The sequence below is a fragment of the Sporolactobacillus sp. Y61 genome (assembly GCF_040529185.1).
Classification (GTDB): domain Bacteria; phylum Bacillota; class Bacilli; order Bacillales; family Sporolactobacillaceae; genus Sporolactobacillus.
The window spans coordinates 865,072-922,742 of the sequence record NZ_CP159510.1; the positions used below are offsets into that span (position 1 = coordinate 865,072).

Sequence of the window (57,671 nt, forward strand, 5' to 3'; positions counted from 1 at the left end):
GGATCGAATGTACGCCGTATCCGGTGGGATCGCCTACGCCATCCTGGTTACACTTGGTGTGGGTCTCCTGTTTGAAACGATGGCGAAGTTCTCAGGATTTGCCCCGTTTGAAACGATTGGCGGTGCAGCGAAAGTGCTGCTCGCCCCGGCACTTGGCGCCGGTGTTGCTTATGCGCTGAAGAGCAATACACTGACTCTTTTCTCAGCGATGGCCTGTGCGGCAGTTGGATCCAATGCCATCCACCTGGTATCAACGGCACCACAGCAGTTTGTCATTACGACTGGTCAGCCGGTCAGTGGGGTGATGGCAGCTGCAATCGCTGTTTATGTTGGTAAAAAAGTAACAGGCAAAACGAAATTTGATATCATGGCCATTCCCTTCTTCTCCATGCTGGTCGGCGGCATCTGTGGTGTCGGCCTCGCCGCGGTTGTCACCCCGTCACTGAATTGGGTCAGCGGACAGATCACCAATTCTGTCCAGGGCTCACCACTGATTGCTTCAATGGTTATTTCACTTGTATGGAGCATCTTCCTGATGTCCCCGGCTTCATCAGCAGCCCTTGCGATTGCCCTGCAACTTGACTCTACTTCCGCTGCCGCCGCACTGATCGGCTGCACAGTACAATTTGTCGGCTTCACGGTGATGTCATTCAGGGAAAATGATTTCGGCGGATTTTTCGCTCAGGCACTTGTCACACCAAAAGTTCAATTCCCGAATCTTGTTAAAAATCCGAAACTGATCATTCCACCTTTTGTCGCTGCTGTTGTCAGCGCACCTATCGCCACCATGATGCTCAACTTCAAGGTACCTTATGAACTTGGCGGACTGGGACTCAGTTCACTGATCGCTCCGCTGAATATCCTTGCCACTCAGGGCGTCAGAGGATTAATGGTCTTTATCGTTGCAGGTATCCTCATTCCGGCAGTTATCACGATCCTTCTGTATCATGCGATCAAAGTGGCTGGCTGGGTTAAACAGAATGATCTGCACCTTGAAGTACAGTAACGGTATGAAATCTACTAAAGAGAGAAAGAATAAAGGATAGCACAGAATAGAAAAAATGGCAGTCCGACTGATTGATACAGAGACAGACTAGACTGGATGAAGCAATTGTACGGCTATTTACAGGACTGCAGTTAAAAAGACAAAATATTCAGAGATAAAAAGAGGGATATGAGAATAAGGGGTATGGCTGGTGACCTCATCAAATTTGTCTTACCAGTAAAAACAGGGTTTTCACCCTGATTATGGAGTGAAAATTTGTTTTGAATCATAAAACGTTTAATTAGTTGGAGTGAAATGAATGAGCAGTATTAGAGAAAAAATGTTTCGTAAAGAGGATCCGCGCGTCTATCAGGACAAGGACTCTCACCTTATTCGAAGTCTGACAACAAAAGACTTCCTGGCTCTGGGTGTGGGTACCATTGTTTCCACATCTATTTTTACCTTACCGGGAATTGCTGCTGCCGAACATGCCGGCCCGGCCGTTGCGTTATCTTTCTTAGCTGCAGCAATCGTTGCCGGGATGGTTGCTTTTGCCTACGCCGAAATGGCTGCAGCGATGCCGTTTGCAGGTTCAGCATACTCATGGATTAACATTGTTTTTGGTGAATTCTGGGGCTGGATCGCAGGTTGGGCGCTGCTCGCTGAATATTTTATTGCCGTGGCGTTCGTTGCCTCCGGATTATCGGCGAACTTCCAGGGCCTGATATCGCCATTAGGAATTAAGTTACCAACCGGTCTTTCCGCTGCCTCAACGGGTACGAACGGCGGCTTCATGGATTTGATCGCCATCATTGCTATTCTCCTCGTTGCTGCCCTGCTTTCAATGGGTGCATCGCAGACCGCCCGTGTTGAAAACACACTGGTTGTTTTGAAAGTTATCGCCATCCTGGTTTTCGTTGCTGTGGGTGCAACGGCTATTCATCTGGAGAACTATGTACCCTTTATTCCAGATTATCATGTCAACCCTGATGGCTCTGCATTCGGTGGATGGCAGGGAATTTATGCCGGGGTTTCCGTCATCTTCCTGGCATACATCGGCTTTGACTCGATTGCGGCAAACTCGGCAGAAGCAAAGAATCCGCAAAAGACGATGCCGCGGGGGATTTTAGGCTCGCTCGCTATTGCCGTCGTCCTCTTCGTTGCCGTTGCTTTAGTTCTTGTCGGCATGTTCCGCTATACAGACTATGCCAACAACGCTGAACCCGTTGGCTGGGCACTCCGTCAAAGTGGCCATGAAATTGTTGCTGCGGTTGTTCAGGCCGTTGCCGTTGTGGGTATGTTTACGGCCTTAATTGGCATGATGCTTGCCGGTTCACGATTAATTTACTCCTTTGGCCGTGACGGGTTACTGCCAAAATGGCTTGGAAAGTTAAGTCATAATTTACCAAACCGAACACTCGTTGTATTGACCATTGTCGGTATCCTGCTGGGCGCGTTCTTCCCATTCACCTTCCTGGCTCAACTGATTTCTGCCGGTACGTTGATCGCATTTATGTTCGTTTCGGTTGGTGTCTATGCGCTTCGTCCCCGTGAAGGTAAGGATATTCCTGTACCCGGTTTTCGGATGCCATTCTATCCGGTTCTTCCGGCTCTTGGATTTTTAGGATCTCTGGCCGTATTCTGGGGACTTGATGTACAAGCGAAAACTTACGCACTTCTCTGGTTCGTTTTAGGAATGATTATTTATTTTGCTTATGGAATGAACCATTCAACGGCAACAACCGACAGGCAAAAGGAACAGGAACGAAAACTGATTAAAGACTATTAAGAATCGGTGATTTAATGCATTTGCTGAGTAATCTGGAAAAAGCATCTGAATTAATTGATGAGGAAAACAAATATTATGCCCGTTCCGCGCGAATCAATTACTATAATTTGGTTATTGATCATGCCCACGGAGCCACATTAGTGGATGTCAGCGGCAATAAGTATATTGATCTCTTAGCCAGTGCGTCGGCCGTTAACGTTGGCCACACTCACGAAAAAGTGGTCAGGGCAATCACAGATCAGGCAAAAAAGTTGATCCACTACACGCCGGCCTATTTTCATCATGTTCCTGAGATCGAGTTATCGAAGAGATTAGCTGAGGTTGCCCCCGGCAATTCGGCAAAAATGGTCAGCTTTGGTAATTCAGGTTCCGATGCAAATGACGCCATTATCAAATTTGCCCGTGCATACACGGGTCGACAGTATATCGTGTCCTATATGGGGTCATATCATGGCTCGACCTATGGTTCGCAAACATTATCAGGAACCAGTTTAAATATGACCAGAAAAATGGGGCCGATGCTGCCGGGTGTGGTTCACGTTCCCTATCCGGATCTTTACCGCCGTTATCCAGGCGAAAGTGAACATGATGTGGCGATGCGGTATTTTGATGGCTTTAAACGTCCCTTTGAGTCATTTCTCCCGGCCGATGAAACGGCCTGTGTCCTGATTGAACCTGTTCAGGGCGATGGCGGAATCGTTAAAGCTCCCGAAGAATATATGCAGCTCGTTTATAAATTCTGTCATGATCACGGAATCCTGTTTGCTGTCGATGAAGTGAATCAGGGACTCGGGAGAACAGGAAAAATGTGGGGCATTCAGCAGTACAAAGACATTGAACCCGACTTAATGTCGGTGGGTAAATCACTGGCTTCCGGGCTTCCCCTGAGTGCTATTGTTGGCAAAAAGGAGGTTATGGAGAGTCTGGATGCTCCGGCTCATCTATTTACCACTTCCGGCAACCCGGTTTGTGCAGCAGCTGCATTAGCAACCCTGGATGTCATTAAAGATGAACATCTGGTTGAAAAATCTGCTGAAGATGGCGAGTACGTCAAACAAAGATTTAAAGAAATGCAAACCAGGCATCCAATGATTGGCGATATTCGCATGTGGGGACTGAATGGGGGCATCGAACTGGTTAAGGATCCGGAGACTAAAGAACCGGACAATGATGCTGCGACAAAAGTCATCTACTATGCCTTTGATCATGGAGTGGTCATCATCACGCTTGCTGGAAATATATTAAGATTTCAGCCACCTTTAGTAATCAGCAGAGAACAGTTGAATCAGGCTCTACAGGTGTTGGACGATGCGTTCACGGCCGTGGAGAACGGTTCTGTAGAAATGCCGTCAGATACAGGAAAGATTGGCTGGTAAAAGGCAGTAAAAGGCAGACAAATCTAGATGAAGCCAGTGGCAGATCATTCTCTTTTTGCGATGCCGGAGTCTGTTACACAGAGAGAAGAATATAGGGGGGTAAGGGATGTCTGCCTGATGGTGGACATCCCTTTTTTTGCCATTAGCGCTCATTGCGATGTCAAAAGGGATGATAAGGCCTTCTGAAATTATTTTTTCCCGAAACAGAGGGCGAATCTGCCGTCGTAAGGTCAAAATTCAGAGACGATTTACCCCCCATCTGAAAAATACAGGAGGAAGGTGACCTGGGATCCGCTTTTATCGGTTGGGGATCCGGCTAAGCACCTGATCCGATGAATAGGCGGAAAAATTCCGCTTACTGAGTCATTAAATTCACGAATTGCTGGAATAGGCGGAGAGATTCCGCCTGTTGACTGAAAAAACGGGAAAATGGAGCTTTTTGTCTGGGATAATCGGAAAATTTCCGCTTATATACTCCCGGAAAGATTTCCGGTCTGCCTCTAACTGAAAGATCTCCGCTTATTTTACTATTTGCCGCGTCACGGCGAACCGTATCGTAAGTAAGTTACGAAAAAAATGTATATCCACTGCAGGGCTTGCGCTCTGCGTGATGCTGGTGATGGTTCGGGGACGTATCAAAGGAAAGCAACTGGAAAAAATAAGAAGGGATTGCCGTCTGAAAGGTGATTCACATGCGGCTAACCCTGGCGCATCAGCTATTTAAAAAACCGGGGACTCGTCTGCCTTTTTTCAGCCCATTTGCGGTTCACTGTAAAAATCACGAAAAAACCCACCGAATCAGAAGGTAAACCTGTGACCATCTGGAAAAGCTGCGCCGCTTAGATGGGCGTGACGAAAAAAATCAACATCGCAAAAAACTCCATTTGCATGAATCTGTGGTGGATTTGCCGGATGTGCTATGATAATACGTATAGAGAAAATGGGATCGATCACTACCCCGGGTTGAGGTCGGGCTAAAGAAAGAGAGGCTTAAAACATGGCAAAAAAAAGAACCAAAAAAACGAATGCTATGCGCCTGTTAGATACCGAACACATTGACTATCGTATTGAAACCTATGATATCAGTGATGGTTTGATCGATGGTATTTCAGTTGCGAAAAAATGCGGAGAGGACCCGAAAAATGTCTATAAGACACTGGTCACTCAGGGGCACAGCGGTGAGCTGTATGTCTTTGTCGTTCCCGTAGCAGCTGAACTGGATCTGAAGAAAGCGGCTGTGAGTGTTGGTGAAAAGAAGATTGAAATGATTCATGTGAAGGATATTGAAAAGTATACAGGCTATGTCCGCGGCGGCTGTTCACCGGTCGGTATGAAAAAAGCCTATCCGACCATTATTGACGCTTCCGCCGAAGCCATGGATCATATTGCCGTCAGCGGCGGGAAAAAAGGGACGCAGATCATCCTTCTGCCGGCTGATCTTTTGAAAGCCGCCCATGGTTCATACCATCATATTGTTAAAAGTGAATAAGTGAAGTGTATCCGGCTATCTGTTTTGCCGATGAATGGGCGATAGGCCCGCGAGAATAACCGTCCCTGTAACAAATCGGAGACGGTTTTTTACGTCCGGATTTCTGATGCTTATACTTCTGACATCATACATTCAACAGGGTGCCATAACTTAAATACATCATTTAAAAGATGCAAGTGAAAGCGTATACATGATAAAATAATAAATGTGACATAAGTGTGACAAATGGAACAGTTTGCTTAACGAATAATGAAGACATGACGCCATACAGGGGAGGGGTGTCGCTGAATGTATGCAGAAACTGTTATATAACAAAAATAATAGTTATATAACATTGTCGGGCGGATCTTACTGTAACGATGAAGAAAAGCCTGTGTGCCGGCAAGCTTAAGATGCTGCTGAAAGCTAAATTTTTCTGATGATTTTTTCTTTAAAACTTTATACTTTCTGAAAAGTAAAATGAAAAAGCTCTGCTCCTTTAAATGACGATCATTCAGGGATTTCAATGGAGAACAACACCGGTAAGAGGATCAGGTGCTCATTCATTCAAAGCAGAGCCAAAAGAAAAGAGGAGAGTCAATGAATGCGATAACTATCGTTATTGGATCGATCTGTATTCTGGCAATCGCTTATCGTCTGTATGGGGTGTTTATGGCAAACAGAGTCCTGCGTCTGAATGACAGGACTATGACACCGGCACATGCTCTTGCGGACGGTAAAGACTATGTGCCCACCAACCGCTGGGTCGTCTTCGGACATCATTTTGCGGCTATTGCGGCAGCAGGTCCTCTTGTTGGACCGGTTCTGGCCGCTCAGTTCGGTTATCTGCCGGGACTGTTATGGCTGTTGATCGGAGCAGTGATCGGCGGTGCGGTGCACGACATGGTTGTTTTGTACGCTTCAATGCGCCATCAGGGGAAATCGTTGTCGAAAGTAGCGAAAACGGAAATGGGTCCTGTCGCCGGGTTTTGTACGGGACTGGCGATGCTGTTCATCATCACGATCACGATGGCCGGTCTGTCCATGGTTGTATTGAATGCCCTGACTCGTAATCCATGGGGGACGTTCACTGTCGCCATGACCATCCCGATCGCGATGGGCGTCGGTCTTTATTATCGAAAAACGGGTAATCTGAAGATCGCATCAACGGTCGGCTTTCTTCTAATTATGCTTGCCGTTTTTGTCGGACCATATATTCAGGACACAGCACTCGGGCATTTCCTGACACTGGACACGCAGACGCTGTCCATTATTCTGCCGGTGTACGCCTTTTTCGCTGCGGCACTCCCGGTCTGGCTGCTTCTTACTCCGCGTGATTATTTAAGCTCATTTATGAAAATTGGTGTGTTTGCTGCACTTATTATCGGTGTTTTTATGATTAATCCGCTCATCCGCATGCCTGCCCTGACTGAATTTACCGGAGGTGGCGGTCCGGTCATCGGCGGTCCTGTCTGGCCGTTTATTTCGATCACGATCGCATGTGGTGCGATTTCCGGATTTCACGCCTTCATCAGTTCCGGAACCACTCCAAAGATGCTTGATCGCTGGACGGATATCAAAATGGTCGGTTTTGGTGCTATGCTGGTTGAATGTCTGGTAGGTGTCATGGCTTTGATTGCTGCGACCGCCTTGCATCCTGCAGACTATTTCGCCATCAATTCAGCGCCTGAGGTATTCCAATCACTGGGCATGAATGTGGTCAACCTTCCGCAGCTGAATCAGGAGATTGGTCTCGCGCTGGAGGGGCGTACCGGCGGCGCAGTCACGCTTGCTGTCGGTATGACCTATATTTTTACCAGTATTCAGTGGTTCAGTCATCTTGCGCCATACTTCTTCCAGTTTGTGATTCTGTTCGAGGCCGTATTTATTCTTACTGCCATCGATGCGGGAACGCGTGTAGCACGTTATCTTATTCAGGACTTCTTCGGTGAATTTTATAAACCACTGAAAAATGTGAACTGGCTTCCGGGCTCCATTTTTGCCAGTTTGCTCGCCTGTCTTTTCTGGGGTTATCTGGTCTATTCGGGTGATATCGGGTCGATCTGGGTCCTGTTCGGCGTATCCAATCAGCTGATGGCCTCAATCGGTCTGATTGTCGGTGGCACATTCGTCCTGAAAATTGCAACAAAACGGCGCTATATGCTGACCTGTCTGATTCCGCTCGCTTATCTGTATGTCACAGTTAACGTAGCCGGCTACTGGATGATCACCAATGTTTATCTAAATCCCGAGGCGGCCGGATTCAACGTACTCAATGCGGTACTGTCAATCATCATGCTCATTCTCGGACTTGTGATCATGATTACAGCGGTAAAAAAATGGCTGGAGATGTGGCGTGGGCCGCGCCTTCAGGCAGATAAAGCAACGGCCGGCTGAAAAAGAAGAGAAAAAAGCGGGATGCCCGGATGGGTGTCCCGCTTTTTTGCTGTTTGCGTTACAATAATGTAGGGTGAAACACCGGGAAGGGAAGACGGACGGTATGGCTGAACAGATTCAGGTCCATGGGGTGGACACGGACAACGAAACACGCTGCACGCATTATCATTCACTGCTCGATATTGTTGCCATTAAATTTAAATGCTGTGGTGAATATTATTCATGTTACTCGTGCCATGAGGAACTGGCGGGTCATAAAGCGCAGCCCTGGCCGCCTGAGTCGTTTGATGAACATGCCGTCATGTGCGGCTCCTGTAAATACGAGATGACGATCCGCGAGTATCTGGGCTGTCAGGCACATTGTCCTTCGTGCGGAGCCGCATTTAATCCTGGATGTGCCCTCCATTATCCGTTATATTTTGAAATGGAATGACAGGGCTTATCTTAGAAAAAAAGAAGCCCTCCATCGAAGGGTTCTATTGATTATACGATTATACATATCTTCTGATTCCGTAAAGGCCTTTGATCTCTTCAGGCGTCTTTCCCCGTACGAGCAAACAGAAGTTTTCGTAGCCAATCTCACGATGGGCATCCATCACTTTTTCGAGTGCCGCAAGTCCTTCAGGGTGTTTGTGGATTTTTTCAATTTCACTTTTATATAGATCAATGATCGATCGCTGAACAAAGTGAGGGGCAAAATGCTCGGCGTATTGGTCATTACCCCGAATCAGGCCACAAAGATATTCGTATTTAAACTGCAGCTGGCGGGTGAAATTCACCAGATGGAGCAGACGGTAGTACGTATTAGGATAATGATCCTTAAACTTGTCAACGTCGACCTCAGCATCTCTGAGCTCCTGTATACTGCTGATTGTTTTCATTTGGCGCTCCCCTTTCTGTCAGTCATCATCCGTATCGAACAGACATGATCTGTTAATCATAGTATGAGCCAAAGGCAATGCCTCAGGCAATATCCTTTATTTAAAATTTTTGTGAAGTCAAGTATTCATCGTTTGATTAAGCGTTTGAGGGTCAAATAAATGTATCTCAATTGTGTCTGATTCTAGAGTAGCTCATTTTACGTTTCCTGTAAAATGTATCTTTATTATGATAATCATGCTGTTAAAGTATGATTCTGCCCCTTCTTCGGGGTGTGCGGACCTGAATGCGTTGAAAGTTCCGGCTGATCGTGTTATAGTGAAAAAAATTGAAAGTTAACTGATCGATTAGCCAGACCAATTTTTAACATAACATAAATACATTAATATGTCAAGTAGAAAATAAAAAAACAGAAGATGATATATATAATAAAGAGGTGTCATGAAATGGGACAGGATGAGCAGAAAAGAGAACAGAACCGGGTCAATGAAGTGCGCGACGTCATCGGAGAGAAGATTTCAAAAATCACTGGAAACAAAGAACAGGTTACCCACGGGATTGTTGATATCCGGAAGAATTTTTTTGAAGATGTCACGGTCAATCTGGATGAAACAGATGATGTGTATGAAACGCAGGCAAGCATCAAGCAGCAGGCCGAGCTGCTGTCAGAACGTGAACGACGCCACGGTCAGATGACCCGCCAGCTGAAGACGTTATACCGACTCCAGGAATCTCCCTACTTCGGAAGGATCGATTTTCACGAAGAAGGTGAAGAAAAGACAGAATCCTTGTATATCGGTATGGGGTCGCTCATGGATGGACGTGATGAGGATTTTTTGATTTATGACTGGCGGGCGCCAATATCCAGTATGTATTATGATTATGCGCCGGGTCCGGCTCACTATCAGTCGCTTGATGGTGAAATCAGAGGAACGATGGAATTGAAGCGGCAGTTTATTATTCATAATGGCCGGATCAAAGGGATGTTTGATACTGGCCTGACGATTGGCGACACGCTGCTTCAGGCACTACTCGGCAGTCGCGCCTCCTCCCATATGAAGACGATTGTAGCGACGATACAGAAAGAGCAGAATCAGATCATACGCAATGAACAGGATCGTTATCTGATCGTCCAGGGCGCAGCGGGAAGCGGAAAAACATCGGCTGCACTGCAAAGGGTTGCTTTCCTTCTGTACCGTAACCGAAAAACGCTGCGTTCCGATAACATGCTATTATTTTCACCTAATCCGCTTTTTACGAGCTTTATTTCCAATGTACTCCCTGAACTCGGAGAAGAAAATGTGGTACAGACCACGTTCAAAGATTTTATTCAGGATCGGATCGGACGCGATCTGCAGATGGAAAATCCATTTGACCAGACGGAGTCCTGTATGACAATGGAAGACGGTCAGGCGAGCCGCGTGAGGACGGAGGGTATTCGCTATAAAGCCTCACCGGCTTACACGGCGCTGATTGATCAGTGGCTTGAAACGCTTAAAAATGATGGAATGATTTTCCGCGATGTCATGTTTCGCAATCAGGTCATTGTTTCCGGAGAGGACATTCGGCGCTATTTTTACGCTCTGCCGCATGATACGGCAATCTTAAACCGTCTTGAAGATGTACGGGACTGGCTGCTTCGCCGGGTTAATGTCTTCGCTAAAAAAGAGCGCAGAAAAGACTGGGTCCTTGAAGAAGGCGGATTACTGGATAAAGCGGATTATGCACAAGTCTTTGAGAAACTGCAGCAGAAGAAGCAGTTTAGTGAGGATACATTTGACGACTATGACCGTGAAGAAGCGATGCTGCGCAAAATCGTTATGAACCGGCGAATTAAACCCATCCGCAGATGGGTAAAACGGCTGGATTTTGTGAACAGCCAGAAGATCTACTCAGAAATTTTCTATCGAAAGCAGGAAAAGGGACGTGTTCCTGATCACTGGAAGGAGATCTGCCGCCAGACGAGGATGCGTTTTGAGGAGGGCGACTGCCCATGGGAGGACGCTATACCTTACCTTTATCTGAAGGAAAAAGTACAGGGACGAAAGGGTAATCATGAGATCCGACATCTGATCATTGATGAGGCGCAGGACTACTCACCTGTTCAGCTCGCTTATCTGCAGGCGGCCTTCCCGCACGCCAGTATGACCATTCTCGGCGATATGAATCAGGCAGTTTATACCCAGAGCTTTGCGGGAGAAACGATGTTATCGGAGAAGCTGTATCCTGCAGAGGAAGTGCGAAAGCTGAAGCTTCTGCGCAGTTACCGTTCGACAAAAGAAATTATGGAATTTGCCCGTGATATTGTTCCGGGCGGTGAACGAATCGAACCATTTGAGCGGAGTGGAAAGCTTCCGGAACTGATTCGGCTTCCTGAACACCTTAAGAGGGAAACGGTGCTCAGGAAAATTGATGCTTTGCGGGCAGAAGGGTTTGAAAGTATTGCCCTGATCGGCAAGACGATGAAGGAATGCCGCGAAGCTTATGATCTGCTTGAACCTCGGACCGATGTCCGGCTGGTCACTCAGGCGACCTATCAGTTTGAGAAGGGGTTCATTATCATTCCGGCTTATCTTGCAAAAGGCATCGAGTTTGACGCGGCGATCATTTATGATGCATCAGCGGAGAATTTTCACCGGGAAAATGAGCGGACCGTTTTCTATACCGCCTGCACCCGGGCGATGCATGAGCTGGTCCTGCTGTGTTCAGGGAGAGAGACGCCGTTTTTGAGCCATGTCTCTGAGGAACATTTTGTCCGCCGGATTATTCGGGAGTAAGCGGCCGGCCGGGCGGACTGGGGTTGCTCTATCCCTGATTGGCGGAGCCCGGGCGATGTACTCAAGAATAAAGAGAAAGAACGGACAAAAACGAATCCATTCCTCATAATAAATAACATTTGGCCCCTGATCATGGTAAGATTTGATCAGGGTCTTTTTTAAAAGGCGGGTTGATGATGTGGCGAAGGTTCTTCATTATTATATTAATCGTAGCCGGTGGTCTTCTGATCACTTCTCCATTTCTGAAAGTGGGGTTAATCAGCATCTTGTCCTCCTATTTTGATGCAGAACAGATGTCGGCTGATCAGTTAAATAAAAATAATCAGCGGGATGCCAGCTTTGACTTCAGCAATATTCAGCATCCGACTTTTTATGAAACGGTTAAAGCGGGGATGAACGCCAACTCCAAAGCAGTTATTGGTCAGATTCGGGTCGACAGTGTCGGAATCGATTTGCCGATTTTAAAAGGGACAACCCGTGCCAATCTGCTCGTCGGGGCGACGACGATGCGGCCGGATCAGAAGATGGGTGAAGGGAACTATCCCCTGGCCGGGCACCATATGCGTCGGCAAAGCCTGCTTTTCGGTCCGCTGCTCCAGATAAAAAATGGAGCGCTGGTCGTGATGACCGATCTGAAAAATGACTATGTGTATAAAGTTACGTCGCATCGTACGATTTCTGACGAGGAATCGAAGGTGAAGGTGATCCATGAGACTCGGGAGAAGAAAATGACACTGATCACCTGTGACCGGACAACGCAGACCGACAGATGGCTGGTCGTCCAGGGAAAATTGATACGCGTGACGCCGCATAATGGATAGGCATGTTTTGGCAGGTTTCGGAAGTCTGTTTTTTTCAGTAGATCAGAAATTCAGAACAGGATGATTGCATTTGAGTATTCTCGATGTGGAAAACTTATATAAAACGTATGGTGATCAGACGCTGTTTGATCATATCTCTTTTTCTATCTCAGAAGGCGAACGGATCGGCCTGATTGGCGTGAACGGAACAGGCAAATCAACGCTGCTGAATGTGATCGCCGGCGTGGATTCTGCTGAAGCAGGGACGATACGCCATGCTAACAGGTTTCACCTGGCGTATCTGACGCAGGCGCCTGCATTTGAACCGGGCGTAACGGCAATCGATTATATTTATGGCGGCGCGTCCCCCGTTATGGCGGCGCTGCGCCATTACGAACGGGCACTCGCCAGTCTGGCCGGAGATCCTGACGATCCGTCACTGCAGGAAAAATTATTGATGGAGCAGCAGAAGATGGATGCGGCGGGAGCATGGGAGGCAGAAGCTTCAGCAAAACATATACTCACCCGTCTGGGCATCACTGATTTTCAGAAACCGGCGGCTGAACTGTCGGGCGGACAGAAGAAACGTGTGGCTCTGGCACGGACGCTGATCCAGCCTGCGGATCTGCTGATTCTTGATGAGCCGACTAACCATCTGGATAATGATACGATTGACTGGCTTGAAGAAGAACTGACCCGCTATCCCGGCGCCCTCCTGATGGTGACCCACGATCGTTATTTCCTTAATCGCGTGACGAAGCGCATTTTTGAGCTGGATCATGGCAAACTCTATATATATGAAGGAAACTACGAGCTTTTTCTGGAGAAGAAGGCAGAACGTGAGGAGCAGGCTTCAATAGATGAAGCAAAGCACCAGAACCAGCTGCGCCGCGAACTTGCCTGGCTGCGGCGCGGGGCGAAAGCACGCTCGACCAAGCAGAAGGCGCGCGTCGAACGCGTCCATCAGATGCAGGAAGAAAAAGGGCAGGAACAGAAGCAGCATGTAGATCTGTCTATTGGATCAGCAAGGCTCGGTAAAAAGGTCATAGAGGCTAAAAAACTGACAAAATCATTTGACGGCCGCACCCTTTTCCATGATTTTAATCTGCTCGTGACGCCCGGCGAACGCCTGGGCATCATCGGTCCGAACGGAAGCGGCAAGACGACCCTGCTGAATCTGCTCGCCGGAAGGGAGAAGCCGGATGCCGGAACGGTCGACATCGGCCAGACCGTGAAAATCGGCTATTATACTCAGAATCATGCGGAGATGAATCAAGACCTGACCGTGATTGATTATATAAAAGAGGTGGCGCAGGTTCTGCGCACTGCTGACGGACAGCAGATCACTGCGGCGCAGATGCTGGAACGCTTTCTCTTTTCTCGCCCGCGTCAGCATACATTCATTCGCAAACTTTCCGGTGGTGAGCGCAAACGCCTTTATCTTTTGCGTGTGCTGATGTCAGAGCCAAACGTCCTGTTTCTGGATGAACCGACTAATGATCTGGATACGGAAACATTGACGGTGCTGGAAGATTATCTGCTCCAGTTCCCGGGGACAATTCTTGCTGTATCTCACGACCGGTATTTTCTTGACCGCATTGCTGACCGACTGATCGCTTTCGAAGGGGACGGTTCGATTCGCCGGTTCGAAGGGGATTACACGGAATACGTGAAAGTACGTAAAAAAGAGCGGGGAGCCGCGGAGACTTTCAGAGAAAAAGCGAAACCCGCCCCTGCCCGGCCCGCGCAGAAAAAGAAAAAACTGACCTGGAAAGAGCAGCAGGAATGGAACGGGATTGAGGACCGGATCGCAGAGCTTGAAAAGAAGGCGGATGCGCTGAAAAAAGCAGTTGCCGGCGCCGGCAGTGATGCAGCCAGGGCGCAGGAACTCTATGCGCAGCAGCAGGAAGCTGAGAAGCAGCTTGATCAGGCCATGAACCGCTGGGAAGAGTTATCGATTAAAGTTGAGGCACTGGAAAAAGAGTAAGGGAATCACGTCGCTTTATCATCGGAACACAGAGCATAGATTGTTTTGTTTCTAAGACCATGATGTGAATCAGATACGATTTTCATCTGTTTTAAAGCCTCTTCGCGTCTTGTTTTTGTTTCACACAAAGGGGCGTTTTCTCGATGACGCAGCCCGCCCTAACCGTGCAGCTTCAACCTTCCTTTTTCCTGAATCGCCATACATAACTCTTGAAGTCTCCTTTTTCATCAGGGACGTTCAAACCGGAGGACATCAGTTCATCACCGCCAAAAACATCGCCGGTGACGATATTTTCATAGAAAAGCTTTGGGTCCAGTCCTTTGAACCGGAAAACCCGGAGTGCGTGAGACGGGTCGGCCATGACCCGGAAGTAGAAGCCGATCGCCTGCTTTTGGTCCGGTGAGACAAAGCACCAGGCGGCGTCCCCTTCCTCGAAGGGATTGACAATCCGGTAAAAAGCTCCGAATTGAATCAGTGGACGGATTTCTTTATAAAAGGTTATCTGCCTGCGGATCTCCAGTTTCTCCGCATCAGAAAGCCTGCCAAGATCCAGTTCATAGCCAAAATTTCCCGACATGGCGACGAGTCCCCGCGTGCTGAGCGGTGTGACCCGGCGAACCTGGTGATTGGGGACGGAAGAGACATGCGCGCCTGTAGTAATCGGTGGATAGACCAGGCTTGTTCCGTATTGAATGCTTAAACGGCTGATCGCATCCGTATTGTCGCTCGCCCAGGTCTGCGGCATGTAGTACAGCATGCCGGGATCGAAACGGCCGCCGCCGCTGGAGCAGTTTTCAAACAGGATATTCGGAAAGCGTCCGGTCAGCTTTTCGAGAATCGCATACAACCCCAGCATATAGCGATGCGCTGTTTCGCGCTGCCTCTCGGGCGGGAGCCGTGCCGAACCAATTTCCGTCATATGGCGGTTCATGTCCCATTTCACATAATCAATCTCAGCTCCGGAGAGCACGCCTGCCACGGAACGGACCAGTTCCTCGCGCACATCTTCCCGGGACAGGTCCAGAACAAGCTGATAGCGGCTCAGCGATCTCGGGCGTCCAGGTACATGCAGACACCAGTCCGGGTGTTTCCGGTACAGTTCGCTGTCCGGGGAAACCATTTCCGGCTCAAACCACAGACCGAATTTCAGCCCCATCCGATGAATGCGTGCTGAAAGCCAGGCGAGGCCGTGCGGCAGTTTGCGCCGGTCAACGGTCCAGTCCCCAAGAGAACTGCGATCATTGTCGCGGCGCCCGAACCAGCCATCATCCAGCACAAAAAGCTCAATACCGAGCGTAGCTGCTTCCTGAGCCAGTTTCAGAATTTTTTCCTCATCTACTTTAAAATACATCGCTTCCCAGCTGTTCATCAGGATCGGTCGAATCTGATCACGAAATGTACCGCGGGAAAGACGCGACCGGTAAAGATCATGGTAAGTACGCGACATCCCGCCGAGGCCACGGCCGGAATACACCAGAACGGCCTCGGGCGTCTGGAAGGACTCACCGGGATCCAGTCTCCAGCTGAAATCGAAGGGATTGATTCCAAGTGACGCCCGCACGGTATGGTAGGAATCGACTTCCATTTCAGCTGAAAAATTGCCACTGTACACCAGACTGAATCCATAGGCCTCCCCCTGATCTTCTGTCGTCTCAGGGCGAACCAGGGCGAAAAACGGATCGTGCTGCGGACTGCTTGCCCCGCGCACGCTGTCCACGATCCACTTACCGGGAGCGAGCGGCCGGCGATTGATATTGCGTTCGTACGTATGCCCTCCGTAAAAAGTCAGACTGTCGAACCGGTCGTCGCGGAAATCCAGACACACACTTAATGCCCGAAGCAGATCCATGGGTGCCTCGCTCTCATTGAGGAAAAGGACAGAGCGGGCAATGGCGTCGTAGTCGCGGAAGACAGTATACGACAAGATGGCGGCAAGTCCCGATACCGGGTCCCTGAGTGTAATTTCCAGCGTTTCTGCCTCCTGATCGTCCTGCACGTAAGTAGCCGGAAGTCCGGGCAGTTTCTTTTTTCCCCAATAGATCTGGTGTGAACAGTACTGAAGATCGGTTATGGTGGACCCGTCTCTGAGCCGTACCTGATATGCCGGATGTCTGAAATCACCGTTACCGTATACCGGATATTCCAATGGCAGTGTGCTCAGTGAGAATCCGCGACGTGCAGGATCATGATAGGGCGCAAAGGAACGCGGTGTAAAAACAATCGGGCTGCTTCCCCGGGCAGCCTGTAATCTTCTTCCCCAGTACAGGTGAAGCAGGCAGCCGTTCACAATCTGCAGCACATAACTGCTGCCTCTTCCCTGCAGATGAAAGCGCATGGTTTCTCCATCGTATTGGATCATTTGATCACCCGCAATTTTTCTTGAACTGTTCTCTAAATATTATTATGATGAATATAGAATGTTAAGCGCTTAACTGAAAAAAACAGGTCGATGAGGTGAGCCGCATGTCACTATGGAATAAGCTGTTTCAAACAAAACGGCAACGAAAAAAAAGCGCCGCTCTGCAGGAGGAAATCGCCCATGCAGGCGATGTTCTTCCCCCTTTGACAGGCAAAGTCATACCCATTACGGAGGTGCCTGATCCGGCCTTTGCACAAAAAATGATGGGGGATGGGTTTGCGATCATTCCGGAGGAGGATATTGTCCGTTCACCGGTTAACGGCGTCGTGACCAGTCTGTTTCCTACCCGGCATGCGCTTTCACTCAGAGCAAATGATGGGCATGAACTGCTGATTCATGTCGGACTGGAAACGGTTACTCTGAAAGGGGAAGGATTTGACCCCCTGGTGCACGACGGTTCCCGGGTCCTCACTGGCGATCCGCTGATGCATGTCGACTTCCATCTCATCGAAAAACGCGGCCTGTCACCCATTTCACCTGTTGTTTTTACGAATTTAAAGAAAAAGGAAAAGGTGGTCATCGATCAGGGACGCATCTTCATTCGTTCATAATGCTCTTTATAGATGCGGAAATGATGCGTGACCCCGCATAAAATATGCGTGATCGCGCATCATTTATGCGTTTCCGCCCGGATATCATTTCCTTTATACTGTAACCAGAGGTGTTGTCCTCATGAAGTACTGGCTAATCCCCCTTGTTATTTATATTGCCGTTTCGTTATTGTGCCCGCTTTCTTCGATTGGTACAAGTCCCGAGAACAACATATATACCTGGAAATTAGTTGTTTTCCAGATATACGCACTTCCTCTGCTGGCCATCATGCTGGGTGTATCCTTAATCATAAAAATAAGGAACGGCAAAAAATCCGCCTGATCCGGGCGGACTTTTTTTCAAGATAAAAAGGGTTGAATTTTGGGGTACCTCAAAGGTTTTTCATTGATGTAATGGCGAATATCAGAGTGCTGGTCGTGAACAGTTTTTGCCCAGGACTATTTTTGGCAGCGTCATCCGATCTGCTTCACTCAAAAGATTTGTGGATAGACACAGTTCCCGTCAAACGACGGACTTTTGCGGCCATTATTTTCCGGACATTAATAAATGTCAGTAAAAAAGCCTTCAGAAAGCGGAGGTGTTTACCGAAAAAGTTTCTGTTATTTTTTATCTTCTGTAACCGTTACATCGGTCAAATCCGCTTTGCAGGTTTTCATGAATGCATAGGTCAGTCGATCTACCTGGCAGTTGACAAATGTTGCTCGCTTAAGTTTGGCATTTTTAAAAAAGCACTGGCGAAGAATCGCGCCATCAAAGATGACCCGTGCGAAATCGCAGTTTTCGAAGGAACATTCAGTTATCTCTCCAGTGAATGTGTTGTCGGTCAGTTGGCTATATTCGAATTTGGTTCTGTACAGGACCGTGCCATTTAGATTTACTTTCTTGAAATGACTCCACTTGCTTACAACGCCCGTCAAATTCGCCATGGAAAAGTCGCAGTCAGATACTTTACTATGGAAAAAAGAGCTCCGAGTAAAATCACAGCCAATGAATGTATCTTGATTAATGTTTGTGTGGGCAAATTTGCAACCGCTGAGGTCGGAGCGGGAAAAATCGCTGCCCCTGATGTTGTTACCTTTTAAGACCAGCCCGGCTAAGTCAGACTTGAGAAAGCGGCACTTTTCAATATTAGATCCATTGAACCTTTCGGTGAGTCCGTGTAGTCCGGAAAAGTCCGCGTCAATCCAATTCCCTCCGGACAGATTCCAATCCGGCTTTTCAGGAGTATCCTTTTCTTCCGCAGCTATGGTCGATAAAATCGGCTCGGTTTCGGGGACGGAATCGTTCCCCCTGACAAAGTAATTAAGGTCAGTGCCAAGAATCGTTGCCATGCGCTGGAATGTCATGATATCCGGCATGGATTCACCGCGTTCCCATTTACCGACCGCTTGTGCGCTTACTGCCAGTTGCTCGGAAAGCTGCGCCTGCGAGAAGTTCTTCAGCTTTCTTGCTACGGCGATTTTCTCGCCGATTTCGTTTGTTGTCACCATATGGTCCACCTTGCCTCTCAAGTTCTTGGCTTGATTTTATGTGACTATTATAGCCAATATCTTTCTTGAACTTAATATACATACCGCAACTGTTGGTTGTATCTCACTACAATTAATTGTTTATCTGCATGAGAGCAGCCCGTCAAGGTTGAATATTCGGTTGTTTCATACAAGATGCCAGGTGGGGAGAGACGGTGATTCACAGTCGTGAGAAATCAACGCCTTTATATCATCCGAGGGATACATGGCCAGGAGTACAAAATAAGGGATTTCCTCTAACCTAAAAAGGGCCGGGCGTTTTTTGCCCGGTTTTTCTTTCACTTATGGCGAATAGAACGATGGTTCAGCTGGCAGGTTTTTCTTCATGCCAGTGGCCGTGATCGACGCATGGCGAAAATATTGAGTGTAATGAAGACCACGGAAAAAGCAACCAATACCAGCCCATCGAGCCACCAGCCATCGAATCCAGTTCCGCGGATCATGATGTTTCTGAGTGCCCGAGTGGAATAGGTGACTGGCATCAACGCACCGATCGCCTGAACCCAGCCTGGAAGGGTATCAATCGGAAACAGGCCGGACAAAAATACCTGCGGGACAATCACAAGTGGAATAAACTGGAACATCTGCAGCTCGTTCTTTGCTGCAGTTGAAAGCAGAATACTGAGCGAAAGGGCACTGAACGACAGGATAAATACAATAATCAGGACATCTGTCAGGCTTCCGATGTTATAGATTTTCAATACATAGACCAGAAAAGCGGTTAGAATGAAAGACTGAATGATGACGAACAGGCCGAATCCAATCATATAGCCCCAGATAATCTGGTAGTTTTTGATGGGTGAAGCCATCAGACGGTCCAGAGTACCGGTTGTTCGTTCGCGCAGAAAGGAGACGCCGCCGATCATGAAGATGAACAAAAAGACAAAGATACCGACCATGGCCGGGCCGAAAGAATCAAAGGTGTTCAGATCCTCACTGCCATGCAGGTAAGTAATATCGAGACTGGCTTTTTCCGGGGCACCCGCTTTGGCCGGCTGATCCGGCTGCGGGGCTTCCTTCTGGATACGTGCCAGTACGGAAGGTGCCCGTTGCTGCAGGGCTATCGTCATCTGCCTGATTAGCTGCTGTTGTGCCTGAATGCCCTGTTGCTGGCTCTGAATGATCTGAGTCAGCTGGTCCTGCATGGATTGCACAGTGATTTTCTGCACCTCCTGCATCGACTTCCGAATTTGGCTCATGGCAAGCCCGTTGCGGGATGGATCACTTCCCTCGAGATGGACGGCAACCGGATGTTTCAGGTCGACATAGGCATCAATCTTTTTATCAGCCAGTGCCTGGCGGGCTTCGAGCGGGCTCATCCTCTCGTAATCTGCTTCCTTGAAGGCGGGAAGCAGATCGGATGAATGATAGTTAATGATCGCAAGATTCGGTTCGGATGTTTTTGCTCCGAAGATGAACCAGACAAGCGTCAGAATCAGGAGCGGAGCCAGAATCAGCAGGGCGAGTGTCCTTTTGTCACGCATGATCTGCCGGATGATTCTTCTGGACATAGCGATCAGGTTATTCATTTTTTTGCCCCCTCCTCTGCCAGAAAGACGTCCTCAACAGTTTTTACGCCGTATCGGGCGGTCAATTCTTTCGGCGCTCCTTCAGCGATCAGATGCCCGCCGCTCAGCAGGCCGACCCGATCGCACTGGGAGACCTCATCCATCACATGCGTGGTGACAATCATCGTGGCCCCTTTACTGCGAAGGTAATGGAAAAGGGTCCAGATGTCGCGCCGGATCATCGGATCGAGCCCGACGGTCGGTTCATCAAGTAGATAGAGCCGCGGCTGATGAACGAGTGCGGCAGCCAGTGACAGACGCCGTTTCATCCCGCCGGAAAAGTCCCCGACGGTCTTCTTCAGGTCCTGACTCAGCCCGACCTGTTTTGCGACTTCAAGAATTCTTCGCTTCTTCTCTTTACCGTGCATGCCCTGAATGGAAGCAAAAAAATCCAGATTCTGCCAGGCATTCAGTTCATTATACAGTGCATCTGACTGTGCCATATAGCCGAGTGAACGGAACGCGCCAAGTGTCGGACGCTGTTCGAACAGTTCCACTGCGCCTTTATCTGCTTTTTCAAGGCCAAGCAGAATACGCACCAGTGTCGTTTTTCCTGCGCCCGACGGACCAATCAGTCCATATATCTCACCCTCCTGGAGAGTCAACGACACATCATCGAGGACGACCTGTTTTTTATAATGTTTGAACAGATGTTCACCTTTGACCGGGTAGGTCATACCATCACATCCTTTAAGTAATCCTGGTTACTGAACACGATGTTCAATAACTATGATAAAATGTTTGTAAGGAACGTTCAATGACCTATTTTGGATAAAATGATCATTAGTAGACACTTCTGCAAAATAAGTCCTGTAAAGGGGTGATGATTCTGTCAATTGAATCAAAGGACAGGCGGGCCATAAAGACAAGAGCCGCGATCCGTTCACATTTTCTTGATCTTCTGCTGCAGAAAAATTTTAATCAGATCACGGTCAAAGATATTACCGCGGCGGCAAACATCGGACGCGGGACATTTTATCTGCACTATCAGGATAAGTATGATCTGCTGGATAAAGTAATCGAAGAAGGACTCACGGAAACACTCAGCAACTTTCAGCCAGTGCACTATTTTTCCAATGGGAAAATTGTGCCGGAAAGGATCATTCGTTTTGCCCGGAGTATCTTCGATTATTTCCAAAAAAATGAGCGCTTTTTCCGTGCGATGATGTTCAATGAAGGAATTCCGAACTTTCGCAACCGGATGCAGCAGCGATTTATAAAAAAATTTCAGGCTGAAGTACAGGGAATGATATTGAAAAACAAAGAGACGGATCAGACGACACTCGAAATTCTTCCTGTATTTATTTCATCAGGTATGATCGGCCTGATCGGCTGGTGGTTTCAGCATCATATGTGTATTTCCGCAGAAGATATGGCCGGCCGAATTTTTATGGTGATGACCCGGGGTCCCCTGCAGAGTATGGGCTTTCAGATCGAACATGAACAGTGAATCGTCTGCTTATGCCTCACGTCAGTGCGATTTTAAAGGTTCCGAAGACATCTTTTCCCCACCTGAGGCAGAAGGCGTCCCCGCTTTTCACTTTCCCGACACCGGCGGGAGTCCCGGTAAACAGAATGTCTCCTTCGCTAAGACCGTACTGCGTGCCGCAGAAATCAATCAGGGTCTGCGGGTCAAAAATCATCTGACCGATATTCCCGCGCTGGACGTTCAATCCATTGATCTCCAGGGAAAAATCAGTCTGTGCACTTTCAGCTAACCCGGGAAAGTCTGTAAAAGGTGTCAGTACGGCTGAATGAAGGAAGCCCTTGGCGGCGAGCCAGGGATAACCCTTCTTTTTCAATGCCGTCTGCACGTCACGCAGTGTAAAGTCGACACCGAGCGCCATGCCGTCGATCAGGTCGTCGGCGTGCATGCCGGATGAGTAAGCCTTGCCGATTCGGATGACCCATTCGGCTTCGTAGTGTACACTGCCCTGATCTCCGGGTAAGGTGATGGTTTGTCCGACCGCCGTGACGGCAGCGTGTGTCGGCTTAGAAAAAAACATGGGGGATCCGGGAACGGCATTATTCAGTTCCTTGGCATGAAGGGCATAGTTTCGGCCGACACAATAGATATTGCGAATGTGATTCATCAACAGCCTTCTTTCTGCATGGTGAGAAAAATTTGCCGACTGGCAGGCTGCAGGCGCCCCAGTGGCTTAGTATTTCTCCCCACCCTGCGTTTAGTTTCGAGTTCTCCCTGATCAATCTGTTGAAAAATTACGCTTTTGAACTCGTGAGAAAATCTTCTAACTCAATGACGTTTACTTCACCAGAATTATCAAGGATAGAGTAAATGAATTCGGGGATATCCAAATCATCCATACCATAATCCTTACCGGTATTTACCGAGGAACAGGCTTCCTCAATCACCGTCACGCGATAGCCGTGTTCGAAAGTGGCTGCCGAATTAAAGAAAATGCAATATTCGCTGTTAAAGCCTGTAAGGACAACCTCGTCAACCTGTGCAGCCTGCAACTTGTCGTTTAATTCTGTTCGGTAAAAAGCACTGGGTATCTTTTTTTCGATACATTCAAAAACACAGGGGGCCAGTTGCGCGTCAATGTCAGCACCGGGAGTGCCTGCCTGAATGGGGCTTCCTTCCGTCTCATCAATATGACGAGTGAACCTCACACGACTTATTAAGTCGTGTGCTTCTGGGAACATTGCACACTTACCTAACGTTCAGGCAGAGGTCACAACTCTTTTACCAAGGCTCGTCCCGAGCCGAAGAATATTCTTTGCTGCGTTAATATCTCTATCGTGATGATGCCCACAGCCAGGGCATGTCCAGTCCCTTATGTCTAACGTATGCTTTCCGTCATCATAACCACATTCCGAGCATATTTGTGATGTCTTATAGGGATTGACAATGACTAATTTTTTACCACACCATGCACATTTGTATTCAAGCATCCGTCTAATTTCCCGCCAGGATTGATTAACAATTGCTCTGGATAATTTGTGATTGCGTAGAAGATTTTTTGCTTTCAAATCTTCCATGACAATGACATCATTATCTTTAACTAATTGCATTGTAATTTTATGGAGATAGTCATTGCGTTGATTAGTCATTTTCTCATTGTATTCAGCAACCATTAATTTGGCTTTTTTATAATTTTTAAAGTCATCGAGGCATCTGGGATTAAGTACCTTATTATGCTTATCCCATGCGATTTCTTTCTGAGCTTGCAATCTACGTCTAGCTAACCGTTTCTCCCAGTAATATTTCTTCCTGGCTAAGATTTTGTCAAAACGAATGGTAGGGAACTTAATACCATCAGATCCAATGACTAAATCGGCAACACCCAGGTCAATACCTAATTGCCTTCCTGTTTTGTTGAATGTTTGGTTTTCATATTCAACAAGCAGCACAGCATAATATTTTCCTGTTGGTGATAGACGAACAGTTACTGATTTAATTTTTTCAGGGATTTTAATTCCTGCTTTGAATCTCACAATTCCTAATTTCGGTAATTTAACATGATGTTTATTAACTTGTTTAATGTTTTTACCTACACATTTTGATTGAAAACTTTGTTTCGGATATTTCTTTGATTTAAACTTTGGAAAACCGGTATGTTCTTTGAAAAACTTTTTATATGCTTCCACCAGATCATGATTCGTACATTGTAAACTGGTACTCTCAGCATCTTTTAACCATGGATACTCCATCTTCAAGGCTTTAAGCATGTTATTCAATGCAAAAGCGTTAAGAAAAGAAGAGTCGGGATTGGTCAAGTCTTTTTTTATGTGTAAATTACCTCAGCCAGGATAGGGTTGATTATCCTGGATAAATGGCTGTCACTTTACTGGAATTAGCCACTTTGGGTTGTTTCGCTTTCCAGTCAAAATAGTCATCCATTCTCAGGTAGCGCCGGCCGTTCGACCACTTTTCGTCCTGCTCCATGAGAACAGAACCCATGAGGCGGATGACTGACTCGCGGTTAGGAAAAATACGAATGACCTGCTCCCGACGGCGAAATTCTTCATTGAGGCGCTCCATACCGTTTGTCGTTCGCAGGCGGCGACGATACGGCTCCGGAAGTGAAAGGACTGCAGTGACATCATCAAAAGCTTCTTCCACCATTTCAGTCACTTTAGACGCTTTCTCCTGATAAGTATCCAGAAAAGACTGAAGGAGCGTACGAGCGGTTTCGATGTCTGGGGCGTGCAGAATCGCTTTTACCTGTTCAGCTCCTTCTCGCTGTAAATCATCTGGGAACCGATCGTTTACGTTGCGCAGAAAGTGAGCCTGGCACCGTTGCCATGTGGCTCCCTGAAACGCTTTTTGAACGGCACCGACGAGACCCCCATGATCATCACTGACAATCACATCGACGCCCTTCAGACCACGAGACTTCAGCCAATCGAAATAGTTCTTCCACGCCTCCGTGCTTTCGCTGTCATCGACTTTCAGACCCAGAATCATGCGATACCCTTTCTCGTTGACGCCATAACTAATCAATACACCACGAGAACGAACACGGCCATTTTCACGCACCTTTGTATAAATCGCATCAACAAACAGAAACGGATAGCTGCCCTCCAGAGGGCGGTCATTCCAGCCATGGACCAGTGGATCCAGATGTCCGCAAAGATCCGATACGGTCGACTTCGAGAAGTCTGTGCCGCAAAGCTCTTCAGTGATGTGACTGACACGGCGTGTTGAAACCCCATTGATGACCATTTCCATCAAAGACAAAACGAGCGCTTGTTCACTGCGCTGATAGCGTTTAAAGAGATCGGTTGAAAAATGACCGTTGCGTAGTCGAGGAACGTTCAGCGAAAGCTTGCCCACACGGGTCGTTAGTTGGTGGGGGTAGGAGCCGTTTCGGTAATCGGTCCGGGCCTCACTACGTTCATATTTTTCGGCTTTCAGTTGCTCACTGGCCTGCGCCTGAAGTACTTGATCTAAAATCGCCTCCAAAAGGGCATTCATGCCAGATTCTTTTGAATCGCCAAGAAATAATTGATGCAAAAGTTGTTCATCTAGAGTAATCTGTAGTTGAGCCATCCCTGAATCTCTCCTTTAGAATTTGGTTTTTGGTTAACTCTATTCTAACTGAGATGATGGGCTCCGGCTCATTTTCTATGAAAAAAATGACAGAGACGAGAGAGAAATGAAATCCCGCTGTTTTTCTGGAGGGGGCTGGCCAGCCCCTCCAGAAAAACAGATTCCCTGCTCAACATTTTCTCATATTCAGAAACCCTTTTTACACAATTATACGGACTCAACTTCGGGATTGTTGTGGTATCGTTCAATCATCATGTTTAACATCTGATTCCACACAAAACGGTTATAGCCAAAGTTTAATTTAATTTTAAGTTTTTGTTCTTTGTTAGGATATATTCTTAACTTTAAACCTTTTAATACCATTGTTGTTTCACCTCTTTTCTTTAACTATAATATATCATGATGTCATTATCTTGTAAATATTATGATTAAATGTTATTATAGTCAAGAGGTGACAATGATATGAGTACGATAGCAAGTAACAAAACAAGAACACTATTGACCATTGAGAAAGGCTTAAAGAAAGAGTTGGAACAAATAGCCAAAGAACAAAACAGATCATTTAACAATTTAGTGATTACAGTATTGAAAAGATACGCCGATTCATCTCATGACTGAAGTCACGTGTGTTCTCGGCTAATAATAAAAAACACGGGCTCATGGTTGGACTGGAAGTGACGGATCAATTTTTTGATACAATCCATCATTGCCTGAGCATCGCTTTTTTCAGTAAAGCCTTTCTGAACATCAATAACAAGTAGTGCACGCATCTATAATCACCGGCTTTTCTATGAATTAACGCTATCTTTAAGTGATACTTGACGTTATTCGTGATTAAAGCAGTCAGCCGCAACTCAAAAACTGCCTCGTTGTGTCGGTCCGGCAGTACAAACTGGCAAAGCCCGCCTGCGGTGCTGGCTGCATCAAAACGGACGGTTGACACGTGCCTGTTTAACCGCCGGTTTTACTCAGCAACTGTTCCTTTTTCAAATTTCTGAATTTAATGAAATAAAGCTTTAACTAAAAGAAAAGAGCCTGGCTTGTGCCAGACTCTATAAGTCCGACTGGCAACTTGCGGACCATAAGGGCACTGGTCGTTATCGTGTCAGACGTAATACTCTGGTCATCATCATGCAGTAAGGCATCTCGCAAGTTTGCCGTCAAACCTCATCAATCGTTTTTTCACAAGCTACGTTTACTCAGTGATCTTTTATAGGCACTGTGGTCGGTTGGTCCGGTATAATCGTTCAGCCGGAAGGATTCACGAATGCCGGCTGTCACAAAATCCTTGGCCAGTTTTACAGCATCAAGGACAGATTTTCCCTGTGCCAGCCCGGCAGTGATCGCCGCTGCATAGGTACAGCCTGCGCCATGAATATTCGGCGTGTCCACTTTTTCAGCGGAGATGATATGAAAATCTTTTCCGTCGTAGAGGACATCAATCGCCTGGTCTGTATCGTGCAAACGGGCACCGCCCTTAACCAGTGCATTTTTTGCACCGAGATCAACCAGTTTTGCTGCCGCTTCTTTCATTTGATCAACCGAACTGATCCACTTCGTTCCCGCCAGTTTTGCCGCCTCATAAAGATTCGGCGTGGTAATCAATGCTTTAGGAAGCAGCAGGTCACGGATGGCCGACGTATTTTCCGGCTGCAGTTCTGGCTGAAGGGCCTCTTCTGCGCCCTTGCAGACCATTACCGGATCAATAACCACGTTTTTCAGCTGATTTTTTTCAATCGTATCAGAAGCTATTCGGATCACTTCCGGAGACCCGAGCATGCCTGTCTTCATCGCATCCACGCCAATACCGGAGACAATCGTATCGAGCTGCTTTTTCAGCAAATCTGTATCAAGCATGGTGACCGAATGGGCCCAGTGATGGAAAGGATCCATTGTTACCACGCAGGTCAGCGCCGTCATGCCGTATACGCCGAGCTCCTGAAAAGTCTTCAGGTCTGCCTGCATACCTGCACCGCCGCTTGAGTCCGAACCGGCGATGGTCAGTGCCTTATAATGTGCCACCATTTTTTTCTACCTCCTGAAACTTCTTCTTTTTATTATTATATACTAAAACTTGAAACATCAAAAACAACCTTGATGCCTTGTCAGATAGGGGGGTAAAGGTTTCTGAAAAAAATACCATCCAGCTATCAGGGACAACTGACGAAAGAGGCAGCCTGAGTTAATCTTTCCAGGAAAAACATAGAATCAGCAAGGGATAGGACACTTTTCTATCTTTTGATTTTTAGTAAAAAAGTCAAAACTAGTCACCTTGATTGATAGGTGGCTGTTTTTTTCTTTACACCAATCGCATCTTTTTACATATCGGACGATTGGTTACAGTCTCGAAGTTTCTTTGGCTTGGGAATGCATCAATTTCTTGAGAATTCTCATGATTTTCGCGTGTTTATTTGATGTTTTGCGCCACTCAGTTTTTTGCTGCGAATTTTTTGAAATTAGATACGACTTGTGGCCGATTTGTTACAAATCTGGAATCAGTTCTATTTTTTAATGCAGAAACGAATCAAATACAGTTTTTCCTGAGTTGTTCCACTACTCTGACGGTTAAGACGTTTCTTTAATACGTTCATTGCTGCTTAATAGTTTCTTAGCAAGTGCTAAATTTCCAATTGTTGCCGAACCATTTTCTGAGACGCCGGTGCTTACGATTAAATCGTTTAACTCCGGCGTGATCACGTAGCCATGGTTAAATTCGTTAAAGTAATACCGAACAGTGGCTAAATCCCTGTCTTGTAGTACAGAACCGCCAAATACGATCTTTTCTGGCTGCAGCTGAAGGAAGGTGTTATAAGCTAATTGGGCAGCATAATAGCTGATTAAATCAAAAACTGGATCAGTACGCGGAAGATTTTCGCCACGGTTACCGGTCCTTGCTTCGATGGCAGGGCCGGATGCCATTCCCTCGAAGCAATAATTGTGGTGGAATGGGCAGATACCGCAAAATGAATCATCGGATCTCGGCACAATCAGCGTGTGGCCCATTTCTGGATGTGTAAGGCCGCCGATAAATTGATCATTCTGAATTGCACCACCACCAATTCCGGTGCCTATGGTAAAGTAAACAACCGAGCTACAGTCCTTTGCATGACCAGCAACATACTCGCCATAGGCAGAGGCGTTAACGTCTGTTGTAAAGGCAACGGGAATGTGGAGGGCGTCCCTGAGCACGCCAACAATATTGGTATTTGCCCAGTTAGATTTTGGAGTTTTTAAAATATACCCGTATGATTTGGATTTTTGATCAATGTCAATTGGTCCAAAAGAACCAATGCCTAACGCTGAAACCTGATGCTTCTTAAAGAATGACAAACATTTACTAAGTGTTTCTTTTGGTGTTGTGGTTGGAATCCGTTTACGTTGAATGACATTGTAGTTTTCGTCAGCCGCAACGAGAACAAATTTTGTGCCCCCTGCTTCGATACTACCGAATTTTATTGTGTTGATGATACTCACCTCTGCTCTATTGATCAGGAACCATTAGCGCGTTTTATTATTTCCATTTTCCTGACTGGAACGATTAATGACGTGGATACTCAGGCGCCCTCTCTGTAAAATATCCGCTGGTTTTTAATATCGTAATACCATCATTATTAAGTTCATCACCTCCTCACCACTAAAAATATCAGCTCCATTAAAGACATACGTGCCATCTGAGTCTAAATACTCCAACGCTACATCTATACATTTTGAACGAGGATAGCCACTCCTTTAAAAAGTTAAGCAGAAGTGGCAAATTTTTCTTCCAAAGTTGTGTTTTGCCGGATATTTATTAGCAAATCCTTCTGCTAAGCGGTGATGCCTTTATAGAGGCGAACCGGTAACGTATATTCCTTTTTCATTTGATATTCAGGGTCCTTGATTTTAGACAGGAGAAGTTCAACCAGCAGGTGGCTGATGTCGTCTAATGGTTGGACGATTGTCGTTAGTTCAGGATAGTAATTTTGTATAACTTTTGTTCCATCGTAGCCGATAATCTTCAATGCTCCGGGGACATCAATGCCTAGCTGCCGCGCTCCTTCATGTACTTGGATAGCGGTGAGATCATCGCTACAGAAAATTCCATCATTATGGTACCGATCCAGTATTGTGAGGATTCGTTCGTACTTTAGCGAAGGCAGGGTCTCAAACGGTAACTCGAAGACATCGGATGTAATCCCATGTGTACTAAATATGCCTTTAAATCCCGTTGTTCGATTATTAGTCGGAGAGTTCTCTTGCGAAACACCACTAATAATTGCCGGTCTTCTGACACCCGATTCGTAGAGCGCTTTCGCAGCTAATTGACCACCTTCCAGATTATCTGAGCTTACAATTGGAATATTTTTTGACAAATATCGGTCAAAAGAGATGATTGGTAAATCGTATTCCTGGTATTCGCTGATATTGGTGTTGTGTGCCCCTGCAATAATGCCATCAACTTGATTCGCTGCAAGAAGCTTTAAATACTCCCGTTCCTTATTGGGGTTGTTTGCACTGTTACAAAGAATAGTTTTATAACCACGCTCAAAGAGAATATTTTCCAGTCGCGAGACCAGCTCACCAAAGAATGGGTGACTAATATCAAAAAATATTAATCCGATGAGATTAGAATATTTTCCCTGAAGAGATCTGGCAAGACTGTTTGGACTGTAATTTAGTTGTTCCATTGCTTCCCGAACACGTCGCCGGGTCTTGTCGCTGATATGTCCGTAGTTATTGATCACTCGAGAAACAGTTGTGGGAGATACATCAGCCAATTTGGCAACATCTTGTAGTTTAGGTTTCATCGTATGTCGTTACTCCTTTCCAGGTTCCAACAATCAATACATGGAATCTCTTTTATACACTCTATAATAACTGATTGGGGCTGAGCAGAAGGGTAGAATCTCCCTGACATGCAAAGGAAACCATCATCTACAAAGCATTCGAAGACCGACTCATCGATGAACAAACGGAGGTCGATATTCTTTTGAGCGGGGAAGCATCCTGTACGCTGTTCAAAAAAACCGTGACTGGTTAACCGACTGATGACGGTTTTCCCGATGCTTGTGTCGATTAGAACCTTGAGTGGAGTGCTATCAGACGCGTGAAGTTTAATACATATTTGCTGATCTGCTTGGACTTTCAAAGCAATCTCAGCAGTGCCACACAAATTATTAAAAGTGATGGTGCTGGCATTGTTTTGTTGCTGATGTTTTGAAAGAAGTTTGTTCAATTCTTTGCAAGGCGATAAACAGAGGTGATGGTCTCGTACGTGTAGAGTCCGGACGTAGCTAAGACAGTGAGCCCAACCATATCGTTCTGTCGGTGAATTTACCTCAGGAAGCCCTATCCAGCTGATTAAGAGTCGGCGGCCATCGGGAGCATCCGTAACGCGTGCAGCATAAAATTCAAATCCATCATCCAGTTGTTGAACGGAAACCTTACCAATCAGCTTTCGGTTTACCAGGTCGATGTCATCAGCAATGACCGCTATATTAGGGTAGATGTTCTCATACGGGAGGACATCTCTGCTTAGACCTTGAGGACAGTAAATTAATACAACATGACCATCAACAAAGGCGATATTAGGGCACTCAACCATGTACCCGGTAAGCACCTGGGGTAACTGAATATGCCCTCTGAATTGCCAGAAATCATGACTGGTTTGTTTATATAGTAGAATTGTCCCTTTTCTGTTTTGAGTTTGGGAACCAACGAGACAATAGCGTTGCTTTTTGTAGTCAAAAACATAAGGATCACGGAATTCATTTGTGTACCCCACAGGAACGGATGCAATCATTGGTTGACTTGTCTTAAACACTTGATTTTCCGTATTCAGGATAGCATCCATCTGGTAAGAATGACGGTTCCAGAACTTATCTCGGACGTTACCTGTATATACGAGGTGTAAGGTGCTGCCTTCCACGTAGCCTGATCCTGTGTACACCCCATGGCTATCATATTTTCCGCCAGGTAGAAGTTGTCCTTGTGAGTCTTGCCAAGTGACGAGGTCACTGGATGTTAGATGGTGCCAGGATTTAAGCCCATGCACGGGCCCATACGGATACTGCTGATAGAAAAGGTGCCATTTTCCATTAAAGTAGTTGAACGCACATGGATCGTTTAAAAGGCCTGTAAATGGCTGGATGTGATTTTGGGTACGCCAGGGACTCGTCGCCACATGCGCTCGCAGTTGATCAATATGATGTTGTGACCAACTTGTATAAGGGCGATAGCGAGTCTTTCGGTTCCAAAGAATTTGTTTCATTCTCCACCATACTCTCCGTGTTTAATCTTGCTAGAGCCTATGATAACGATTTTGAAAAAAATTGTCAAACGATAATCAAAATATAACAATATAAATAAAAGTTCCGCAAATAAATAATAATAAAATTGATTAACGCTTGACATTTTTACAGACATCCTTTATTGTTCAAATCGAGAAAACGCTTTATTAAAAGTTAAAGGAGTGAACGGCATGCAACATGGAGAAGTTGCTAAACGAGTTCTTAAGAATCTTGGCCAAGATAATATTCAGGCTGCAGCACATTGTGCTACGAGACTGCGTCTTGTTTTAAAAGACGACAAGTCAATCGATCAAAAGGCTCTGGATAGTGATCCTGATATCAAAGGCACATTTGAAACTGATGGTCAATATCAGATCATCATCGGACCCGGTGATGTTGATAAGGTCTACGCAGAACTGATTAAGATGACGGGACTTAAAGAAGCAACGACCGATGATGTTAAAAAAGTAGCTAGTCAAAAAAAGAAAAATCCTATTGTCTCACTTCTCAAAGTTCTATCTGACATTTTTATTCCGATTATACCTGCACTTGTAGCGGGTGGGCTCCTGATGGCATTGTATAACGTGCTGACCGCCGAACATTTGTTTATGGCTAAGTCGATCGTTGAAGAATGGTCGGGTTTAAAAGGCTTTGCGGATATGGTTAATGCCATGTCGGCGGCACCATTTACTTTCCTGCCAATTCTGATTGGTATTTCGGCCACAAAACGCTTTGGTGGGAATCCTTACCTTGGGGCCGTCATGGGCATGATTATGGTTCTGCCATCGTTGGTTAATGGTTACGGTGTTGCAGCAGCTCTTGAAGCTGATAAAATGAAGTACTGGAATGTATTCGGGCTAAAGATTGCTCAGGCTGGCTACCAGGGCCAGGTATTACCTGTACTTGGTGTTTCGTACATTCTGGCAAATTTGGAAAAATTCTTCCACAGGTATCTTAAGGGTGCTGTTGATTTTACATTTACACCAATGTTTTCAATCATTATCACAGGATTTCTTACATTTACTATTGTCGGTCCGGCGCTTCGAACAGTAGGCGATGGTCTAACTAGTGGATTAGTATGGCTTTACAACACAACCGGATGGTTCGGAATGGGCATCTTTGGCTTGTTCTACTCTGCAATTGTTATTACAGGTTTGCACCAAATGTTTCCACCAATTGAAACTCAACTTCTTGCGAATGCATCAAAAACTGGTGGCTCCTTCATGTTCCCTGTGGTTTCTATGGCGAATATTACTCAGGGTGCGGCCACGGCGGCGATTTTCTTTGCAAGTAAAGACAAGAAGCAAAAGGTACTTGCATCGTCCTCAAGTATTTCCGCTTTGCTTGGAATTACAGAACCAGCAATCTTTGGGGTTAACCTTAAACTCAAATTTCCATTCTTCTGCGCTGCGATCGCATCTGGTATTGGGAGTGCGCTGCTGGGACTTACCCACGTTCTCTCTCTTTCGCTGGGGCCAGCCTGGATTTTTGGCTTTATATCGATTCGTTCACAATCAATTGTTGCATACATGATTTGCATTGTCGTTGGGTTCGTGCTTTCATTCATCTTTACGTATCTGTATGCTAAACGTGCGTTTGCTAATCAACCTCAGAACACAGCCGAGAATACTGTATTCAATGAAGAAAACACGATGCGTAAAGCGGATGAAATTGTAGTTGCCCCTGTGAGTGGTCAGACACAAGACATCTCAACGGTTAATGACAAAGTTTTTAGTACAGCAATTATCGGTAAGGGCATCGCGATTAAACCCAACTCAGATCAGGTGGTTGCCCCTGTTACCGGGGAAGTCACCGTCAGTTATCCCACAAATCATGCCTACGGCATTCGATCTAATGATGGTGCAGAATTGTTGATCCACCTCGGTATTGATACGGTCAATCTCCAAGGAAAATTCTTAACGAGTAATGTTCGGCAAGGAGATCAAGTTGAAAAAGGCCAGCCTCTTGGTACCTTTGATCGTGAGAAGATCCAGAACGCCGGGTATGATACAACAGTTATGGTAGTTGTTACTAACTCTAAAGATTATGCAGACGTTGAACCTATTGCAAAACAGAATGTGGCTGTGGGCGACAAGCTATTAGCCTTGGCTGTACCGCTTTCGAACGCTCCCGTGGCGACAAAGTTAAAGCTTTCGTAGAAAGGTATGTTAGCGAATGAAAGCAAATTGGTGGTGGCAAAAAGTTATCTATACCTTAAACCTGATGATAGTAAGCCTAAAAACTGGGTTCAAGCTTTGGAGGGTTTTGCCTGAACCTATGGTTCTCAACGTAAATAGTATTATCTGCATTTCTATTCGCTGGAACAGCCTTATTTTAATTGGGAGATTTCCTTAGTTCGATAATCGATTTAAGGAAAGATTAGCCGTGATCACGAACGCATGTCAAAGCAATGGAACGGGCACAATGGTTTCACGTCTCGGGAAACTTGGTTCTTCGTCAGCCAGAATTATCATTAAAACTATACTATATAGAGCGACAGGACCTGCAGTCTGATTTACTCTCGTGAAGCAATGATGATTCTTGAAAGCGCCAGCAACAACTCCCGGTGAAGGGCGACACTCTGGCGTAAATTCTATAGAAAGCGGTCGATAAAACATGAACATTTCAGATTTAACACGCATTAACCTTACAGAAGAAAATCGTACGATTACGCCCGAAAACTCCACAGGAGAGAAAGGCCGGGCAGCGATGGCTGACAGTAAACTTGGAAAATCCAGAAAGGGTCACGCAGCAATTAAGTTGGCTCAAGGTGAGACTGTTACGATTGCAGATATTAAGGCCTCTGGTGAAATTAGGCATATATGGATGACGATTGCCGATGCAACTCCAGCCGGAAGCTTTGTATTACGCGATGTAGTTTTGCGAATGTATTGGGACGACTCGTCTAAACCGGCAGTTGAAGCACCAATTGGTGATTTTTTCTGTAATGGCTTTGGACAGCGATGTGATATTAACTCTGCACTAATTGCAGTTGACCCAACCGGTGGCTTCAATAGCTATATTCCGATGCCATTTAAAACACATGCAAAAATTACGATTACCAATGAGCATCCGGGGGCAATTGGGGGATTCTTCTACATTATCGATTACGTTTTGAAGGACCAGCCGGATGATATGGCTTATTTTCATGCCTATTGGAACCGCGAAGAATACACAAAGAAGCAAAACGACTATGTTGTTCTACCCAGAGTAGAAGGACCCGGCCACTTTTTAGGTGTGTATTTTGAAGTTTGTGCCTTGCAGCGCTACTGGTGGGGTGAAGGCGAGTTTAAATTTTACATTGATGGTGATAAAAAGTATCCAACAATCACTTCAACTGGTACTGAAGACTATTTCGGCGGTGCCTGGGCATTTCACAACAGAGACAAAGACGACAAAATATTTGCACAGACATATCAGCGACTCTATACTGGCTATCCATTGATGTCAAAGATTGATAAGACTCGTGAACATTTTGCAACAAAGCACGCGATGCCATCCCACGGATTTGGTAACGACGCCTTACCAATGCATGGATTGTATCGATTCCACATTCTGGATCCTATTCGATTTAAAAACGATCTTCATGTGACTGTTCAGCAAATCGGTAATGATGACATCGGAATTTTTGAGCGTTCTGATGATGTTGCTTCCGTTGTTTATTGGTATCAGAAAGAACCTGAAAGCACAGTTCCTGCTCTCTTGCCAAGAGAACAGCGCATACCGCGGTAATAACCCTGGATGATGTTATGACCGGCTAGAACTTCTCTAGCTGGTTTTTTCTTTTCCAGAAATAGAATCGGTCCCCAAGATATGAGAGGGACCTTCAAAATTGAAAAACCAATTTGCCGGATCTCTTTACCCGGCCGAATGAATGGGCGGATCGGCTGAATTGATCACTGGATCGGCTGAAAAAAGGAGTCAATCGGCCGAATTGATCACCGGTTCGGCTGAAAAAAGGGGTCAATCGGCTGAATTCTTCCCCGTTCCGGCTGAATCCTTCAGCGCATTGGCCGACTTAATGGTCCATCCGCCGGCATGCGTGTGTAAAAAAAACCACCCCGCTGTTTTCTTCGGGGTGGCGTGTTGACCTGTCAGTTGTCGGTTGTCACCGAATGTGTATCGCTGTGAAGCATTTTTTCAGATTTGCCGGAGTAAAATGGCCACCAGTTACCGCGCCCGAACAGTTTAACCATAACAGGAACAAAGAGGGGCAGCACGATAAAGGCGTACAGCAGCAGTCCGATGACGACGATCGATGCAATCTCGATCAGTGAAAGCATGCCGGATGGCAGCATGGCCGCGAATGTTCCGCCTAAAATAATGACTGCGGAGAAAATGACACCACCCATATGCCACAGGGTGAGCAGCATACGCTCTCTGATGGAGCGCTGCGCGTACTCGTTGAACCGCGTCATCAGGAAGATCGAATAATCGATGCCGAGTGCCATCAGGACAATGAAAGTAAAGAACGGGGCGACCCAGCTAAGACCGGAGTAATCGAAGATCTTCGTGAAGATCAGTTCACCGAATCCGAGTGATGCAAAATAAGTCAGGAGCAGCGAAGCCATCAAATACAGCGGCATCGTGAGTGATCGGAGGACGACCACGAGTGCCATAAAGACACCAATCAAAACAAAGATCACGACACGCGTATAGTCCTCTTCCGACATCTGCTGTGTATCCGCATTGCCACTTGCTACACCGCCGATGCCGATTTTGGCATTTTCCAGTTTCGTGCCCTTAAGGCTGGATGAAATCTCATCTTTGAGTTCATTAAAATAGCCAAAACTCTGATTAGCGTAAGGATCAAGGGTTGAAATCACCTGTATCGAGGCGACTTTTCCATCCTCACTGATGTACGTATCCAGCGATTTGTTGAAATCAGAGTTGTCAAAAATGCTCTGAGGGACATAGATCCCTGACTGGCTGTAGGAGAGCTTCGACCAGTCGGTGACGACCTGATTTGCCGAGTTAATGCCATTACGGATTTTGCCGGCCCCTTCTGAACCCTGAGATAAGCCATCAGACAGAGTACCCATCTGCCCCCGCACCTGGCCAAAGCCGGCTTTGATCTGACCCTGGCCGGAAGCAATCTGATCCAGTGCACCGGTGACCTGAGGTATCCCGGCAATCACCTGATCCTGCCCGTCGCCGGCCCGGTTCAGCCCGGACTCCAGCTGACTGAGTCCGGTATCAAGCTGCGAGAGACCCTTATGAAACTGATCCAGTCCGCCGCTGACTTTCTCTGACTCTGCATTCAGACGGTTCATCGCATCGGCCAGCTGGCGAATACCATGATTCAGTTCGTTGATTTGTGTTTCAGCGTTTTTTGTCTGTTGAAGGATCTGACTCTGAGCCTCTTTTTCAATATCCTGCAGTGTAGCAGGAAGCTGGTTTAACTTTTCAAGTTGTTGCAGATCCGATAAAATTTTTAGAAAAGCCGGATCCTGCCTCCAGTCGGGATGGGTTGCCATATATCCGGGAATATCCTGATCATTGAGCGTCTTCATCGTCGTCTGAATGGACCCCATAAGCTTTTCCAGTTGACTTGTATCAATCGCCGGATGTGTTTGGCCGGCAGAAGAGAACTGATTCAGCTGATCTGATATCTTCTCCAGATTGGCAGCGATCTCCTGGTAGCCCTGCTGAATTTGCGCTTCACCGGATTGCAGCTCCTTCAGCTGCCCTCTGGCTGCAGCGACATGGTTTCTGATTTCAGCCGTACCGGCAGAACCGGAGTGGATGCCATCTGTAATCTGCTTCAGCGCATCCTGCATTCTGCCAACGCCGTCTGCGGTTTGCTGCGTGCCCGACTGCAGCCTGTCCACGTCAGAAATGGCTGAATCCAGTTTCGGCTGAGAGGAGTCGATCTGCCGGGAAGCGTCGTTCAGGTCATGGCCAATGGTTCCCAGCCCGCTGGAAGCCCGGTTCAGTCCATTCTTCATCTTGTCTGCCTGATTGTTCACATAGATGTCATTCAGCCTGTCGCCTAACGGCCGGGAGACACTCAGAACACTGTCGACATGCGGCACCGTACTCAGATCCGCCGATATTTTTTCCATCAGGGCCACGTAGTCGGTGGTGCGCATATTATCATCGTTTTTCAGATAGATCGTTGTCGGCGAAATATTGCCCGGGCCGAAATCTTTTGAAACGACGTTAAAGCCCTGCTTGGACATATATTTGTCGGGAATATCCTCCGGCGAGTTAAACGACAGCTGACCGCCGTAAGCGATAATCGGCGGAATGGTGAAAATGCCGATAATCAAAAGGGCGATGATCGGGCGCGTAAAAGCAAGATGACCGGCTGACGCCCAGATCCGGCTCTTCGATTGCCTGATCCTGCTGTTCATCGGCCAGAAAAGTTTGCTTCCAAGGGAAATCATGAATACTGGAAGAAGGGTAAAGATGGCAAGCAGCAGGAAAATGATGCCCACCCCGACAGCAACCGCACTTTTGTATACCGAGAACTGGACAAAGGACAGAGCCATGAAAGCGATAAAAACGGGAGTTCCACTCTGGAGTACGGTTTTACCGGCCGTCCTGAACGTGTTCATTGTCGCCTGCCGTTTATCGTACCCGGTTGCTGCCAGCTCTTCCTTGAACCGGCTCAACAGTAAGATACAATAGTCTGTCCCAATGCCAAACATTACGACGACCATAAAAATCTGTGTAAAATTAGAAACAGGAAAATTGAAATACCTGACCATAAAGGAAACAACAGCCTGAGCCGCGACATAACTTGCTCCGACGGTAACCAGCGGAACAAATGGCGCAATCGCTGAGCGAAAGACCAGGACAAGAACGACGAGAATAAAGATGACCGTGATTCCCTCAGTTTTATGCAGACCATCCTGGGCGGCCTGACTCATATCGTCGACAATCAGAGGACTGCCCGTAAGATAAGTATTTATTCCGTCAGTCTGAATTTCCCGGTCAATCGGTTTGCGCAGATCGCCTGTGGTCTGGCCTTTTACCTGATCAATCCGCAGCATGGCAATCAGGGTATGCTTATTTTCCGACAGCAGCTGCTTTTCCAGGTCCCTGTTTTCAAAACTGTCAGTGATCTTTGCAATGTGAAGCCTGTTCTGCTGATCCCTGATCCGGTTCATCGTGTCTTCAATAGCCGACATGTTTTTTTCTGTCAGCGGCTGATCACGGTGGAATACGGCGATATAGGTATCCCCGCTGTCCGCCCCTTCCAGTTCTTTCTGCAGATCTGCAGCAACGCTGGATGAGTATTCGTCCGGCAAATCGTAGTTTGCTTTATCACGGACAAGTTGCCCCATGTTCGGAGCAGTCAGGACGAGGGCGACAAGAGCTGCCACCCAAACTGTGATCAGAATCCATCTCAATTTAAATATTGTTTTCATGATCCAGCCCCCGATTGTATAATGATTTCGTTGATTTTTCGATAGATCCGAATAAATGTTGCCGCATCCTTTTCACCGACCATTTTGATCCAATGACTGACCAGAGCCCGGATTTTCTCCTGTGCTTTTTCATAGATCTCCTTGCCGGCATTCGTCTGATACAGGCCGAAACTTCGATTATCAATTTTCTTTTTCTCAATCAGTTTTCGGTTGATCAGACGATTGATCCGGATGCTGACTCCGCTCTTGTTAATATGCAGCCGTTCGGCGATACTGGTCGAATTCATACCGGGCCGGGTGCAGAGCATCCTGAGGATGCAGAGCTGTTCAAACGTAATTCCGTATTTTCGAATGACGTCATCGACAGCTTCTCTGACGCGGCTCTCCGTATAAACTGACAGTTCCTCATATTCGTTAATGAGTGTATCTATGGAATGTAGTTCCATCTACTCACCGCCATTTATGAAAATAAATATCAATAGTTAACAGTATGAACAATAAACAGAATAACAGCAGGCAGTTAACCGTGTCAACTGTTAATATTTGATAGGGAATGGCGGACCGGGGTATGCTAAAGACAGGCTTTACCAGGGGAAAACATTCGCACACCCGGCCGGGAAGGTGTACATTAAGCATACAGAGGTGATGGATATGATTGAAAAAGCGACGTTCGCAGGCGGCTGTTTCTGGTGTATGGTGCATCCTTTTGATCAGGAACCGGGGATCTTGAAGGTCGTTTCAGGTTATACAGGCGGATCAACGGTCAATCCGACTTATGAAGAGGTCTGTTCGGGAACAACCGGGCACCGGGAAGCAGTTGAGATCACTTTTGATTCCGATATTTATCCGTACCGGAAACTTCTGGCACTTTACTGGCAGCAGATTGATCCGACAGATCCGGGCGGACAGTTCCACGACCGCGGCTCCTCCTATCGAACGGCCATTTTCTATCATTCTGAAGCGCAGCGGAAAGCAGCTGAAAGCTCAAAAAAAGAACTTGCGGAGAGCGGACGTTTCAGCAAACCGATTGTCACGGAAATCATCCCCGCCGGCCCCTTCTATCCGGCTGAGGAGAAGCATCAGGATTATTATCGGAAAAGCCCTTTTCATTACCGGATGTACCGTCAGGGATCGGGACGCGAAGATTTTATCCGGAACCACTGGAGCCTGAAGAAAGATGAACAGAAACTTCGTGAAAAGCTGAATAAGGTCCAATACCACGTGACGCAGGAGAAAGGCACGGAGCCGCCGTTTCAAAACGCGTACTGGAATAATAAACGGGAAGGCATCTATGTGGATATCGTATCGGGGGAACCTCTGTTCTCCAGTATCGATCAGTATGATGCGGGCTGCGGCTGGCCGAGTTTTACCCGGCCAATCAGTGACAGCCGGCTGACGTCGGAAACAGATACGCGTCTCGGGATGGTACGGACAGAGGTACGGAGCCGGGATGGCAACTCCCATCTCGGTCATGTCTTTGATGACGGTCCGGCCCCTGGCGGCCAGCGCTACTGCATCAATTCTGCCGCGCTGCGCTTTATCCCGAAAGAACGTCTCGATGAGGCAGGATACGGGGAATATAAGGGACTGTTTCATTGAACTTCAGGTTTCGGCTGCTGACCGGGCAACTGCCTGCTGTTTGCATGTCTTATGTTCAGGAGCCCATTGAATTTTCTCCACTCAGGGCTGACCGGATGATGGAATTCTGTGGTAAAATATTCATATCAGAAACCGATAGATCAGGCAGATCATACATTTGCCTTAATCAACCTATACCACACAGATACTGTGTCAGTCTGGAGGGAGTCACAGATGAAAAAACTGGTCGTTCCTGCTGCTCTTGCAGGCGGTCTTTTCCTGTCACTTACGGCTCAGGAAGCCTTCGCTGCAAGTGGCCAGGACATTGTCAGAAAAGCGGAACAATTTCAGGGGAAACCCTATAAGTATGCTGCTCCGGCCTATTCAACGGATGCCTTTGATTGTTCATCATTTACTCAGTTCATTTTCAGGGAAGTTATGGGGATGAAGCTGCCGCGGAATTCGGCGCTGCAGGCAGGAACGGGGGCGGCAGTCGATCGATCCGCTCTTCAGCCGGGTGACCTCCTCTTCTTTGATACGCTGGGTGATGGAAGGATTCACCATGTTGGTATTTACATCGGCGGCGGGCAGATGATCAGCTCCGAAGAAACGGTCGGCGTACATATAACAAATGTATTCAGCGGGGGCGGGTCGCAGAATTACTGGGAAGAGAAATTTGTGACAGCGCGCCGTGTCGCGGCGCCGTCAACGCCTGTTTCTACTCCCGAACAGAATCAGAAGCCGGGAAACAGCACATCATCGGACTACACGGTTAAGAGTGGGGACAGCCTTTGGGCAATTGCCCGGAGCCACGGAACATCGGTCGGTGCGATCAAGTCAGCAAACGGTCTGGGAACAGATCTGATTTTCCCCGGACAAAAGCTGAAGCTGACCGCTTCAGCTGGCGCCGCCGCACCGTCTTCACAGGCCGGACCGGCGTCATCACAGCCGGCGAAAGCTTCTTCAGCGTCTGAAGCAACCTATACGGTAAAGAGCGGAGACAGTCTGTGGGCAATTGCCATCGCAAAAGGGACGACGGTCAGTGCGATCAAGTCAGCGAACGGCCTGCGAACAGATCTGATTTTCCCCGGACAGAAACTGAAGCTGTCCGGCAGTGCGGCACCGGCTGCTCAGACGGACCAGGCCCGTCCAACCACGGGTTCTTCAGACAACCGATATACAGTTGCCAGCGGGGACAGTCTGTGGGAAATTGCGACTGCGCATGGCATTACGGTAAATCGTCTGATGCGTGCGAATAACCTTTCAGCGACCATTATTTACCCCGGGCAGCATCTGATCATCCCGGGATAACAGAACAGTTCAATTGAATAGAACCCAGGAGCGGAAAAACCGCTCCTTTTTTATCCCGCATGAACGGACAGTACCTCTCAGGTCATTAGGGTAAACGAACAGGCCCGGGTGGGGGATAAACGCCTGCAAAAATCCCGATGGATGCAACGAACAATCCGCGGGGGATGCAAAAAACTTCCACTGGTTGAAGCTTCGCTTTATTGAACGGTCTCCCCGCGGGAGGCAGGTACAGGGAAATAGTCACCAGGCCTGTTCCGAAAAACGACATGACAGTTGTGCAATGCTGTTTTTTATTTTATTATTTAGCTAAATAGTTAAATATATAAATAGAAAAGTCAGGAAACATGTGAGGCATGAGATGTGAAAAATGAAACATTCAAGGCACTTTCAGATCCAACACGTCGAAAAATTCTCAATCTGCTGAAGGAAAAAGAACTGACAGCGGGCGAAATCTCCAGTCACTTTGACATGTCAAAGCCCAGTATCTCTCAGCATTTGAAACTGTTGAAGAATGCCGGCCTGGTCAACGCTGTCAAAAAGGGCCAGTTTGTCGTCTATTCACTGAACACGACGGTATTTCAGGAATTTATCGGCTGGGCAATACACTTTCTGAAAAAGGAGCCATAATAATGAGAAAACATGTGCTGCCACTGGCAGTCATTACAGCTACTTTGGTTATCTGGCTGATTTTTTATCCGAAGCTTGGAAATCAGATACCGATTCACTGGAATGCGGCCGGTCAGGTTGACCGATACACTTCAAAATTCAGTGGGATGGTCAGTCTGACGGTCCCAATGGTTTTACTGTACCTGCTTTTTGTTATCCTGCCGAAAGTGGATCCGCATCGACACAATTATAAGTACTTTACACGGAGCTATGACTGGATCCAGACGTCCATTATGCTGTTTTTTGCTGCTATCAATGTCATGGCGGTGATCAGCGGTATGGGTTACGATGTATCGGTTTCCCACCTGATGCAGTTTCTCCTGGGTGCCGTTTTCATCATTCTGGGTAACTTTACGCAGTCGGTGAAGCCCAATTTTTTCCTGGGGATCCGGACGCCCTGGACACTGAGTAATGAAACAGTCTGGAAAAAGACACATCGCGTTGGGGCAAAAGTGATGATTATTGCCGGTGTTCTGCTGATTATTTCCGGATTTCTGCCAGATCCATGGCCGATCATTCTGACGATTGCGTTATTGATTATCCTGGCGGTTCTTCCACTGGTGTATTCATACTGGATTTATCGGAAACTGATGAAATCCGCCAAATGATGTCCACGTGCACGATTTCAAAAGATGTTCAGTACAAACCGCATTTTATTTCGCGTGAACGGGTAGTACCCCTCAGGTCATGAAGGTAAACGAACAGGCCCGGGTGGGGGATAAACGCCTGCAAAAAACCCGATAGTTCAACGAACAATCATTTGGGGATGCACGCAGACTGAAGATGAGGGTACTCGTCGCAACACCTGCACGGGCACGCCCTGTGCACCCGAAAAATCCCCGCGGATTGCAGCTCCACTTCACTGAAAATGGCTGCGGGTGAAACAGGCGGCCTCTCAGGTCAGCATGTCCTCCCCCGGTCTAAAATCTGCTGATCCAAAGAGGGTATACGGTAAGAGAAGCGCATGGTAAGGCGCGTAAACAAATTGTCATAACTTTTTGTAAAAAGGGCATAATTATCAGCTGTCGTATTGATAAAATAGTCTTAGGTAAAGATGACCAGTCCCTTTCATGAGATGTGTGGTCTTCTTTTCCTAAGTGTCAACCAGTAAATGAAAGCGCTATAAATCTGCATTTCTCAACAATTTGGCTGGTGTGTATTCTTTCTGCGGAGTCATGCGGGCAAAGTACTTCAAAGGGAGGAACTTAAGATGCGCTATCTAAAAGTGATACTCACGGGATTACTACTGGCAGGCCTGGTGATCGGGATCAGTCCTCAGGCTTTTGCGGCGGAGCCACAGTCGTCTGCCACACAGGCGACAGTCACCTTCCAACCGGAGGATAACGGAGGTTCGGGAGAAAATACTGGAGCGTTAAGGCTGGACAAGGTGCCGGATATCTTTAACTTCGGGACACAGACCCTCTCCTCACAGCCACAGGATTATACACTAAACACGGAAAGCCATCCGACTTTAACCGTAACGGATAACCGGGGAACGGGCGCCGGCTGGGAAGTCACGGTGCAGGCCCCTAAATTGCAGACTCCGTCCGGAAAAACATTGGACGGAGGGAATATCGTCATTGATCAGTCGCAGAATCTCAACGGGAATGGAAGCGTATCGCAGCCACCGATCGTTTCCCCGTCCGTTACAGCAGATACCGCGGATGCGAGCGGCAATCCGGTTCCTGTCGTTATCGCAGGTGCCGAGTCAGATCAGCATCAGGGAATGGGAACCTGGGCGATCAACTGGGAATACAATCAGGTTCATCTGAAAATCAACCCTGGTGAAGCGTTCAGCGGGGAACCCTATACGACGACGATCACCTGGACGTTGAACAATACTCCGGTTGAGTAACACCGAGGGTATGTTTTGTCACAAACGGGAACGAGGTGTTCGTCAGATGAAAATGATTAAATGGCTGTCTGTTCTTGCCTGTTTTGCCATCGGTCTGGTTACAGGAAATATGGCCCATGCGGCGCCAACACATTTTTCAGTGACTGCCATCATTCCGAACAATCAAATAGATAAACGTCAGACTTATTTTGACTTAAGAATGGTACCGAAGCAGACTCAGACGATTCAGGTGAGAATCGACAATATATCCGACCAGAAAATTACGGTCATTCCATCGATTATCAATGCAACAACCACGCTTTACGGCGATATCAATTATACGGACAAGCATGCAAAAATGGATGAAAGCATGAAATTCCCGCTGACGTCAATCGTGAAGCAGGTGAGGCCTGTCACTCTAAACGGCCGGGAGTCCAGACTGCTTCCTCTTAAGCTGGTTATGCCGGAAGAAAAGCAAAATGGCGTGATACTGGGAAGCATTCATTTTATTGAAAAGAACAATTCGACGGTAGAGACGCAAAAGCACCCGGCCGTTTTGGTTCAAAACCAATATGCTTATGTCATCGGGCTGAAACTGACCGAGGGAACGGCAGTTCAGCCTGACCTTCATTTCAATTCAATCAAAAAGCAAACGCTGAACAATCAAAAAATTGTGTCGGTGAACATTCAAAACAGCAGACCTGTCATTGTTCATGACCTGTCTGTGAAGACTCGGCTCATGAAGGCAGGGTCTGAAAAAATCCTGCAGTCCAGTACCAGGAAGAATATGCGCATGGCACCGAATTCAAATTTCGGTCTGCCGATTATCCGGAATCTTGCCAGTCTCCACCCCGGAAAATATGTCGTACACCTGTCCGCTGAAGCGAACGGGCAAAGCTGGAAGGCTGACAGGACGTTTGTCATTAAGGGAGATGAAGCGGCGCCCCCGCATCGCCTGTCACCCGGTGCCCCCTTCTATAAATGGCTGGGAGGCGCAGTTTTCATCGTATGTATTGCAATCATTTTTTACCTGCTTGGCAAACGGCAGAGAAAGAGTAAAAGAGAGAAAAAAGGACGGACGAATAAATGAGAAGATTTCTTTTGCTTTTTCTGCTGACCGTGTTCTCTTTTTTTACGCTGAATATACACAGCAGTTATGCGGCCGCCTCCCCTGTGGCCATGAATCCCCTTTCCCTGACGCACCAGCCAAATGACTTTTCGGGAGGGACGGTCATGCTGCGCTGGGATGGAACAGCCAACGTGGCCATCCTCCTTGATTTATCCAATATAAGTTATACGGTCCATTTTACTATTCCTGAAGAATTACGCTACCTGATGCATGATGCGGACAGGTTCAGAAATCATCTATCTGCGTCCTATCAGTATCCCATTATTAATCTGCTTGGACTCATAACCGGTTACGGAACGCAAACGGTAGACAGCGATGAGATACAGATCGACGAAAGTACGGGAGATGTTTCCTTTTCCGTGAGCTATGCACATGTCAGTCTGTTGAATTTAATCGGTACAGTGAATATTTCGCATTCACTGACCATTCATCTCGATCAAATGGGCGTATCAAAATTGCCGCCGAATCCGGCAAAAGAATTGATGTTTACAGGCAGGATCCTTGATCAGACCTCCTCCGCTTCACTGCCAACATGGTATCGCCAAATGGGGATCCATTTAATTAATTCGATCGCAGACGCTAATCATGTCCTGGTTCTTCCGGTCGGAAACCATGGGGAACCCTTCGAGCCTTTAAGGCAGGTCAGGGTCATTGATGAAGAGACGGGCGATGTCGTTCCGGATGCGACGGTGACCGTAACGGAAGACACGGTGAACAGTGATGATCACTTGTGGCTGGCCGGCGATTACCGGGTCACCTGGCAGGCAACGGACAGCTACGGTATCACTGCCACCCGGACCATTACCGTACGCATCGTTCCCGGCGGATTGTCGTTTGTAAACGTCCCCGCTCAGCTAACCTTCGCAACGACTGTGATTTCATCCGAACCGCAGTGGATTACAAGAGAAAGCCCATCCGACTGGGTCATTGAGCTAGAGGATTTACGCGGCGAGGCGGCAGGTCAGTGGTCCATTTGGGTAAGTGCCACCCCGCTCATGAATGCATCGGGTCAATCCCTGAAGCCCGGGACATTATCTGTTTATGGGCTGGCCGGTGATTCATCTCAAATAACGGCTCGGTCAGGGGATGGTGAAAGCCATAAAGTCGCTGGCGGGACGACCCGTCCGGTCGATCATGGGCATAAAAAGGTGACCTGGGATCATGACAGCGGGCCGCTGCTGCATGTGTCCCCGGGAGACGCCTATACGGGAACCTATCATTCTGTTTTGACCTGGACGTTGATTGATGCCCCCTGATGATCAGGGGAGCTTTTTTTTATACGGACAGGGTTCAGAAAGGGGAAAGGGAACAGAGGCCTGTTCAGGAAACAGTTCTGTCCGGATGGATGAAAACGCTTTATATTTTGAGATGGTTCTTATATAATAAATGTGTGATTAATATGTGAACATTAATACTGCTGACCCTATATGGCTTGTCAATGTTAAATATATCACTGCAATAAATATTCAATTAAACTATCATAAAAAGTTTATGCTATAATGTGAATGTTTATCGACAAAATATATAGGTCGTAGTAAATGGTTTTGCATTGTGGAAGGGGGAAGGTAGAGACAATGAAGAGGACCTTCAAATTAAAGATAATGGCTGCACTTGCACCTCTTTTGATTCTCCTTGGCGGATGTTCGGAAAAAATCGCTGTACTGAATCCTCAGGGACCCGTTGCACGTCAGCAGTATCACCTGATTGTCTGGTCGCTGATTTTGATGGGTCTGGTACTGGCTGTGGTTCTTATTATCTTTATTTATGTACTGGTTCGGTTCGGCCGAAAATCAGGCAAGGGATATGATCCCAACGACACAGGAAACCGGAAACTGGAAATCATCTGGCTGATTGTGCCCGTTGTGATCTGTACCCTTCTGGCGGTTCCGACAATTAAAACACTCTGGGACCTGGACAAAGCGCCGAAAGCAACAGCCGCTGCGCCGCAGACAGTAGAGAACAAAGCGCTGACTATCGACGTGATGTCTGTTCAGTGGAAATGGCTGTTCCGTTATCCGAATCAGAAAATCGAGACAGTGAACTATGTGGTCATTCCCGCCGGAACACCTGTGAAATTCAGACTGCACGCTTATGACGCGATGAATGCATTCTGGGTGCCGGAGCTTGGCGGTCAGCAGTATACCATGACGGATATGCCGATGAAACTCTGGCTGCAGGCCGACAAGCCGGGCAATTATGAAGGCCGGAGCTCAAATTACTCCGGACGGGGATTTTCACACATGTCCTTTACCGTCAGCGCGCGGTCGGCTTCCGAGTTTGATAAATGGGTCAGCGATACAAAGGAATACAAACCGGCGCTCACTGAGGAGAAGTTCAGACAGCTGCTTGAGCCGAATACGGTCAAGCCGCAGGAATTCTCTTCATACCCGGCAATTGCCGAAAAAAATTACAATAAAGCACAGATGGAAGCGCTGGATGCCGGCAAATCACCGGCTGATCATGCGATGCCCGGAATGGACATGAATGACGGCGAAGGAGGTGGGCATTCCCATGATTGAATCAATTAAAGAATTTCTCGGATGGTTCTTCGTCACCGGCGATCCAATGATCTACGGGGCAGACGTCTCCATTGCTCTGGCTTCAATCGCTATCGTGGTTGTACTGACATATTTTAAAAAGTGGAAATGGCTGTGGAACGAATGGCTGACCACAGTCGATCATAAGAAAATCGGCATCATGTATATTATTGCCGCGCTGCTGATGCTGTTCCGCGGTGGTGTGGACGCTTTGATGATGCGGACGCAGCTTGCACTTCCGGGCATGAATTTTCTTAGCGCGGATCACTATAATCAGGTCTTTACCACACACGGGACGATCATGATTATTTTTGTTGCCATGCCGTTTATTTTCGGATTGATGAACATCGCCGTGCCGCTTCAGATCGGTGCCCGTGATGTGGCGTATCCTTTTCTGAACGCCCTGAGCTTCTGGCTCTTCTTCTTTGGGGCCATGTTGTTCAACCTGTCCTTTGTTATTGGGGGCTCTCCGGATGCCGGATGGTCAAGTTATGCACCTTATGCCGGGTCGGAGCTGAACCCGGGGGTCGGACAGAACTATTATCTGATCGGGGTGCAGATCTCCGGTATCGGGTCACTTGCGACCGGGATTAACTTCCTGGTCACAATCCTGAAAATGAGGGCACCGGGCATGACTCTGTTTAAAATGCCCATGTTCACCTGGTCGATCCTGATTACATCGGTCATCATTATGTTTGCCTTCCCGGCATTTACCGTTGCCCTTGCGCTGATGACAATCGACCGGCTTTTCGGGGCACACTTCTTTACTATTGCCAGCGGCGGCTCGCCCATGCTCTGGGCGAATCTGTTCTGGTTCTGGGGGCACCCTGAAGTTTACATCGTGCTCCTGCCGGTGTTCGGCATATTCTCAGAAGTCATAGCGACGTTTGCACACAAGACATTGTTCGGCTATGCGGTCATGGTCTGGTCAATGGTTGCCATTTCAATCCTGAGCTTCCTGACCTGGCTGCACCACTTTTTCACGATGGGGAATACGGCACCGGTCAACGCCTTCTTCTCAATATCAACGATGCTGATTGCCATACCAACTGGTGTGAAAATATTCAACTGGCTGTTTACCCTGAACAAAGGGCGAATACAATTTACAACACCCATGCTCTGGGCACTGGCCTTTATCCCGAATTTCACGATCGGCGGAGTGACCGGTGTCATGCTGGCGATGGCTCCTGCCGACTATCAATATCACAACAGCTACTTCCTTGTGGCTCACTTCCACAGTACACTGATTGCCGGTACAGTCTTCGGTATTTTCTGCGCGCTGCATTACTGGTGGCCGAAGATATTCGGTTATCTTCTGGATGAAAAAAAGGGTAAATGGTCCTTCTGGGTCTTTATGATTTCCTTTAATATCTGTTTCATGCCGATGTACTTCCTCGGCCTGATGGGCATGACACGGCGGATGTACACCTATCCCTGGGGACTCGGATGGGCGCCGATTAACTTCATTATCACAATTGGCGCATTTGGAATGGGCCTTGGCTTCATCCTGATGGCCTGGAATATTGTATCTAGCGCTATTAAGGGAAAAAGGGATACAACAGGCGATCCATGGGACGGTCGCACGCTCGAGTGGTCCACTTCTTCGCCTGCTCCGGAATATAACTTTGTTCATATTCCAACGGTGTCCACGCGTGACCCGTTTGAAGCCATGAAGGAAGATAAAAGAGCAGGCAGGGCGCCGAAACAGCGGCCGATCAGGCCGATTCACATGCCGAACAATACCGGCATACCGTTCATCATGTCGGCGTTTATGTTTGTCGCCGGCTTCGGGCTCGTCTTTGAATGGTACTGGATGGCGATTCCGGGAACGATCGCTGTCATCATCTGCATGATCGTACGTTCGTTTGTCTATAACGACCATCATATTATCCCGGTCGATGAGATTGAACGTACCGAACGTGCTGCGGGGAGGTTATCCTGATGAGTGAATCACCTCTGAGTTTAGACGCAAAAGACAGAAAAAAAATGCCCCTGGAATACACGACGGAAGAAGGAGATCTTCGAATCGTCGGCTTCTGGATGTTTCTTGCGGCCGAACTGGTTCTGTTTGGGACGCTGTTCGGTTCCTATATCGTGCTTCAGAGCCATACGGCCGGCGGACCGACGGCGAAGGATCTGTTCGAAATCGGACCGGTTATGGCCGAGACCATCGTTCTTCTGGTCAGCAGTTTTACCTGCAGCCTGAGTACAATGGAACTGCGGCGGCATAATAACAAAGGCCTGATCTTCTGGCTGACCGTAACGGTCCTGCTTGGTCTCGTATTCATCGGCCTTGAAGCAAACGAATTTTATGTTTACGCCGTACACGAAGGGGCGACCCTCTCCACAAGTGCTTTCCTTTCGGGATTCTTTGTCCTGCTTGGCACGCACGGATGCCACGTGGCACTGGGTATTGTCTGGGTCACGGGCATTCTGATCCAGCTGGCTCAGCGCGGTATCACAGCGGTGACCGCACGTAAGGCATTCATGGTCGGTCTGTACTGGCACTTTCTTGATGTGGTCTGGATCTTCATCTTCACGGCAGTATATTTAACGGGGCTGGTGATATAACATGCAGGAAAATGAAAATCATGCTGCAGTAAACAAACATGCGGGTTTTCCCTGGAAACAGGTAATCGGTCTGATTCTTTCCCTGGCGCTGACGTTTCTCGCACTGTGGGTGGCTGTCGGGCTGTCCCTGCCGGTTTACATGACGCTCACAATTATCGTTGCCCTTGCTATTCTCCAGGCCTTTATCCAGTTGTTCATGTTCATGCATGTTACAGAAGGCACGGAGCCTGTGCATCAGCTGATCGGGCTTCTTTTCGGACTCTTTGTTGCCTTCGCTGTGGTTGCAGGAACAATCTGGATTCTGGCCTATGCCCTGTAAAATTTGATCATAAGCATACTGAAAAAGAGTTGCCTTCGGGACAGCTCTTTTTTTATATCTGAAAACAGGCCTTCCGGGCGTCTTACATGTGCGTATTCCATTATATGCAGACAGGTTATGACAGAATCTGATCTTTTTTGATTGATTATGAAGTCTTCCAACTCTATAATGAAAAAAGATATATATGAGGTTTACTGTATCTCTACTTGCAGATAATAATAGAAAATGTATCCGTTCTCTAACGGTAAGAAAAAAAGAAAGGTTGATCCACAGATGATTTATACAGTAACGCTCAATCCGGCAATCGATTACTTTGTTCAGGTTGATCATTTTAAAGCCGGTGAACTGAATCATGTCATATCGGACCGGAAGATGGCCGGAGGAAAGGGCATCAATGTGTCACGTGTCCTGCAGCATTTAGGCGAGGCATCGGAATGTCTGGGCTTTATCGGCGGCTTTACCGGCGAATTTATCATAGAAAAACTGGCCGATGAAGGAATCGATGCCGATTTTGTCCCTGTTGACGGGGATACGCGGATCAATGTCAAACTGAAAAGCGACACAGAAACAGAAATCAACGGTGTGGCTCCGGAGATCACAGATGCGCAGCTTGCGGCCCTGTTCTCAAAACTGGAAAAGCTGACCGATCAGGATATTCTGGTTCTTTCAGGCAGTCGCCCTGCAACGCTTCCGGTCACCATTTATAAAGAAATGATGGAAAAGGTAAGAAGAAGCGGGGTCAAAGTTGTTGCTGATACAAGCGGTGAAGCGTTCCGGAAGGCTGTCGAAGCCAAGCCTTTTCTCGTTAAACCGAATCACCACGAGCTGGGTGAATATTACGGCGTGACAGTTGAAACATTCGAAGATGTGAAGAAATATGGAAGAAAACTGGTTGAAGAGGGCATTGATCACGTGATTGTGTCTATGGGGGGCAAAGGGGCCATCTATATTGACAAAGATCAGTATCTGTACGCTCCGCCGGCTAAAGGCGTTTTGAAAAATTCCGTTGGAGCAGGAGACTCTCTTGTAGCCGGCTTCCTGTCGGAATATGTGGTCAGCGGAGACTTTAAAAAAGCCTTTCGCAAGGGCGCGGCAACCGGAAGTGCAACGGCTTTTTCAGTCGATCTGGCAACAAAAGAAAAAGTCGATGAAGTGCTGCCCCAGATTACGATCAGTAAAATCTGATCGCCGGCTTTGCCGGGACGGGAGAATAAAAGAAAGAAAAGAGAGGAAGGAAAAACAAGTATGAAGGTAACAGATCTGTTGACGGCAGCAACTGTCAATCTGGATTTGAAAAGTACGACGAAGAAAGATGTACTGGACGAACTTGCGGAAACATTGAATAAAGCGGGGAAGCTGAATGATCCGGCGGCTTACCGTGCAGCGATTGACAAGCGCGAAGAACAAAGTACAACAGGCGTCGGAGACGGGGTAGCTATTCCGCACTCAAAGACACCTGCTGTAAAAGAAGCGGCAATAGCCTTTGGACGATCGAAGGAAGGAATTGACTTCCAGTCGCTAGACGGAAAACCGGCGCATCTCTTTTTTATGATTGCTGCCGGAGAGGGAGCAAACGCGACCCATCTGGAAGCTCTGTCGACTCTGTCCACGTTCCTCATCCGTCCGGAGTTCAGAGAGAAACTGATGAAGGCGCAGACTGCCGATGAGATCGTCGGACTGTTCGACGACCAGGAAGCAAAGAGCAAGAACGTGGCCGCTGAAGAAGCACCGGCGCAAAAAGAAGAGGGTTATCAGATTCTTGCCGTGACAGGGTGCCCGACCGGTATTGCCCATACATACATGGCAGCCGATGCACTGAAGCAGAAAGCAAGGGAGATGGGCGTCTCCATTAAGGTGCAGACAAATGGTTCGACAGGAATCAAGAATAAACTGCAGCCGGATGAAATTGCCAAAGCAAAGGGGATCATTGTTGCGGCCAGTATCAAGATTGATATTGAACCGTTTAAAGGGAAGCCCCTTGTTCAGGCACCGGTGACAGACGGTATCCGGAAACCGGAAGAGTTGATTCAGGACGTCCTTGAAGGCAAAGCACCGGTTTATCAGGGCGACGGGAGCCACTCTGAAAAAGCGGCTTCAGAGGAGCCGAAGCAGTCAAGTATTTACAGGAATCTGATGAACGGGATTACGTATATGCTGCCGTTCGTCGTCGGCGGCGGGATTCTGATCGCCATTTCTTATCTGATCGCCACGTTTACGGGTATCCGTCTTCAGCCGATTGCCCACGCCACAGATGTACACAATTTTGCTGATTTACTCAGTTATATTGGAAATGGCAACGCCCTGTTCCTGATGATCCCGATCCTGGCCGGATTCATTGCGATGAGCATCGCCGACCGTCCCGGCCTTGCTCCAGGCATGGTTGGCGGCTTGATGGCCTTTACCAGCAATGCCGGCTTTCTCGGCGGCCTGATTGCCGGTTTTCTTGCCGGATATGTTGTTCAGCTGATTAAGTGGCTGTTCAGAAAATGGCCGCAGTCACTTGACGGTCTGAAGCCGGTGCTGATTTTTCCGCTGCTTGGTATCTTTGTCACAGGCAGCCTGATGTTCCTGATTAATCAGCCGATCAGCCTGTTCGTTACAGCGATGACCCAGTGGCTCGGCGGGATGGGTACAGGTAACCTGGTTATTCTCGGCCTGCTTCTTGGCGGCATGATGGGTGTGGATCTGGGCGGACCTTTTAACAAGATCGCCTTCACATTCGGCATCGCCATGATCAGCGCTGGAAATTTCTATCCGCAGGCGGCCGTGATGGCCGGCGGGATGGTGCCTCCATTGGGCATGGCGCTTGCGACGACACTGTTTGCCCGTAAATTTACGAAGACGCAGCGTGATGCCGGAAAAGTCGCTTATGTCCTGGGTGCAGCTTTTATTTCTGAAGGAGCCATTCCGTTCGGGGCGGCAGATCCCCTGCGGGTCATCGTCTCTTCAACAATTGGTTCTGCACTGGCCGGTGGTCTGACCCTTCTGTTTGGTATCGGTCTGCGTCCGCCACATGGGGGTATTTTTGTCATTCCGCTCGTCAGCAGCGGCAACCCGTTCCTGTACCTGCTGGCTATTATCCTGGGTGCAGTTGTCACTGCCGTCATTTATGGATTGTGGAAAAAACCACTTTCTGAAAAAGAGGCAGCAGCCGAAGCCTGATGTTTCACCGATTTTACCATAAATTGTGACGAATTCCGGAATAGTTCATGTACTCGCTTTCAAAGCGTTCGATCAGTTGCTATAATAATACTGTTGCGGTTACAGTTTGATGATTATAGCTGTTCGACATCCGGAAGAACTTCTGTTCCGGATTTTTCGAACAAAAAAGGGGATTTTAAAAAATGGCAGAACAGCTGTTAAAAGTAACAAGTGAATCCGGCGTTCATGCGCGCCCCGCAACGAAACTGATAAATAAAGCCAGTCAGTACAGCTCGGATTTAACGATAGAGAGTAATGGAAAGCATGCAAATCTGAAGTCGATTATGGGTGTCATGGCTATGGGTATTCAGCAGGGGGCGGTCGTCAAAGTCACAGCCAGAGGATCTGATGAAGAAGATGCATTGACCGGAATTGCTGAAGTTTTTATTTCTGAAGGGTTGGGTGAAAAACAATGACAGAGAAGATTAAAGGGATTGCCGCTTCAGCGGGAATCGCCATTGCCAAAACATTTATCCTGAGAAATCCGGATCTGTCCTTCGAAAGAAAGACAGTCGAAGATAAAGAAGCTGAAAAGAAAAAACTGAACGATGCACTGGATATATCAAAGAAAGAACTGAATGAAATCAAGGCTACGGCCGAACGGGAACTGGGGAAGGATAAAGCAGAAGTTTTTTCCGCACATCTGATGTTCCTGAGTGACCCTGAATTTGTTGGTCAGATTGAAAGTAAAATCGACAGCGACTCTCTGAGTGCCGAGTCGGCACTTCAGGATGTATCCACCTTCTTTATTCAGACTTTTGAAAGCATGAGCGATAATGCCTATATGAGGGAAAGAGCCGCTGATGTTCGGGATGTGTCGAAACGGCTGCTCGCTCATCTGCTTGGCGTATCCTTCACTTCTCCGGCGTCCATCACAGAAGAAACCGTCATTATTGCTGAGGATCTGACGCCTTCTGATACCGCACAGCTGAACCGGAAATACGTCAAGGGCTTTGCAACAAATGTCGGCGGCCGGACTTCGCATTCGGCGATCATGTCGCGTTCAATGGAAATTCCGGCCGTTGTCGGCACGAAAACCGTTCTTGAGAAGGCAAAAGATGGTGAGACGGCCATTGTCGACGGCCTGAACGGCGAAGTAATTCTCGATCCGACAAATGAAGAGATCAAAGCATACAGCCAGAAAGCTGCCGCCTATAAAGAACAGCAGGCGGAGTGGAAGAAGCTCGTTAATGAACCGACAAAAACGAAGGATGGCGCTCACGTCATTCTCGGGGCAAACATCGGAAACCCCGGGGACGTCACCGGGGTGGTCAATAATGGCGGTGAAGCGATTGGCCTCTATCGGACGGAATTCCTTTACATGGGACGCGATCAGCTTCCGACTGAAGATGAGCAGTTCGATGCTTACAAAGAAGTCGTTGAAAAAATGAAGGGCAAGCCGGTTGTCATCCGGACACTGGACATCGGCGGGGATAAGAAACTGAAGTATTTGCCGCTGCCGGAAGAAATGAATCCGTTTCTTGGCTTTCGTGCCATTCGTCTCTGTCTTGAACGCCAGGATATCTTCCGTACACAGCTGCGTGCCCTGCTTCGCGCCAGTGCATTTGGCAAGCTGCGGATCATGTTCCCGATGATTGCAACAATCAATGAATTCCGTGAGGCAAAGAAGATTCTGCTTGAAGAGAAGGACAAGCTCGTTGCTGCAGGAACGAAAGTGTCTGACGACCTTCAGGTTGGCATGATGATGGAAATCCCTGCTGCCGCCGTGCTGGCCGATCAGTTTGCTAAAGAAGCTGATTTCTTCAGCATTGGGACCAACGACTTGATTCAGTACACCATGGCAGCTGACCGAATGAACGAACACGTCTCCTATCTCTATCAGCCGTGTAACCCGTCGATTCTTCGCCTGGTCAGCCATGTGATTGATGCGGCACATAAAGAGGGACACTGGGCCGGCATGTGTGGTGAAATGGCAGGAGACGCCACAGCCATTCCGCTCCTCCTTGCACTTGGCCTTGATGAATTCAGCATGAGTGCAACGTCGATTCTGCCGGCCAGAAGTCAGCTTCTGACGCTGTCGCAGGAAGAGCTGGCGAAACATAAGGAAGCCTTCCTGAACCTGAACACAGCAGACGAAGTGCTTGAATATGTCAAAACAAAAATGAAATAAAAAGTACCCATCGGGCTGCTTGCGGGCAGCTAGATAAAACGGTATAAAACAGGCGGCAGATCCTTTCGAAGGGATCTGCCGCCTGTTTTTTTTCTGTAAGGGAAAAGGCCCGAGAAAAATGAAGACTCCGGCACGTCTGTCACGTGCCGGTCGGTTTCTTATATCGAGACGAAGCCGGATCTCAGGTAGCCGGTCGGGCCGCAGCGTAGATTTTTATATTTTCTCATCCTGCAAAAAATCCCCGGACAAAGTTCCGGGGATTTTTCATGCCCTTTCTATTTATTAAAGTATTTCTGGAATACAGCTTTGACTTTTGGCGTCACGGCGTGGCTGCCCCCGCGGTCCTGCGTATTCTCCACGATCATTGTGATGAGGAGTTTTGGATCATCGGTATTGTAAGCGACAAACCACCCGTTCTCGCGTCCGTTTTCACCCTGTTTCTGTTTGAATTCAGGTGTTCCCGTTTTTCCGGCAAGAGGCAGTCCGTTAATTTTCGCATCCCGTGCTGTTCCTGCCGGATTGTCGATCACCTGAATCAGATCATTATGGATTAATTTTGCGGTGTCCGGTGACATGACATTTTTCTTCCACATCTGCGGTGCTTCATCACTCATCAGGAGGCGTGGCTTGATCAGGCTTCCGTTGTTCACAAAGGCAGAGTAAATCAGTGACATATGCAGCGGATTCACACTGACTTCACCCTGGCCGTAACCGGAGTTCGCCAAAAGTGTTTCGCTTGCCAGTTTACCGTCGCCCGACAGGGTGGATTTCCTGAATGCATAAGGGATGGGCAGCGATTCGCCGAATCCGTATTTTTTACTGTCGGCGGCAAAGTTCTTTGCGCCGATCTTCAGTGCAGTCTGAGCAAAATAAATATTATCTGAACGGAAGAGCGCTTCCCGCAGATTGACGTTCGGATCGTGATCCAGCCGGGTCACATAGTAATCTCCCCAGCTCTTATCTTTTTGCCAGCGCGAGCCGCTGATGGCGACACTCTGGTTCGGATCGATGGCCTGATGGCTCAGAGCGACCGCGGCCGTAAAAGGTTTAAAAGTCGACCCGGGTGCAGATGCGGCAGTAAACCGGTTGAGAAGCGGTTTTTTCGGATCCTTCTGCAGCTTGTTATAAGCGTCCGGCGATATGCCGAGCACAAAGTCGTTTGGATCGTAGGAAGGGGCACTGACAAGCCCGAGAATATCACCTGTC

The 57,671-nt window shown here is 47.6% G+C and carries 48 protein-coding genes (2 of these 48 only partly in view); 30 read left to right on the plus strand and 18 right to left on the minus strand.

What is annotated here, in order from left to right; translation table 11 throughout:
- From ABNN70_RS04325 to ABNN70_RS04350, 6 genes are all read left to right on the plus strand, one after another.
- Positions 1–1,006 carry the 3' portion of a PTS sugar transporter subunit IIC gene (locus ABNN70_RS04325; RefSeq protein ID WP_240697242.1) on the plus strand. The gene continues 23 nt to the left of window position 1, outside the view, so 1,006 of the gene's 1,029 nt are visible here — the last part of the coding sequence; its start codon lies off the left edge, out of view; it ends in the stop codon at positions 1,004–1,006.
- 298 nt (positions 1,007–1,304) lie between these two features.
- A complete protein-coding gene (locus ABNN70_RS04330; protein ID WP_129928513.1) occupies positions 1,305–2,774 on the plus strand; it encodes an amino acid permease in 1,470 nt (489 codons plus the stop codon).
- A 32-nt stretch (positions 2,775–2,806) separates the two neighbouring features.
- A complete protein-coding gene (locus ABNN70_RS04335) occupies positions 2,807–4,150 on the plus strand; it encodes an aspartate aminotransferase family protein (RefSeq protein WP_353949375.1) in 1,344 nt (447 codons plus the stop codon).
- Positions 4,151–5,147: 997 nt separating this feature from the next.
- Entirely contained in the window at positions 5,148–5,639 is a 492-nt protein-coding gene (ybaK, locus tag ABNN70_RS04340; protein WP_353948841.1) for a Cys-tRNA(Pro) deacylase, read from the plus strand.
- Between the two features lie 579 nt (positions 5,640–6,218).
- Positions 6,219–8,015, plus strand: a complete 1,797-nt coding sequence (locus ABNN70_RS04345; RefSeq protein WP_129928511.1) for a carbon starvation protein A — start codon at positions 6,219–6,221, stop codon at positions 8,013–8,015.
- A gap of 103 nt (positions 8,016–8,118) precedes the next feature.
- A complete protein-coding gene (locus ABNN70_RS04350) occupies positions 8,119–8,448 on the plus strand; it encodes a CHY zinc finger protein (RefSeq protein ID WP_353948842.1) in 330 nt (109 codons plus the stop codon).
- A gap of 58 nt (positions 8,449–8,506) precedes the next feature.
- Here ABNN70_RS04350 and ABNN70_RS04355 read toward each other — a convergent pair whose 3' ends face one another.
- Positions 8,507–8,896 carry a hypothetical protein gene (locus ABNN70_RS04355; RefSeq protein ID WP_129928509.1) on the minus strand — a complete coding sequence of 130 codons (390 nt, stop codon included), beginning with the start codon at positions 8,894–8,896 and terminating at the stop codon, positions 8,507–8,509.
- 444 nt (positions 8,897–9,340) lie between these two features.
- Between ABNN70_RS04355 and helD the strand changes: the two genes are divergently transcribed.
- The 3 genes from helD (at position 9,341) to ABNN70_RS04370 (ending at position 14,458) form a co-directional block, all read left to right on the plus strand.
- The gene (gene helD / locus ABNN70_RS04360) at positions 9,341–11,671 is read left to right on the plus strand and encodes an RNA polymerase recycling motor HelD (protein WP_353948843.1); all 2,331 of its coding nucleotides are present in this window, start codon (positions 9,341–9,343) and stop codon (positions 11,669–11,671) included.
- 176 nt (positions 11,672–11,847) lie between these two features.
- On the plus strand, positions 11,848–12,492 hold the full coding sequence (locus tag ABNN70_RS04365; protein ID WP_353949376.1) for a class A sortase: 645 nt from the start codon (positions 11,848–11,850) through the stop codon (positions 12,490–12,492).
- A gap of 70 nt (positions 12,493–12,562) precedes the next feature.
- The gene (locus ABNN70_RS04370) at positions 12,563–14,458 is read left to right on the plus strand and encodes an ABC-F family ATP-binding cassette domain-containing protein (RefSeq protein ID WP_353948844.1); all 1,896 of its coding nucleotides are present in this window, start codon (positions 12,563–12,565) and stop codon (positions 14,456–14,458) included.
- A gap of 172 nt (positions 14,459–14,630) precedes the next feature.
- Here the strand turns inward: ABNN70_RS04370 and ABNN70_RS04375 are convergent, their stop codons facing one another.
- A complete protein-coding gene (locus tag ABNN70_RS04375) occupies positions 14,631–16,817 on the minus strand; it encodes an alpha-galactosidase (protein ID WP_353948845.1) in 2,187 nt (728 codons plus the stop codon).
- 104 nt (positions 16,818–16,921) lie between these two features.
- Here ABNN70_RS04375 and ABNN70_RS04380 point away from each other — a divergent pair, with 104 nt between their 5' ends.
- Both ABNN70_RS04380 and ABNN70_RS04385 read left to right on the plus strand, forming a co-directional pair.
- Positions 16,922–17,428 carry a PTS glucose transporter subunit IIA gene (locus tag ABNN70_RS04380; RefSeq protein WP_353948846.1) on the plus strand — a complete coding sequence of 169 codons (507 nt, stop codon included), beginning with the start codon at positions 16,922–16,924 and terminating at the stop codon, positions 17,426–17,428.
- Between the two features lie 121 nt (positions 17,429–17,549).
- Positions 17,550–17,750: a DUF4017 family protein gene (locus ABNN70_RS04385; RefSeq protein WP_129928504.1), complete on the plus strand. Its 201-nt coding sequence runs from the start codon at positions 17,550–17,552 to the stop codon at positions 17,748–17,750.
- A gap of 278 nt (positions 17,751–18,028) precedes the next feature.
- Here the strand turns inward: ABNN70_RS04385 and ABNN70_RS04390 are convergent, their stop codons facing one another.
- The 3 genes from ABNN70_RS04390 to ABNN70_RS04400 all read right to left on the minus strand — a co-directional run bounded on the left by ABNN70_RS04390 (position 18,029) and on the right by ABNN70_RS04400 (position 21,203).
- Positions 18,029–18,916 (minus strand): pentapeptide repeat-containing protein, encoded by an 888-nt coding sequence (locus tag ABNN70_RS04390; RefSeq protein ID WP_353948847.1) that lies wholly within the window; start codon positions 18,914–18,916, stop codon positions 18,029–18,031.
- Between the two features lie 365 nt (positions 18,917–19,281).
- Positions 19,282–20,487, minus strand: a complete 1,206-nt coding sequence (locus ABNN70_RS04395) for an ABC transporter permease (RefSeq protein ID WP_353948848.1) — start codon at positions 20,485–20,487, stop codon at positions 19,282–19,284.
- Positions 20,484–21,203: an ABC transporter ATP-binding protein gene (locus ABNN70_RS04400; RefSeq protein WP_129928501.1), complete on the minus strand. Its 720-nt coding sequence runs from the start codon at positions 21,201–21,203 to the stop codon at positions 20,484–20,486. The genes ABNN70_RS04395 and ABNN70_RS04400 overlap by 4 nt, the downstream gene beginning before the upstream one ends.
- A 146-nt stretch (positions 21,204–21,349) precedes the next feature.
- Between ABNN70_RS04400 and ABNN70_RS04405 the strand changes: the two genes are divergently transcribed.
- On the plus strand, positions 21,350–21,976 hold the full coding sequence (locus ABNN70_RS04405; RefSeq protein ID WP_129928500.1) for a TetR/AcrR family transcriptional regulator: 627 nt from the start codon (positions 21,350–21,352) through the stop codon (positions 21,974–21,976).
- Positions 21,977–21,992: 16 nt separating this feature from the next.
- Here ABNN70_RS04405 and ABNN70_RS04410 read toward each other — a convergent pair whose 3' ends face one another.
- The 5 genes from ABNN70_RS04410 to ABNN70_RS04430 form a co-directional block, all read right to left on the minus strand.
- Positions 21,993–22,619, minus strand: coding sequence for a fumarylacetoacetate hydrolase family protein (locus ABNN70_RS04410; protein ID WP_353948849.1), 627 nt, complete (start codon positions 22,617–22,619; stop codon positions 21,993–21,995).
- A gap of 127 nt (positions 22,620–22,746) precedes the next feature.
- Positions 22,747–23,193 carry an isochorismatase family protein gene (locus tag ABNN70_RS04415; RefSeq protein ID WP_353948850.1) on the minus strand — a complete coding sequence of 149 codons (447 nt, stop codon included), beginning with the start codon at positions 23,191–23,193 and terminating at the stop codon, positions 22,747–22,749.
- Between the two features lie 18 nt (positions 23,194–23,211).
- Complete coding sequence (locus tag ABNN70_RS04420; protein ID WP_353948851.1) at positions 23,212–24,267, minus strand: RNA-guided endonuclease TnpB family protein; 1,056 nt, start codon at positions 24,265–24,267, stop codon at positions 23,212–23,214.
- Between the two features lie 43 nt (positions 24,268–24,310).
- Entirely contained in the window at positions 24,311–25,543 is a 1,233-nt protein-coding gene (locus ABNN70_RS04425; protein WP_353948852.1) for an IS256 family transposase, read from the minus strand.
- A gap of 207 nt (positions 25,544–25,750) precedes the next feature.
- Positions 25,751–25,906: a helix-turn-helix domain-containing protein gene (locus ABNN70_RS04430; protein ID WP_353948853.1), complete on the minus strand. Its 156-nt coding sequence runs from the start codon at positions 25,904–25,906 to the stop codon at positions 25,751–25,753.
- Between the two features lie 99 nt (positions 25,907–26,005).
- Between ABNN70_RS04430 and ABNN70_RS04435 the strand changes: the two genes are divergently transcribed.
- Positions 26,006–26,161: a hypothetical protein gene (locus tag ABNN70_RS04435; RefSeq protein ID WP_353948854.1), complete on the plus strand. Its 156-nt coding sequence runs from the start codon at positions 26,006–26,008 to the stop codon at positions 26,159–26,161.
- Between the two features lie 2 nt (positions 26,162–26,163).
- Here ABNN70_RS04435 and ABNN70_RS04440 read toward each other — a convergent pair whose 3' ends face one another.
- The 5 genes from ABNN70_RS04440 to ABNN70_RS04460 all read right to left on the minus strand — a co-directional run bounded on the left by ABNN70_RS04440 (position 26,164) and on the right by ABNN70_RS04460 (position 31,793).
- Positions 26,164–26,313, minus strand: a complete 150-nt coding sequence (locus tag ABNN70_RS04440) for an isochorismatase family protein (protein WP_353948855.1) — start codon at positions 26,311–26,313, stop codon at positions 26,164–26,166.
- Positions 26,314–26,725: 412 nt separating this feature from the next.
- Positions 26,726–27,565 (minus strand): pyridoxine/pyridoxal/pyridoxamine kinase, encoded by an 840-nt coding sequence (gene pdxK, locus ABNN70_RS04445; protein ID WP_353949377.1) that lies wholly within the window; start codon positions 27,563–27,565, stop codon positions 26,726–26,728.
- A 543-nt stretch (positions 27,566–28,108) separates the two neighbouring features.
- Complete coding sequence (locus tag ABNN70_RS04450) at positions 28,109–29,017, minus strand: ROK family protein (RefSeq protein WP_353948856.1); 909 nt, start codon at positions 29,015–29,017, stop codon at positions 28,109–28,111.
- Between the two features lie 332 nt (positions 29,018–29,349).
- The gene (locus ABNN70_RS04455; protein ID WP_353948857.1) at positions 29,350–30,330 is read right to left on the minus strand and encodes a LacI family DNA-binding transcriptional regulator; all 981 of its coding nucleotides are present in this window, start codon (positions 30,328–30,330) and stop codon (positions 29,350–29,352) included.
- The gene (locus ABNN70_RS04460) at positions 30,327–31,793 is read right to left on the minus strand and encodes a sucrose-6-phosphate hydrolase (protein ID WP_353948858.1); all 1,467 of its coding nucleotides are present in this window, start codon (positions 31,791–31,793) and stop codon (positions 30,327–30,329) included. Before ABNN70_RS04460 ends, ABNN70_RS04455 begins: the two co-directional genes overlap by 4 nt.
- A gap of 210 nt (positions 31,794–32,003) precedes the next feature.
- Between ABNN70_RS04460 and ABNN70_RS04465 the strand changes: the two genes are divergently transcribed.
- Positions 32,004–33,971 (plus strand): sucrose-specific PTS transporter subunit IIBC, encoded by a 1,968-nt coding sequence (locus tag ABNN70_RS04465; protein WP_353948859.1) that lies wholly within the window; start codon positions 32,004–32,006, stop codon positions 33,969–33,971.
- 457 nt (positions 33,972–34,428) lie between these two features.
- Positions 34,429–35,544, plus strand: coding sequence for a glycoside hydrolase family 172 protein (locus tag ABNN70_RS04470; protein ID WP_353948860.1), 1,116 nt, complete (start codon positions 34,429–34,431; stop codon positions 35,542–35,544).
- A gap of 362 nt (positions 35,545–35,906) precedes the next feature.
- Here ABNN70_RS04470 and ABNN70_RS04475 read toward each other — a convergent pair whose 3' ends face one another.
- Positions 35,907–39,188 carry an MMPL family transporter gene (locus ABNN70_RS04475; protein WP_353948861.1) on the minus strand — a complete coding sequence of 1,094 codons (3,282 nt, stop codon included), beginning with the start codon at positions 39,186–39,188 and terminating at the stop codon, positions 35,907–35,909.
- On the minus strand, positions 39,185–39,634 hold the full coding sequence (locus ABNN70_RS04480; protein ID WP_353948862.1) for a MarR family transcriptional regulator: 450 nt from the start codon (positions 39,632–39,634) through the stop codon (positions 39,185–39,187). Before ABNN70_RS04480 ends, ABNN70_RS04475 begins: the two co-directional genes overlap by 4 nt.
- A gap of 205 nt (positions 39,635–39,839) precedes the next feature.
- Here ABNN70_RS04480 and msrA point away from each other — a divergent pair, with 205 nt between their 5' ends.
- The 15 genes from msrA to ptsP all read left to right on the plus strand — a co-directional run bounded on the left by msrA (position 39,840) and on the right by ptsP (position 56,465).
- Positions 39,840–40,787 carry a peptide-methionine (S)-S-oxide reductase MsrA gene (msrA, locus tag ABNN70_RS04485; RefSeq protein ID WP_353948863.1) on the plus strand — a complete coding sequence of 316 codons (948 nt, stop codon included), beginning with the start codon at positions 39,840–39,842 and terminating at the stop codon, positions 40,785–40,787.
- Between the two features lie 213 nt (positions 40,788–41,000).
- The gene (locus ABNN70_RS04490) at positions 41,001–42,077 is read left to right on the plus strand and encodes a LysM peptidoglycan-binding domain-containing protein (protein WP_353948864.1); all 1,077 of its coding nucleotides are present in this window, start codon (positions 41,001–41,003) and stop codon (positions 42,075–42,077) included.
- A 360-nt stretch (positions 42,078–42,437) separates the two neighbouring features.
- Positions 42,438–42,704: an autorepressor SdpR family transcription factor gene (locus ABNN70_RS04495; protein ID WP_129928493.1), complete on the plus strand. Its 267-nt coding sequence runs from the start codon at positions 42,438–42,440 to the stop codon at positions 42,702–42,704.
- A 2-nt stretch (positions 42,705–42,706) separates the two neighbouring features.
- On the plus strand, positions 42,707–43,351 hold the full coding sequence (locus tag ABNN70_RS04500; protein WP_353948865.1) for an SdpI family protein: 645 nt from the start codon (positions 42,707–42,709) through the stop codon (positions 43,349–43,351).
- 602 nt (positions 43,352–43,953) lie between these two features.
- Entirely contained in the window at positions 43,954–44,598 is a 645-nt protein-coding gene (locus ABNN70_RS04505) for a WxL domain-containing protein (RefSeq protein WP_353948866.1), read from the plus strand.
- Between the two features lie 46 nt (positions 44,599–44,644).
- Positions 44,645–45,667 (plus strand): DUF916 and DUF3324 domain-containing protein, encoded by a 1,023-nt coding sequence (locus tag ABNN70_RS04510; protein ID WP_353948867.1) that lies wholly within the window; start codon positions 44,645–44,647, stop codon positions 45,665–45,667.
- Entirely contained in the window at positions 45,664–46,962 is a 1,299-nt protein-coding gene (locus ABNN70_RS04515; protein WP_353948868.1) for a WxL domain-containing protein, read from the plus strand. Before ABNN70_RS04510 ends, ABNN70_RS04515 begins: the two co-directional genes overlap by 4 nt.
- Positions 46,963–47,280: 318 nt before the next feature.
- A complete protein-coding gene (gene qoxA / locus ABNN70_RS04520) occupies positions 47,281–48,225 on the plus strand; it encodes a cytochrome aa3 quinol oxidase subunit II (RefSeq protein ID WP_129928488.1) in 945 nt (314 codons plus the stop codon).
- Positions 48,218–50,185: a cytochrome aa3 quinol oxidase subunit I gene (qoxB, locus tag ABNN70_RS04525; RefSeq protein ID WP_353948869.1), complete on the plus strand. Its 1,968-nt coding sequence runs from the start codon at positions 48,218–48,220 to the stop codon at positions 50,183–50,185. Before qoxA ends, qoxB begins: the two co-directional genes overlap by 8 nt.
- Complete coding sequence (gene qoxC, locus ABNN70_RS04530) at positions 50,185–50,814, plus strand: cytochrome aa3 quinol oxidase subunit III (protein ID WP_129928487.1); 630 nt, start codon at positions 50,185–50,187, stop codon at positions 50,812–50,814. The genes qoxB and qoxC overlap by 1 nt, the downstream gene beginning before the upstream one ends.
- Before the next feature lies 1 nt (position 50,815).
- On the plus strand, positions 50,816–51,133 hold the full coding sequence (gene qoxD / locus ABNN70_RS04535; RefSeq protein ID WP_129928486.1) for a cytochrome aa3 quinol oxidase subunit IV: 318 nt from the start codon (positions 50,816–50,818) through the stop codon (positions 51,131–51,133).
- Positions 51,134–51,406: 273 nt separating this feature from the next.
- Complete coding sequence (gene pfkB / locus ABNN70_RS04540) at positions 51,407–52,318, plus strand: 1-phosphofructokinase (protein ID WP_353948870.1); 912 nt, start codon at positions 51,407–51,409, stop codon at positions 52,316–52,318.
- A 60-nt stretch (positions 52,319–52,378) separates the two neighbouring features.
- On the plus strand, positions 52,379–54,295 hold the full coding sequence (locus ABNN70_RS04545) for a fructose-specific PTS transporter subunit EIIC (RefSeq protein WP_353948871.1): 1,917 nt from the start codon (positions 52,379–52,381) through the stop codon (positions 54,293–54,295).
- Positions 54,296–54,477: 182 nt separating this feature from the next.
- Entirely contained in the window at positions 54,478–54,750 is a 273-nt protein-coding gene (locus ABNN70_RS04550; protein ID WP_129928483.1) for a phosphocarrier protein HPr, read from the plus strand.
- Positions 54,747–56,465 (plus strand): phosphoenolpyruvate--protein phosphotransferase, encoded by a 1,719-nt coding sequence (gene ptsP / locus ABNN70_RS04555; protein ID WP_353948872.1) that lies wholly within the window; start codon positions 54,747–54,749, stop codon positions 56,463–56,465. The genes ABNN70_RS04550 and ptsP overlap by 4 nt, the downstream gene beginning before the upstream one ends.
- Positions 56,466–56,740: 275 nt before the next feature.
- On the opposite strand, the gene ABNN70_RS04560 is transcribed toward ptsP, so the two are convergent.
- Positions 56,741–57,671 carry the 3' end of a penicillin-binding transpeptidase domain-containing protein gene (locus ABNN70_RS04560; protein WP_353948873.1) on the minus strand. The gene runs 1,088 nt beyond the window's last position, so the window shows 931 of its 2,019 coding nt (coding positions 1,089–2,019); the start codon falls outside the window, past its right edge; it ends in the stop codon at positions 56,741–56,743.

Coding starts and splice junctions, on each gene's coding strand:
- ABNN70_RS04330 (WP_129928513.1), top strand. CDS start 1,305: ATGAGCAGTATTAGAGAAAAAATGTTTCGTAAAGAGGATCCGCGCGTC.
- ybaK (WP_353948841.1), top strand. CDS start 5,148: ATGGCAAAAAAAAGAACCAAAAAAACGAATGCTATGCGCCTGTTAGAT.
- ABNN70_RS04345 (WP_129928511.1), top strand. CDS start 6,219: ATGAATGCGATAACTATCGTTATTGGATCGATCTGTATTCTGGCAATC.
- ABNN70_RS04350 (WP_353948842.1), top strand. CDS start 8,119: ATGGCTGAACAGATTCAGGTCCATGGGGTGGACACGGACAACGAAACA.
- ABNN70_RS04355 (WP_129928509.1), bottom strand. CDS start 8,896: ATGAAAACAATCAGCAGTATACAGGAGCTCAGAGATGCTGAGGTCGAC.
- helD (WP_353948843.1), top strand. CDS start 9,341: ATGGGACAGGATGAGCAGAAAAGAGAACAGAACCGGGTCAATGAAGTG.
- ABNN70_RS04365 (WP_353949376.1), top strand. CDS start 11,848: ATGTGGCGAAGGTTCTTCATTATTATATTAATCGTAGCCGGTGGTCTT.
- ABNN70_RS04375 (WP_353948845.1), bottom strand. CDS start 16,817: ATGATCCAATACGATGGAGAAACCATGCGCTTTCATCTGCAGGGAAGA.
- ABNN70_RS04380 (WP_353948846.1), top strand. CDS start 16,922: ATGTCACTATGGAATAAGCTGTTTCAAACAAAACGGCAACGAAAAAAA.
- ABNN70_RS04385 (WP_129928504.1), top strand. CDS start 17,550: ATGAAGTACTGGCTAATCCCCCTTGTTATTTATATTGCCGTTTCGTTA.
- ABNN70_RS04395 (WP_353948848.1), bottom strand. CDS start 20,487: ATGAATAACCTGATCGCTATGTCCAGAAGAATCATCCGGCAGATCATG.
- ABNN70_RS04400 (WP_129928501.1), bottom strand. CDS start 21,203: ATGACCTACCCGGTCAAAGGTGAACATCTGTTCAAACATTATAAAAAA.
- ABNN70_RS04405 (WP_129928500.1), top strand. CDS start 21,350: ATGATTCTGTCAATTGAATCAAAGGACAGGCGGGCCATAAAGACAAGA.
- ABNN70_RS04410 (WP_353948849.1), bottom strand. CDS start 22,619: ATGAATCACATTCGCAATATCTATTGTGTCGGCCGAAACTATGCCCTT.
- ABNN70_RS04415 (WP_353948850.1), bottom strand. CDS start 23,193: ATGTTCCCAGAAGCACACGACTTAATAAGTCGTGTGAGGTTCACTCGT.
- ABNN70_RS04425 (WP_353948852.1), bottom strand. CDS start 25,543: ATGGCTCAACTACAGATTACTCTAGATGAACAACTTTTGCATCAATTA.
- ABNN70_RS04430 (WP_353948853.1), bottom strand. CDS start 25,906: ATGGTATTAAAAGGTTTAAAGTTAAGAATATATCCTAACAAAGAACAA.
- ABNN70_RS04435 (WP_353948854.1), top strand. CDS start 26,006: ATGAGTACGATAGCAAGTAACAAAACAAGAACACTATTGACCATTGAG.
- ABNN70_RS04440 (WP_353948855.1), bottom strand. CDS start 26,313: ATGCGTGCACTACTTGTTATTGATGTTCAGAAAGGCTTTACTGAAAAA.
- ABNN70_RS04455 (WP_353948857.1), bottom strand. CDS start 30,330: ATGAAACCTAAACTACAAGATGTTGCCAAATTGGCTGATGTATCTCCC.
- ABNN70_RS04460 (WP_353948858.1), bottom strand. CDS start 31,793: ATGAAACAAATTCTTTGGAACCGAAAGACTCGCTATCGCCCTTATACA.
- ABNN70_RS04465 (WP_353948859.1), top strand. CDS start 32,004: ATGCAACATGGAGAAGTTGCTAAACGAGTTCTTAAGAATCTTGGCCAA.
- ABNN70_RS04470 (WP_353948860.1), top strand. CDS start 34,429: ATGAACATTTCAGATTTAACACGCATTAACCTTACAGAAGAAAATCGT.
- ABNN70_RS04475 (WP_353948861.1), bottom strand. CDS start 39,188: ATGAAAACAATATTTAAATTGAGATGGATTCTGATCACAGTTTGGGTG.
- ABNN70_RS04480 (WP_353948862.1), bottom strand. CDS start 39,634: ATGGAACTACATTCCATAGATACACTCATTAACGAATATGAGGAACTG.
- msrA (WP_353948863.1), top strand. CDS start 39,840: ATGATTGAAAAAGCGACGTTCGCAGGCGGCTGTTTCTGGTGTATGGTG.
- ABNN70_RS04490 (WP_353948864.1), top strand. CDS start 41,001: ATGAAAAAACTGGTCGTTCCTGCTGCTCTTGCAGGCGGTCTTTTCCTG.
- ABNN70_RS04500 (WP_353948865.1), top strand. CDS start 42,707: ATGAGAAAACATGTGCTGCCACTGGCAGTCATTACAGCTACTTTGGTT.
- ABNN70_RS04505 (WP_353948866.1), top strand. CDS start 43,954: ATGCGCTATCTAAAAGTGATACTCACGGGATTACTACTGGCAGGCCTG.
- ABNN70_RS04510 (WP_353948867.1), top strand. CDS start 44,645: ATGAAAATGATTAAATGGCTGTCTGTTCTTGCCTGTTTTGCCATCGGT.
- ABNN70_RS04515 (WP_353948868.1), top strand. CDS start 45,664: ATGAGAAGATTTCTTTTGCTTTTTCTGCTGACCGTGTTCTCTTTTTTT.
- qoxA (WP_129928488.1), top strand. CDS start 47,281: ATGAAGAGGACCTTCAAATTAAAGATAATGGCTGCACTTGCACCTCTT.
- qoxB (WP_353948869.1), top strand. CDS start 48,218: ATGATTGAATCAATTAAAGAATTTCTCGGATGGTTCTTCGTCACCGGC.
- qoxC (WP_129928487.1), top strand. CDS start 50,185: ATGAGTGAATCACCTCTGAGTTTAGACGCAAAAGACAGAAAAAAAATG.
- qoxD (WP_129928486.1), top strand. CDS start 50,816: ATGCAGGAAAATGAAAATCATGCTGCAGTAAACAAACATGCGGGTTTT.
- pfkB (WP_353948870.1), top strand. CDS start 51,407: ATGATTTATACAGTAACGCTCAATCCGGCAATCGATTACTTTGTTCAG.
- ABNN70_RS04545 (WP_353948871.1), top strand. CDS start 52,379: ATGAAGGTAACAGATCTGTTGACGGCAGCAACTGTCAATCTGGATTTG.
- ABNN70_RS04550 (WP_129928483.1), top strand. CDS start 54,478: ATGGCAGAACAGCTGTTAAAAGTAACAAGTGAATCCGGCGTTCATGCG.
- ptsP (WP_353948872.1), top strand. CDS start 54,747: ATGACAGAGAAGATTAAAGGGATTGCCGCTTCAGCGGGAATCGCCATT.